The organism is Brevibacillus sp. SAFN-007a (genome assembly GCF_051967035.1).
Lineage (GTDB): Bacteria > Bacillota > Bacilli > Brevibacillales > Brevibacillaceae > Brevibacillus.
This window is the reverse complement of record NZ_JBQCKK010000004.1, coordinates 1-55,826: the sequence shown is the minus strand read 5'-3', so window position 1 is coordinate 55,826 and position 55,826 is coordinate 1. Positions and strand designations below refer to the sequence as shown.

Sequence of the window (55,826 nt, the reverse complement as noted above, 5' to 3'; positions counted from 1 at the left end):
TCGCGCCAGTAGAGCATGAAGTCTTTGTACAGGATCGGAATCGTCATGCTCACACGGCGGCTAGGCTGTGTCATTTCCAGCGATTCGCCGCGCAAGGAAAGACCGCCAAAGGAGGATTCATCGTACACGTCGTTGGTAATCGTCTGGATGCCTTCGCCAAGCGGGCCGTAAATATCCAGGAAGCGGCGCCCCACAAGCTGGCGGCGCGCCATCTCGATTACCGTAGCATCCATCTGGCCCCATTCATCGTTCGTCAAGGGAGAATCAGGGTATTTGCGAAGCTTGTCCATAGCATACCTCCAGGTCATAGTCGTATCATTTGTCCTTACAAGCCTTTCAGACTTCCTACCGTCAGTCCCTTTTTGCCGGAAACGGCTTTGGCGGGAGCGGGATGCTTGATGACGGAGGCAACACCGTGGGCAGCGGAAGCCGAAGCTTTCAGATGATCCACCTGGTGGATGTCATGCCCTTCGTCGTGGTCAGTAAGATCGGGTGAGGACCCGTCGGAGAACCGCTCGCTCAAAGCGGCCACGATTTCTTTCACCTGCAAGTAGTCGGCGTGGGTTTTTTCGCGCATGCTGTCCAGCGCCTGGCGAGTTTCTTCATCTTGAAACTCGTACAGGGAAAGCTCCAGGTGCTCGCGAAAATTATGCAGGCCAAAACGCTCCAGGTTCACATCCGACAGCATTCGTGAAAGCTCGCGATCGCTCAGCTCTGCAAGCGTTTCTTTTTCAGAAACTTTCTCCAGATAAGGAATCAGTTCCTGCAATCGTCCCATGCGCTGTTCTTCTTCTTCCAAAATGTGATGGTAGTACAAGCGTGTATGCTCGTCCTGGGCAGCATCAATAATCGGCTGGATGATCCCCATAAAGCGATTGATGTACCCTCTGGTTCGATCAAAAATGGCGTGCAGCTGTGTTATTTCTTGCACCCTCCGCCACCTCCTTCATTCGCGATCTATTTGTTCATTATACAGCTGGAAAAATGAACCGGGCAACACATATGTAGATTTTCCTCACTTTCTGTTCATTTTTGGCATTTTGTACCGGCACTAAACGCATGGGACGAGGGAAACGGCAAAGGCCCGGCTACTATTAGCATTTCTATTTTTACAAAAAAGTTATCATGGAGAGTATTGTCAAAGCTAAATGGGAATGATAATATTTATCAATAAGAGTGATATTCATTATCAATTAGAAAAGCAGAGAAACAGAACATACATGTCACATTCACTCAATTAAAGGAGGAAAACAATTATGTCATCCATTTTAGTCATTGGCGGAGATCGCCTCGGGAATATCGTCGATTTGTTGCGTGGGCAAGGGTTCAAGGACATTCACCATGTAACCGGGCGCAAAAGCTCCCAAACGGGCGTGAAAATCCCGGCAGGAATCCATATGATTTTGGTCCTGACTGACTTTGTCAATCACAACCTGGCCAAAACGGTGAAAAACCAAGCGAAGGATCGCGAACTGCCTATCGTATTCTGCAAGCGCTCGTGTTCTGCGATTGCCAAAGCTTTCGATTTGACCGCGTAAATACATACCCGTTCAGGTGGACAGACTAACGCTTGAGTCTGATACCAACGGAGGAATGGCGTATGGAACAACATCGTTTGGGCGAACTGCCGATCGCGCAGCTGACGGCCGTGCAGCTGCAACAGTTGAAAGAGGCAGAGGAACAAATCAATGCCGAAGGTCAAACGGTTTATTTGATCGCCTTTGAAAAGCAATCCCCGTCATCCTAGACGGGGTTTTTCTTTTCTTCCTTCTGTTCTCCAGGCAGTTGTTCTTTTCGTTTTATTTGAAGACATACTGCTCCAGTTGCGCCTTCAGGGCATCAATGCCAATGGCAAAGCCCAGACATTGGCTGGATTGAATGATAAAGGCATTGAGCCCCACGACCTCGCCATTCAGGTTGATGAGTGGCCCACCACTGTTGCCGGGGTTGATGGCGGCGTCGGTCTGGAAAATTTCTTCGTACATTCGCTTGGCAACCTGCAGGCGACGGTTTTTGGCGCTGATGATTCCGGCGGTTACAGAGTTTTCCAACCCAAGTGGAGAACCGCCTGTATGCAAAGAAACAAACGATTTTAATGAAAGACAAGGTGATGTAGGCAGATGGCGCGCTCATGACGCTGCCCGGTTTCCGGGGACGATACGGTTGCTTCTACGCGCCGGACGAGAATGGCGATGAGCTGGCGGCGTTCTTCCTCGCTGGCATGGGACCAGATGAGAGGCCATGCGGTCAACAGCGCGGGATCGGGGGCGGAGGCAGCAGGGAGGGAGGCAGCAGGCGGGGGATCCTGTCCAGTCGATTCCGGCTGCAAGGCCGCCAGTTTTTCGCGAAAAGCTTCGAGGGAGAGAAGCCCTTCCTCGTAAGCTGCCTCCCACCGACGGCGTTTGCGCGCCCGCTTTTGCTCCAGCTCCTCCGCCGTCACGCCATCGGGAGAGCGGAGCGATTCCCGTGCTTGGGCGAAGGCGGCGAGCGCTTCTTTGGCATAGGGCATCAGCTCGGATAAAATGGCCTGCTCCAGCCGATCTTCGCGGATGGCAGGGGCATCGCAGTGGCCGGATGGCTTGTTTTTACATACATAATAGCGATGCATATACAGCCTGGTGCCGCTTTTGCTTTTCGCTGTTTTTCCGCGCATAGGCGCGTGGCAGCGCGAGCAGTAGAGCAGGCCGGAAAACGAAAACGACGAGCCGAGGACGCGCGGGTGGAGCGAGCCGCGAGCCGCCATTTTTTGTTGCACGCGAGCAAAGCAGGCTTTGTCGATGATGGCAGGGTGCGTCGCTTCCTCGATCAACCACTCCTCAGGCGCGTTTTGGCGCTGGAGCGAATCGGTGTAGTTCCAGCGCAACGCTCCGTGATACACCGGATTTTTCAGCAGGCGAAGGACTGCGCTGGCACTCCAGCTGGCGCCGTTTTTCCCCCGCAGACCTTGGCGGTTGGCCCACTCGGCGATCTGCCGGGGAGACTCGCCTTTTTCGTAGCGGGCAAACATCTCGCGTACGCCGGCCGCCTCGACGGGCTGAATCATCAGTTTCCCTTCCAGAAGCTCGTAGCCAAAAGGCGGCGGGCCGCCTGGCCTTTTGCGTTCCTTGACCATTTGCTCCATGCCGAGCTTGACCCGCTCCGCCAAATTTTCCCGTTCCCATTGGGCGAGCGCCGCCACCAGCGTAATAAACAGTCGGCCAATCGCCGTTGTCGTATCGTAGACTTCCGTGCAGCTCTTGAAGCGGACATCGTATGCTTCAAATTCCTGTAGCAGCCGATACAAATCCAGCACAGAGCGGGTAAGCCGATCGAGGCGGTAGACGAGAACGACATCGATGCTTCCCTCCCGGATATCGCGCAGGAGCCGATGAAGTTCCGGGCGGTTCGTATCCTTGGCGCTGACCCCTTCGTCCGCGTAGATCGCGGCTACTTCCCACCCTTGAGAGTGAACGTACGCCAACAGCTTTTCTCGCTGGGCCGGGATCGAAAAGCCTTCCCGCGCCTGATCTTCGGTGCTGACGCGCATGTAGACAGCCGTTCGCATCGGGTTCCCTCCCATCGATTGAGGTTGCTAGAGTCTACAGCAAAATGTCGGTTTGTATGCCTGGCCCGCAAAAAGAAAAACGAGCGCTTTCCCCAGCGGGACGACCGCAAAGAGAGGCAACACGCACAAAAAAACCCCGCTCATCCGTTTCTGGACAAGTGGGGCGACGCTACATCCATTTTTGTCCCCATTCGTGAATGGATTCAATGACTGGACGCAGATCTCTTCCTTTTTCTGTTAATTCGTACTCGATGCGAACAGGGATTTCCGGATATACCTTGCGTTCCAAAATTTCCAGCTCCTCCAGTTCTTTCAGCCGTTCCGAGAGCATTTTGTCGCTCATGTGAGGAACCATCTCGCGAATATCCTTGAAGCGAACGGCGCCGCGCAGCAGAACGTGAATGATGAGACCTGTCCAGCGTTTGCCCAGAATGTTCATGGCGCATTCGTACTTGGGACACATGTGTTCGCCAGCAAACTCTTGACTCATGTCGGCGTCACCTCCATCTTGCATGGTTGTGTTACCGCTTATTGTACCAGATAAGCTTGAAAAAAGTAAGTAACGAAGTGTTTGGGACTGCTCTTCTATGTTGTTGCCGTTTCCGCACGGATGTATGCCCCGCAAATATTGCCGTCCGCCCGCAAGCGGGCTTTGCAGCGGGCCAAGCCCGTTTCGGCAAAGGAACGTCTCGTGAGCAGGCACACGCACATAAACTGTGGCGAACGATTCGAGAAGAAGAGGGTGTTAGGATGCTTCCCAAACGGGTGATCGGGATTTTGACCTGGCGCCAGGGGCAGCGCTTTGGCGAGCCGGACTATTTGCGCAAGCTGGTGCTGGCCGGGCAGAAGCTGGGAGCGGAAATCTACCTGTTTTCGCATCAGGACGTATACGGAAAGGAAAAAAAGATCAGAGGCTTCGTGCCGAAAGCAGGGGGCGGATGGACCAGTAGCTGGTTTCCCTGGCCGGAGGTTGTCATTGACCGCTACCGGCGGCGCGTGCCAGCGTACATCCGGTTGCGAAACAGCGACCTGTTTTTCTTTGCGAACAGCCCCTTTTCCAAAAAGTGGCGGGTGACGCAGCTGTTGGCCAAAGACAAACGGGTCCATCGCTGGATTCCCGAGACGCATGTGTACGAAAAACAGACCTTGACAAGCATGCTGGAGCGGTACCCGCTCGTGTATGTCAAACCGGGGAACGGATCAGGCGGCAAAAGCATTTTGCGCGTGGAGAAAGCCGGCAAGGAATTTACTCTGTCGGGGCGCGACAAGCAGCATCAGGTGCATACGGCCAGACTGGACGGGTTGCTGGCTGTGGAGAACTGGGTCAGTCGCTGGGTGGCGGAGCAACGAATTGCAGATGGCAACTTTCTGGTGCAGCAAGGAATCGATCTCGGCCTGATCCCCGAGCATGTGGCGGATGTGCGGGTGTTGATCCAAAAAGACGGGGAAGGCGAGTGGAGAGTGACCGGCAGCGCGGTACGCATCGGAGAGTCAGGCAGCTCCACCTCCAATCTGCATGGCGGCGGGCAAGCCGTTCCTTTTGCGCCGCTGCTCGTGAATCGGTTCGGGAGAAGGCAGGGGCAGCAGATCATGCGCGAATGCCACCTGCTTGCCCATGAGGTGGCGAGCACGCTGGAGGACTATTTTGGCCGGATGATGGAGTTTGGCCTGGACATCGGAGTGGATGGGAACGGGCGGGTATGGCTGATCGAGGTCAATCCCAAACCGGGACGCGAGGTTTTTCGCCAAATGGGAGAGACGGACACCTATGCCACGGCCGTCGAGCGACCTGTGGAGTTTGCGCTCTATCTGGCCCGCAACAGGCAAAACCGCGTTGTTCCAGAAGGGGCGCGTCGCGCTAGCGTGTGAAGCGAGAGCTTGGTTTTTGGCGCTATGGCAGCAAGCGGGGAACCGACGCTGATGACCCATTCGCCCACCTTGGTATGCGAGGAATTGCCGAGCGGCAAAGGGTAAAGCTTGCAGTCCGCATCAATTTTAATGACAGCATAATCTCTGACTCGATCGGCGACGATGCGCTTGGCTTCGAATACCTTGCCGTTGAACAGCTTGACAAAAATATTTTTCGATTTGCCAATGACATGCTCGCTGGTCAAAATATATCCTCTGGGATGGAAGATAAATCCCGAACCGAAGCTGCGCTCGGCAGGCGCCGTCGATTTGTCTTCGTGATCCATGAGGCTGCGAATCAGGGAATCGACGTCTTTTGCAAGGGGGGCGTCTTCCGTCACAATGGAGACGACTCCCTCCTGGACTCGCTCGACAATCGGAACAAAAAAATTGAACGGGTGCAGACTGCTGCTGCTCACAGGGTACTTTACGCGCGTATATTGGGACCATCGTTTACTTTTCACCAATCTCTCCCCCTACAGCAGTAGTTAGGTATGTATCATCTTATGGAGCGGCGAAAGGGAAGGGACGCCCAATTTGGATGGCCATGTGTGTTCTATCATTATTTTTGATTGATATAATAAAGAAATAGCATTGGTATAAAGATTAGAATCGAATTATAATACGTGTAGGTAGAGAATATTTTGAACATAAAGGCTAAGCAGATCTGTTCTCGTCTGAAAAGAGGGAATAATCTGCTTTGTCGCTAGAGAGAGAGAAAAAGAAATGATAATGGAGGATGCGAAGAGATGGATGTGAAAACGATCATCCTTGGCTTTTTAAGCTACGGAGAGATGAGCGGGTACGATATCAAACAGGCGTTTTCCAATAGCATCAGCTTTTTCTACGACGCCAGTTTTGGAGCGATTTACCCTGCGCTGCGCAAGCTGGAGGAAGAAGGACTGGTTACCAAACAAGAAGTCATTCAGTCTGGAAAGCCCAACAAAATTTTGTACCAGATCACCGCGCAAGGGAGAGAAGCGTTTCAGCAGGAAATCCAGACGCCGATCTTGCCTCCGGTACTGCGCTCCGACATGCTGGTGAAAATTTTCTTCGGCAAGAGCCGCACGCCAGAGGAGCAAAAAGCAATGCTGGAGAGCTGTTTGCATTTGCAACGGCAAATGCTACAAGAGAGCCGGGAGTCTTTTCAAAAGCTGGAGCAGCAATTTGATGAATATCAGCGTTTTTGCTGGGAATATACGATTCACCATCTGGAGACGACCATTTCCTTCTTGGAGCAAAAAATGCCGTCTTTGGTGAAGGAGCCTGCCTTTTCCGTCTCCGTATAGGGGCTCGGTCAGGAGCCAGTCGAAGTGGACAGACACCTTTTTCCCTGATCGCTATATAAACAAGACGGGCTTGGCCAGGAACAGCTGGCGAAGCCTTTCTTCTGTTGGTCGCGCGAGGCTCCCGGCGGCTGTTGTCCCGATCAAAAAAAGCTTCGCCGACAAAGCGGCGAAGCCAGGTCTTCTCCCGTTACTTCAAGTTTTCCGGGTTGAGGCATTCCAGCTCAGGCACGACGAAGCGGCCGTCCTTGCGGATCAGGCGGTCGTCAAACCAGATTTCGCCGCCGCCCCATTCCGGACGCTGGATCATTACCAGATCCCAGTGGATCGAGGACTTGTTGCCGTTGAAAGCATCGTCGTAGGCTTGCCCTGGTGTAAAGTGGAAGCTGCCGTCGATTTTTTCATCGAACAGGATGTCTTTCATCGGATTTTGGATGTACGGGTTGACCCCGATCGCGAATTCGCCGATATAGCGGGCGCCTTCATCCGTATCGAACACTTCGTTGATCCTTTTCGTGTCGTTCGCGGTGGCCTCGATGATTTTGCCATCCTTGAACGTCAGCTTGATGTTGTCGTATGTAAAGCCTTGGTACGGGGATGGCGTGTTGTAGGCGATTGTGCCGTTGACGGAATCGCGCACAGGTGCCGTGAAGACTTCCCCGTCCGGAATGTTGGCTTCGCCCGCGCATTTGATCGCCGGGATGCCTTTGATCGAGAAGGTCAGGTCTGTACCCGGACCTGTGATGCGCACCTTGTCGGTTTTTTCCATCAGTTCGACGAGGTTGTCCATCGCTTTGTCCATTTTGCCGTAGTTGAGCGTACACACCTTGAAGTAAAAATCTTCAAAGGCAGCGGTGCTCATGTTGGCCAACTGGGCCATCGAAGCGTTCGGGTAACGCAGCACGACCCATCTCGTCTCCGGCACGCGCACGTCCAGCACCGGGCGCAACAGCAGCTTGGAGTACAGCTGCATTTTGTCGCCAGGCACGTCGGCCAGCTCGCTGATGTTGTCTCCGCCGCGAATGCCGATGTAGCAGTCCATCTGTTTCATGAAGGAGACATCCGCCTCGCGCATGACGCCAAGCTGGGTCTCATTGGCGCCGAGCAGCAGTTCGCGCTGAATGCTCTGGTCAATCAGCTGAACGTACGGATTCCCTCCTGCTTCGTACACTTTGGCAATGACTGCCTTCGTCAAGTCCGCAACATTGCCGATGGAGTAGATTAAAACGTTTTCACCCTTTTGCACGCGGGTGGAGTAGTTGACGAGTACATCTGCCAATTGCTCAATACGCGGATCTTTCATAGGAAGGGGATCCCTCGCTTTCCATATCATATCAGTATGTATTGTACACAAATCGCATAGAAAAAAGCTACCCATGCAAGGGTAGCGTGCGGAGGAAACGCGTCTACAGGATTCGGTTCTTCATGTATATGCAGCGTCCCGCGCCAATATGGCGATGTCAATCGCAGCCGCAGGCGATGATAACCAACAGGATAAACAGAATCAACACTAAGGTAAAACCGTCGAGGTCTCCATTGAAAATGCTGCTCATAGGATGAACATCCTCCTTGTTGTGTGTTAAGCCTCTTGTGCTTACATCCATAACATATGGGTTTTTGCACAGCCCCGATACGGGCATTCGCCCATTTTTGGGAAGATTCTTTCCGGAAGGCCGCTCACTTGGCATGTTTATTATTCTGAAAAGCAGGAAAAGCTAGAGGATACGAAAAGACTTTTGCCAAAAACGAAAGGATGTTATGGCGATGCAACGATCATTATCGAATCTTGCACACGATCTCGTCCCCATCACCATCAATGTAGGCGAGGATTTTAAATCCATTGTGTGGAAAGCTCAGTACGACATGGATTTCAATACGGAATGCTTGTTTTGCTTTTCGGAGCGGATTACGGGATACCGGGTGGAAGACGAGGCAGGGCATTCCGGCAAGGTAGCGGTCTGCCCGCACTGTGAAAAGGTAAACGCGATTTACGCATAAAGAGGGCAGTAGCCGGCAGCCAAAAACGATGCTCACGAAAATCAGGTGGGCATCGTTTTTTGGCGTGCGTGAGCACCGAGCAGACCAAGGGGGCTGTGGTTGTACGATATCTGCCACTCTATCCACCATGTACCACCTGGCGCGCAGCAGGATTGAAGGAGGCGAGCACGAATAGAAGAAGAGGTATACATATGTAGATGGTGAGAGGTGAACGTTGTGCAAAAGAAATGCAGCCGCTGCGGGAGTGACATGGAGATCGTCCTGCGCAATGTCGTGTACAAAAAACGGGTGAAAATCATGAACGTCCCCGTACACGTTTGCGTAAACGATCGCTGCGCGGATTCCCAGGTGGTCGAGGTGATCAAGGATGATCTAAAAGCACTCATGGAGGAACTGGGCCAACATCCGCAGCCCCAGGCGATCGAGTTTGAAGAGTTGTCAGAGTTATCCAACTTATTGGTACTTATTGCTAATGAGAAGGCGGACTCTTCGGTGCGAGAAGTGCTGGGCGAGAGGGTCAACGAGCTTCTCGATCTGTATTTGTTGGCGCAGTCCCTAGGCGATCAAAAATGGATGCGGGAAGTGCGCGAGCGATTGACAAAAATTACGGTCTAAGCAAAGAAAGAGGAGGCGCTGGAGGGGCGGCTCCTTTTTTTTCGATCAGGGGAGAGCAACGCCTGTGTCTGTTGGGTACCCAAGCTTCGTCGTGGCTTGGCGCCCCCGAATGCTGGCGCATGCCCTGGCTGCTGCTTTTGCCCCTGCACCGCAGCCGTAGACTTTGCCAGCCGGATTTCGGTATACTGGAAGCCACATAGCGACTGAAAAGGAGAGATACATCGTGGCACAAAAACAGCTTCACTCGATCGAGGAACTGGATCGGTTCGTTGCGCAAAAAGGCAAAAAGCTTTTGTTCAAGCATAGCACGATCTGCCCGATCAGCACGTCTGCCTATGAGGAGTTTCAGGCCTATTTGCTGGAGCATGCGATGGAAGCGGCCGTGATTCTGGTGCGGGAGGATCGTCCGGTGTCCAATGCGGTCGCCGAACGTTTTGCGATCAAGCATGAATCGCCGCAAATTTTCCTGTTGGAGGACGACGAAGTCAAATGGCACACGTCGCACTGGAAAATTACCAAGGACGCTATCAGTCAGGCCGTAGGGGCGTAAGCTTGCCCGGCGACTGGCAAAAAGAAGCCGGCTCGTGACGCCCCCGGCGTTTGCAGCTGCGACGCCCGTACCCGTTTGGCGGCAGCTCGCCGTCACGGCCATGCTGCTGTCCATAGGCTGCCGAGCCGTCTTCCCAGCAAAAAGAGCTGCCGGGTCAAGGGACTGACCCCGCAGCTCTTTTTGGCATGGAGAGGGATGGATGAGCTTCATGATCGCGGATACGTGCGGCGAAGGCTACGCCAATCGCTTGGCGCAGCCAAGGTTCTCGCGGGTTTTACTCCCAATACAGCTCCAGCTTGTCTCCGCTCTTCAACTCGGTCTGGAAGCTGGCTTGCTCGCCGTTTACCAGCATGACAAAACCGGAGATGCTTTCCTTGTCCGGCTTCTCCAGCGAGAAGTTGACAAAGCGAAACACGTCGCTGAATACCGGCGGAGCGGCTGGCGCAGATTTTATGGTAATCACGGCACCGTCTGGCACCAGCTCGTCTGCTGTTGCCGCTCTTCCGTCTACGGTGATCGACACGTGCGCGACAGGCAAGACCACGCGCTCGCCGTTGAAGAAAACGGTCATCGTCTCCTGAACCCACTCTTCCAGCGGAATCACATCGCGAATGGCTGGCGGAGCGACCTCCTCCAGGCGATAGTGCAGCTCATCGCCCGAGCGGACGACATCGCCGTAAGCGGCGGACTTGCCGTTTAGCAGCAGGATGGGGCGGTGGGAAGGCAGCGTATAAGACTGGCCATTCACGCTGAAATGCAGCCCGGCCTGCGCAGGCTGTTCCCCCGAGGCGATCAGCCCGGCCGCCTCCAACACCTCGGATACGGTGCGGGGGAGGCGAATCTCTACCTCTGCGCGATCATCCACATGGTCATCCAGCCCGGCCGGCTGGCCGTTTACCCGCACCAAAGGCCCGAGCGAGAGCGGACGGCCGTTGCAGAGGACGTCGAGTGTGTCCAACTGGTCAAGCAGGTCGCGCACCAGTACGCTGGCGTCCGCGCCGTTTGTTCCGGCGACAACTGTAATGCTGTCCCCATCGGCAATGGGCGAGTCGAGACTGGCCGCCTCGCCGTTTTTTGTGAGGACCGGGGGCGTACCGTGACCGCCGGGAATCATCTTCATCCTGCCGTTGACGGTGACGCTCATCGCCAGTCCCGGTCTTCCGTAGAGACGGCGAATGTCCAGACCCGCGGCAATCAGGGTATCGCCCACGGACATTTTTCGCAGGTCGAAAATGCGCAGCGGTGCCTCGTTGACCGTAACCGTTACGTAGCGCAGCGGATGGCGGCGTGCCGCTACCGCGATCCCGACTGGCGTCACGAACTCGGGGCCGCTGAGAGCGGGATTGTCTCCCACGAACTGCTTGATCGCATCGCCGCCTCGGACAGCGACGCGCGCGGCTGGCATGTTCAAAAACTGGGCGACTTTTCCTGTCAAGCCAGGGGTGAGACTGCCGCCGCCAATCAGCATGACCGCTTGCGGCGCTTTGCCGTTCAGCTCCATGATTTTCGCCGCGATTTTCTCCGCGAGCTGCGAGATGTCGCTGTCGATTGCGCGAATGACCTCGGCCGCGCTCAGCGTGTGCTCCATGCCGAGAATGTCCGTGAACGTGACAGACTCATGCGTGGAGAGCAGGCGCTTGACTTCTTCCGCCATGGGGAAGTCGAGCAAAAAGGCGTTCATCAGCGCATCGGTGATCTCGTCTCCGGCTACAGGCACCATGCCGTAAGCCGTAATGGCGCCTTCCTCGGTCAAAGCGACGTCAGAAGTGCCCGCGCCGATATCGACGAGCGCAATGTTGAGCCTGCGCATGGTCACAGGGATCAGCACATTGATAGCCGCAATCGGCTCCAGCGTGAGCGCCTGCATCTCCAGATCGCACCGCTTCAGGGCGGCGATCAGCGAGTCGACGACGACTCGCGGGAGGAACGTCGCGATCACGTCTGCGCTGGCTGTATCCCCGCGCTGATCGATCAGGCTGCCGATCAGCTCTTCGTCGAGATAGTAGTTGACGACGCTGTAGCCGACGCAGTAGTAGCGCGTAGCGTCCAGCTCGCGCAGCTCCTTCGCTAGATCAGCCTGCGCTTCCTGCACGGCGGAAAACTCCAGCGCCACGACATCCTCTCGGGTAACAAAAGCGTGTCGGGACAGCGGCATGTCCACGCGCACGCGCCGGGTCCGAAGCGATCGGCCGGCTGCCGCCACGGCTACCTGCCGCAACGGTCCGTGTTTTTCTTCCAGCTCTTCTTTGATTTGCTGGATGACCTTCGCGACAGCGACGACGTCGTGAATCTGTCCATCCAGCATGGATCGTTCGTCATGCTCGCGAATCGCGCAGTCCAACACGCGAAACTGGTCTCCCGTCGTCTCCACGATCAGTCCGACCACGCTGCGCGTTCCGATATCTAGGGAAAAAATAAGCTCAGGGGAGCCTGGTTCTGAATAGGCTGACAAAGGCAAGTCACTCCCTCGTTTTCATGTACACCCACAGGAACAGATGAAGCAAGCTGCTAGAACATCTATCCATGTGATTCGACTAAAGCCGGAAAGAATCCTGTCGAATCAAGGAATCTTCCCGTTGCCGACAAAGAATTTGCAAAGATAAAAATTCAGAAACAATTTACTTTCGCGCTTTTTGGCGCTAAACTGCTGACAAGGGCGTGTTGATGGATTATAATAACCCTAATTTTATCGACAACCACCTGACTGACCCAGATAAAAAGAGGAGAGTGGAGAGACACATGGCACACGATCAAATTGAAACCATGCGCAAGCAGATAGACGAGATTAATCTGCAAATTTTGGAGCTCATCAACAAGCGGGCTACTTTGGTGCAAGAGCTTGGCAAAGAAAAAGAAAAGCTGGGCAGCAGCCGCTTTGATCCGGAACGCGAGCGTCAGATGCTCAACCTGATCGTGGAAAACAACAAAGGCCCGTTCAACGACAATACGGTCCGCCACCTGTTCAAGCAAATTTTCCAAGTGTCGTTGGATCTGCAAAACGAAGACAAGAAAAAAGTGCTGCTGGTCAGCCGCAAGAAGAAAGCGGAAGACACCGTGATTACGGTAAAAGGCGTCGAGTTCGGCGGAAAGAACCCGATCCTGATCGCTGGTCCTTGCTCCGTAGAAAGCTACGAGCAAGTGAGAGCCGTAGCGGAGAACCATGCGAAGCGCGGTCTGCGCACACTGCGCGGCGGCGCATACAAGCCTCGCACGTCGCCGTACGATTTCCAGGGACTTGGCGTAGAAGGGCTGAAAATCTTGAAGCGCATCGGAGACGAGTTCAACCTCGTGACCATCAGCGAAATCGTGACGCCTGCCGATCTGGAAATGGCGGCCGAGTACATTGACGTCATCCAAATCGGCGCGCGCAACATGCAAAACTTCGAGTTGCTGAAAGCAGCCGGCCGGGTAAACAAGCCGATCCTGCTCAAGCGCGGTTTGGCTGCAACCATCGAGGAATTCATCTACGCAGCCGAGTACATCGTCTCCGAAGGCAATGCGCAAGTGATGCTGTGTGAACGCGGTATCCGCACTTACGAAAAAGCGACGCGCAACACGCTCGACATCTCTGCTGTGCCGCTGCTCAAGCAGGAAACGCACTTGCCCGTATTCGTTGATGTGACCCACTCCACTGGCCGCCGCGACCTGCTGCTGCCTTGCGCAAAAGCAGGGTTCGCCATCGGCTCCGACGGTGTCATGGTCGAGGTTCACCCGGATCCGGATGTAGCGCTGTCCGATGCGAAGCAGCAGCTGAACATTCCTCAGTTCAACGAGTTCGTGGACGAATTGCTCGCTTCCGGCCTGTACAAAGGCGAAGTCGTAGCTGCAAGAAGATAACGAAACCGATTGAAGCGAGTTTGCCGGTCCTTCCCGCGTGCGGGGAGGGCCTTTCTCATTTGACGAACCTCGGGACGACCAAGTAAGCTAGGAAGGAAGTGCTGATATCGGCAAAGGAGGCCAGGCCAGGTGAATGATCGAGAACACGCCTGCTCGTCTGATCGCGCCACCGTGCGTCCGGATCAAATCAAATCCAATCTCGTCTCCCGGCTCAACCGGGTAGAGGGGCAGATTCGCGGGATACGCGGGATGGTGGAAAAGGACGTCTACTGCGACGATATTCTCAACCAGATCGCGGCTGTGCAGTCCGCCTTGAATGCCGTGGGCAAAATGCTGCTGGAGGGACACATGAAAAGCTGTGTGATCGAGCGCATCCAGCAGGGGGATAGAGAAGTGATTGACGAGCTGTTGAAAACGATGAACAAACTGATGAAATAACGGCGGAAAAAGGCCGCAAAACGATTGCATCGGGTATGCGGCTTGTCGTATCATAGGTGCATATCTTTATGAAAATAACTATGAAAACCAATATATAGGGAAAGGGAGGGTGTGTGATGCCGGTTACAATCTACGACGTGGCAAGAGAAGCGGGGGTTTCGATGGCAACCGTTTCCCGTGTCGTCAACGGGAATCCCAACGTAAAGCCTTTGACCCGAAAAAAGGTTTTGGCAGCGATTGAACGTCTGGGATATCGACCGAATGCCGTTGCCCGCGGCCTGGCCAGCAAAAAAACAACGACCGTCGGTGTCATCATCCCGGATATCTCCAGTTTGTTTTTTTCCGAATTGGCGCGTGGGATTGAAGACATCGCTACCATGTACAAGTACAACATCATCCTCTGTAACTCGGACCAGCGGATGGAGAAGGAGCTGCAACTCATCAATACGCTGCTCGAAAAGCAGGTGGACGGGCTGTTGTTCCTGGGAGCCGAGATCAAGGAGGAGCATTTGCAGGCATTGACCAGCACGTCGGTGCCGACTGTTCTCGCTGCGACCCGCGATGCGGATAACGTGCTGCCGTCGGTGAGCATCGACCACTTCCAGGCTGCCTACGACGCGACAGAAGCGCTGGTTTCACGCGGCCACAAGCGGATCGCGATGATTTCCAGTCCGCCCAACGACCCGCTCAGCGGCCTGATGCGTTACGAGGGGTACAAAAAGGCATTGAAGGACGGCGGCATCGAACCGGACGAGGAGCTGGTTGCGACGGGCAACTACTTCTACGAGTCAGGGTTGGCGACAACCAAGGCATTCCTTGCACTTTCTAACCCGCCTACGGCGATTTTCGCGGCCAATGACGAAATGGCGATTGGCGCGATTCACGCCATCCAGGATTCCGGCCTGAACGTGCCGGGCGATATTGAAGTCATCGGTCACGACAACATCCGTCTTGTGGAAATGGTGCGTCCGCGCCTGACCTCCGTGGTGCAGCCGATGTATGATATCGGGGCCGTAGCGATGCGTCTTTTGACGAAGTACATGAACAACGAACACGTGGAAGAGCACGTCGTGCTGCTGCCGCACCGGATCGAGTACCGGGAGAGCACGAAGCCGCAGCAGGCGTAATCGTTCTTGGGATGGACAGCATAGGAGGATGGATGATGCGGTACGGAATTATCGGCGCCATGGATGAAGAAATTGCGCTGTACCTGGAAGCGATGGAACAGACGGCTACGACTGTCAAAGCCGGAGTGACCTACTATACGGGCAAGATGGAAGGAAAAGAAGTCGTGCTGTGCAAATCGGGCGTCGGCAAGGTCAACGCTGCGGTCACGACGCAAATCTTGATCGACCAGTTCCAGGTAGAACGGGTCATTTTTACTGGGGTGGCCGGAGCGGTTCACCCGGAATTGAACATTGGCGATATCGTCGTCTCGACAGATTGTCTCCAGCATGACATCGACGTGACGCCGCTTGGCTTTGCCCCAGGGCAAATTCCTTTTACGGAGCAGTGGACATGGCAAGCCGATCAAGAGCTGAGGCAGCAGGCGATCGAAGCGGGCAAGGAGCTGGAAGCAGGCGTTCAGGTCGTGAGCGGCCGCATTTTGTCCGGCGACCAGTTCGTGGCCAGCCGGGAAAAGGTGCAATGGCTGTATGAACAGTTCGGCGCTCATTGCACGGAAATGGAAGGGGCCGCTGTCGGACAAGTATGTGCGATGAACGGGGTGCCGTTTGTCATCGTCCGGTCCATGTCCGACAAGGCAGACGGGTCTGCGCATGTCAACTTCGTCGAGTTTACCAAGCTCGCTTCGCAGCGGTCGTACGCGATTGTCCGCGCTATGCTGACAGCCGGTGCAGATGCGGCGCAGCCGGACGTGATCGTCTACTCGACGAAAAACTGCGTCGATTGCGACATGGTCAAGCAATGGCTGACGGCCAAAGGCATTCGCTACGAGGTGCGCGACGTCATGACCAGCCGCGCTTACCAGGAGGAAGTCGAGCGCTTTGGATTTATGGGCGTTCCGGTTACGGTTGTCGGCGACAAAGCGGTCAAAGGCTTCGCGCCGGCTGAGTTGGAAGCGCTGGTGCAAACATAGCGAAAAACGAAGAAGCGGGAAGAGCGGCATCGCAAAAGGATGCGCGGTCTGCCCGCTTTTTTTGTTCCCTCTTGCCGCACACGGGAGAGCAAAAAAAGAGCAAGCAAACTCATTTGCCTGCTCCGGTCGGGGCGTACAGCATCGCCCGCTCCAGGGTCATGCGGTTTTTTTCGGCAATCTCCGCCCGGCGGGGAATCGCCGGAAACGGTTCGTCAAACAGGCGCTGTGGCAGCGGCAAGTCAGTCAGCGGCTGCCAGCGCTGCAGCCAGCCGGGCGGCAAATCGCCGTCTTCCAGCGGCTGATCGCTCATCTCGCTCCATAAAAGTGTCCACGCCCGCGGTACGACCCGCCAAATATCGTAGCCGCCGCCTCCGACAGCGATCCAGCGGCCGCCGCAATGCTCATGGGCGAGCTGATGGGCCAGCCGTGGGATCGCCTGGTAAATGCTCATCGAGCAGGAGAGGTGCGTAAGCGGATCAAACGTATGGGCATCGCAGCCGTTTTGCGTCAAGATCACGTCCGGCTTGAAGCCGTTCGCAAGCCTGGACACCACCTCCCCGTACACCTCCAGAAACGAGTCGTCTTCGGTGAAGGCATCGAGCGGTACATTGACGGAAAAACCGTAACCGCTTCCATCCCCGCGTTCCGACAGACTCCCCGTTCCGGGAAACAGGTATTTGCCCGTCTCATGGATAGAAACGGTCAGCACGTTGGGATCATCGTAAAACGCCCATTGGACGCCATCGCCATGATGGGCGTCGGTGTCGATGTACATGACCCGGGCATTCCAATGCTTGCGCAAATAGGCGATGGCGACGGAGCAGTCGTTGTAGATGCAAAAGCCCGAGGCCCTCCCGCGAAACGCGTGATGCAGGCCGCCGGCAGGATTGAAGGCGTGTTCTGCCTGCCCCTGCATGACAGCATCGACGGCATTCAGCGTCCCTCCGACAATGAGGGCAGCCGATTCATGCATATTCCGAAAACAGGGGACGTCCTCCGTGCCAAGACCGTAGCTCATGGCCTGGGGAAGCTCTGCTTCGCTGTGTCCCTGTTCGCGGACGAATTCGATGTAACGCCTGTCGTGAACGAGGGCCAGCTCGTCGTCCGTTGCCATGCGCGGCGCCAGCAGGTCTGCTTCTGTGAGCAGGCCGTAGCTGCTCATCAGATCGTGCATGAGCAGCAGGCGGCGCTGGTTAAACGGGTGGTCATCGTGAAAGTAGTATTTCGCGTAGTCAGGGGAGTAGATCAGACGAGCATTCCGGCTCACAGAAGCACCTCCCCATCTGTCGGCCCGATGACGTCAAAGCCTCTTTGGAGCAGCAAGTGGGTCACGACACGCGGATCGATCGTCTGGACGCGGAAGACCAGATTCTTTTTCCCGGGGGTTTTCCCCGGAAACACAATGACACTGGTAACATTGACTTGGGCTTCGCGAAATACCTGGCTGACCTCAGCCAGCATGCCGACGCGATCGTCTACCTCTACTTCGATGTGGGAGCTGGGCTTGTTGACGCCGAACAGCTCAATCAGACTTGCGAACAGGTCGGATTCCGTAATCATCCCGACCAGACGACCCCCTTCCACAATCGGCAGGGAGCCGATCTTATGCTCGTAGATCTGGAGGGCGGCGTCTTCGATGAAATCTAGCGGGTGCGCGGTGATGACCTTTTTTTGCATAATGTCAGCGACAGGCTTGTGCAAGACGGTATCGTCATCATCGTGGGTAAGCAAACGGGAGGGGAGGGCATCTCGCAGATCGCGGTCCGAGACGATGCCGACCAGCCTGTCATTTTCAATAACGGGCAAATGTCTGATGCGATTGGCTCTAAGCAGCAGTAGGGATTCTCCGATGGTAGTCGCAGGCTCGATGGAAACGACGTTTTTTCGCATGATATCTTCTACGCGCATGAGTAAGGGCCTCCTTGCATCCTGTGGACATGACGTCCAGACTAATAAAGATAGCGATGTTGAAAGCGCATGGCATCAAAGGCGACGATGGTTTCAGCAGGTACCCGTTTTCCGATTCTGGCCATCAGACAGTTGGCAGGGTGCGAGCATATTTCCGGATCGTCTGTCGCCATCCAGGTCAGTCCGACGCTACCCATTACTTTTTCCATGACCTTTCTGTACTGCCACACATCGAGTCCCGTTCCTTTCAAGTCCCAATGCCAGTAATACTCGGTCGTAATAATGACGTAGTCTTCCATGGCATCGTCCATAAAGGCGACCTCAAGCAGCTTCTTGGCTACACCGCCAGCCCGTACCTTATGGCTGATCTCGATGGCGCCCAGCTCCAGCAGATCGGGCAGCTTGGCCATGGACCAGCGCTCCAGCGGATCGGGATAGAGGAAGGTGACGTAGCCGAGCACAAGATCACCTTCCCGCGCGATAATGATGCGTCCTTCCGGGAGATCCGCGATGTCAATCAGGGCCTCATGCTGCTGCTCTGGGATGCGAAATGCCTTGAGCCCTTCATCGAAGCGCAGGTCAGCCAGATGTCTTCCCGTGATGGGTCCTTCGATCAGCAGTTCTTTTCCGTTCACGACCATGCTCGCAGAGTGATAGCGTTTGACGTGTTCCATCGGGTTCCCCCCTATATGCTTGTAGAAAAAGAGAGATGGCACTTGCGACCATCTCTGCTGATGCTTCCTTACCTAGTCTATTCTCTGGTGGTTGCCGTTACGTTGTTGGAATGTGGCGATTCTCCGTAACTGTTGACGGCGGTGATGTAGTAGCTGCCATTCGGTACGTCTAACGCGTGCGTATAGCTCGTGGTCGTTACCGTATCGAGCAGCAAATAGCCGCTTGCCGCATCAGGGCTGAAGTACACGTTATAGGCGATGACCTGTTCCGCCTGGCTGTTGCCTTTCCACGACAGCTTCACGCTGTTGCCGCTTGTCTTGATCGACAGCGCTTTCGGAGCGGATGGAGGCGAGGCTGACGGAGCGGTGGAGTTCGCATTTCCGTTTCGTCCATCTCCGGACCTCGGCTCGCCAGGGGTGGTCTGGCCGTTGGCGTCAGGCGGTGTCGTGCTGCCGTCCGGTTGCGTACCCGAATTCGCGCCTGGAATCTCCCACGTCTGGGCAGAGCCGACAGAAGCGATGGCAGAAGGCGAGGATTCGTTTCCGGCGATATCTACCGCTGTGACGTAGTAGCCTGCGCCGCTGCTGCTTGCGGCAGTATCGGTGTAGGTCAGTCCAGCCGGCTCTTTTACCGTCGCGATTTTGACAAAGCCGTTTTGCCCATCGGCGCGGTAGATGCGGTATCCGACCAGGTCGGGTTCTTTGGCCGATTGCCAGGAGAGCACGACTTGTTTGCCGGAGCCGCTTGCGGTGACCCCGCTTGGAGCGGCTGGCGCTCCGCCGACCTCTGTGCGCGGGTCTTCCTTGTCCGGCAGACGCTGCTCCCAATCTGGCGGCTCGACCGCCACGCTTTTGTTTTTGGCCCGAATCTGCTCCTTGGACGGAAGCGGATCGGGGGAGCGGTAGAAGATGCCTTCGGTTACGAAATCATCCGGAGTGCTCTCTTTTGCCAGGTAGCGCTCGCCGTTGTACGTAACCAGGCGGGCTTTTTGGTGAGAGTCGTCCACCTTCGTCGGAACGAAGCGGCGATTGAACAGATCGGTAATCAAATGCCCCGCCTGCTTGGACAGCTCGCTCGGCAACAGGCCGGATTTGGAGTCGACTGTCGCCGTGACGATTCCCGCCGGTCTCTGGAAGGTTGCGTCAGGAGGAGACAGATTCGGATGCTTCTCGATAATTTCCTTCATGACCTTGCCCCAGACGACCATCGGCACGTATTTGTCCGCGTCCGGCATCGGGTACGGTTCGTCGAAGCCGACCCAGACGCCCATGGACAGCTCCGGCGTGTAGCCGATGAACCACAAGTCGTTGCTGTTGTTCGTCGTCCCGGTCTTGCCCGCTACATCGACCTTGCGCGGAACGAATTTGCGGATGTGCGTACCTGTTCCCTCATTGACGACGGAGCGCATCATGTCTGTAATCAGATAAGCCGTTTGCTCGCTGTAAACTTGCACAGGCTGGGCCTCGTGGCGGTAGATTACCTTGCCCTGGCTGTCCTCGATCCGGTCGATGAGATAGGCGTCCACGAAAGAGCCGTGGTTGGCAAACGTGGCGTAGGCATTGGTCATTTCCTCTGCCGTCGTTCCGTATGTAAGTCCCCCGATTACGCCTGTTGCAGCGTAATTGTCTGCATCGACCAGTGTAGTGATACCCATTTTTTTGACGTATTCCAGCGCGGTAGGGATACCGACCTTCAAATACGTCTTGATGGCCGGAATATTCCAGGACATCCGCAGCGCTTCCCGCGCGCTCATAATCCCTTGCCATTTGTTGTTCCAGTTTTTCGGCAGGTGCGAGCCGTTTTGACCGTCGGCGAGCAGGACTGGTGCGTCGTCGATAGGCGAAGCCGGCTGCAAAAGCCCCAGCTCAAAGGCGGGAGCGTACGCTGCCAGCGGCTTCATGGCCGAACCTGGCTGGCGAGGAACCGTCGCGTGGTTCGTCTGCTCCACCTGGAAGTCGCGTCCGCCGATCATTCCCAGGATCGCTCCCGTTTTGTTGTGGATCAGCATGGCGCCGACTTCTTCCAGCGCGTTCTCGATTTTTTCCGTCTTGCCGTTCGAGCGGCGGATCGTGTAGGTGCGGTTTTTCCCGAAGTTTTTCGGATCGGCCGCGACGGCCTGCATGATGTTGTACACGTTTTTGTCAATCGTGGTGTGGACCTTGTAGCCTTTGCGCAAAATATCCCGGCGCTTGTCCTCGACCAGCTGGCGGTATTCGTTGCGGCCGATGGTGGACTTGTCGCGCCCATTTTCCGCGAGATCGGCATCGACCAGCTGACGGGCGGCCCGCTCCTCGATCTCCATCATCAAAAACGGAACTTCGCGGTATGCCTGCTGGGTTGGCTTGGCCAGCTGCGCCTTCAGATCGGCTTTGAGAGCGTCATCGTACTGCGTCTGGGTGATGTAGCCATTCTCCAGCATGCGGTCGAGCACCATTTTCTGGCGTTCCTTGCCGCGCTGGTAGCTCTCGGCGCGAAACGGCGAGTAGGCGCCAGGGTTTTGAATCATGCCCGCGAGATAAGAGGCTTCGCTGAGATTCAATTCCTTTACATCCTTGCCAAAAATCCCTTTGGCCGCGGCCTGCACGCCGTACACGTTCGAGCCGTTGGCGTTTTTTCCGAAGTAGATTTCGTTCATGTAGGCTTCCAAAATCTGATCTTTGGAAAACATGCGCTCGATCCGGATGGCGCTGAAAATTTCCCGCGCTTTGCGGGTGTGGCTCACTTCAGCGGAAAGGATCGTATTTTTTACAAGCTGCTGCGTAATCGTACTACCGCCTGTCACGACAGGCTGGTTGGTGAATTCCTGAATCGCCCCGCGTAGCGTGGATTGAAAAGAAACGCCTGAATGGTGGTAGTAGTTTTTGTCTTCTGTGGCAATGATGGCGTTGATCAAATAAGGAGAAACGTCTGCTTTTCTCACCAAGCGCCGGTCGCCTTCCTCAGCCCGCAGTTGGCCGATGAGAGAGCCGTCGTTGTAGTAGGCGAATCCCGTCAGATAATTGGTGAAAATCTTGTCCTCCAACTCTTCCTTGCTGCGCACAGGCTCGTCTTTTACGAGCGCGGCAACATAACCTGTCACGATTCCTCCTGCGACAGCAGCACCCATAAGTCCGAGCAGAAGCACCATCTGGACGATGCCCCATATCAATCGGCTACGGCTACGGCGTCGCTTTTTTTTCGACGGTTCAGAGGAAGATGTGTGGCTGTTCGACATAGTCTACGACCCCCTAGCATACCTCCTGATTATACCATACGAGGAACCTTGAGGGTAGAAGCGAAGAGAGGGACACGAGAGAAGTTCCACGCCGGTCAATCTGTGTCAAAATGTGTGACCGGACGCATAAAAAAAAGAACAGCCCGACGAGCGGCGCTGTTCTTTTGATGTTTCAGACGATTAACGGCTGTAGAACTCAACGATCAGAACTTCGTTGATTTCGGCAGGCATTTCTTCACGGTCTGGCAGACGAGTGTAAGTACCTTCAGCAGTAGCATCGTTGAAAGAAATGTAGTTTGGCAGGAAATTGCGGTTTTCCAGAGAGTCCTTGATCAGTTGCAGGTTGCGGGACTTCTCACGGATGGAAATCACATCACCCGGTTGTACGCGGTAAGATGGGATGTTCACTTTTTTGCCGTTTACCAGGAAGTGACCGTGGTTTACCAGCTGACGAGCAGCAGGGCGAGTTGGAGCAAAGCCCATGCGGTATACCAGGTTGTCCAGGCGGGATTCCAGCAATTTCATGAAGTTTTCACCGACTACGCCAGCCATTTTGTTAGCTTGGTCGAAAGTGCGGCGGAATTGTTTTTCGCTAAGGCCGAACATGTGGCGCAGTTTTTGCTTTTCTTGCAGCTGAATTCCGTACTCGGACAGCTTGCGACGGTTGTTGTGGCCATGCTGGCCTGGAGGGAAGTTGCGCTTGATGTCTTTTCCTGTACCGTCGAGGGAGATACCCAGACGACGAGCCAGTTTGTGACGAGGTCCTGTGTAACGTGACATGTATTCAGTCTCCTTTGAATTGGATTCGTAGGTGTTTACTTCCGGAAGGCTAGTTCCTACTTTATCTACACGAACTTCGGACGGTAGCGTTTCCGCATCGTGCTCCTCACAGATATTCAGCCGCAGTCTGTAAAGGGACGGAACTAAGAGGGTTGCTCCTCCCGTTTTTACCTACAATCAATGCTACCCTGTACACATACAATCAATCATACTAGGCAAGGTATAGAGAAGTCAAGAGAAAAGCAGCACGCCATTTCCGGGAAAGAAATGGCGCGTTTTTTGTTTAGTCCCGGGTGAGGACGGATTCCGGCTCCGTGTTGCCGCGTTTTTCCAGGAAGCGTGTAAACGTAACGGCTGCATCTGCCCGCGACACTGTACTCTGCGGCTGGAACTTCGTCTTGTCGGTCGGGACGATGCCGAGCGTCGTCGCGATAATGATCGAGGCCCGGTGCTTGGTGCTGCCGATGTCGGTAAGCGGCGACTGGAACATGCCGGGATAGTCGGCGAGCTTGTTGTAGCCGAGCGCGCGCACGATCATGTCGGCCAATTCTTCGCGGTTGATCGGTTCATCCGGATTCAGCTTGGAAGAATTTTTGTCCAAAAGGCCGCGGTCCACAGCGCCTTCGACCGCCGAGAAGAAGCGCGAGCCGTTTGCCACGTCGCTGTAGGTCGCCTTGCGCTCCAGGGAGTACATCGGATAAGGGCGGCCCTGGTTCAGGCTAATCATCAGCATCTCGATCATTTCGCCGCGGGTGATCGGCTTTTGCGGCAGGATTTTGCCATCTTCCAGCGTGAGCGCCTCGTATTCGTACATCAAGAGCAGTTCCTTCTCGGCGGGATGGCCCTTGAGGTCGAGCGGTGCGGGGCGGTGCAGGCTGAGCACTTTTCCCGACGAAACCGAGCGCCACTCGCCTGTAGTCGCATCCAGGTAATAAGGCTGCTCGAACGGGGTGGAGGTGACGCGGTAGACAAGCTTCGCCGTCCTTTTCGGGATGTAGGAGGGCTGCTCCTGTACCTTTTTGCTGTCTTCGGCGCTGAGCGGCGCAAGGGCGTATATCGCTTCTGCCTCGGACTCTTTCCACCAGGCCTGGACGGCTTCTTCGCCAGACAGATGCTTGGGTACTTGCGTCGGATACGTTTCGCTGCCGAGATCAGCGCTGTAGGACAAAAGCTCTCCTGTCTGCGCGTCGTAGTGGAGGTAGGCCGAGCCGCTGGCAGCCGCGATGCCGTTGATGTACCGTTCCAGCGTGATGCGGTAACGATCGGCGTTCACCGGCTCTGTGCTTTCCTCGCTGCGATCGACCAGGTACAGCTGGTGAGCCGAGGTAGGCGTCCATTTGCGGATCGTTTCCATGGCCGCTGCTTGCAGCTTTTGCGGGTCTATCGTCTTGGCGGGATTTTCTCTTGTCTGGCGTAGCGGCCGATCTTTGCTGTACGAGTAAACGTCGCCGGTAACAGCGTCGAAGGTGACAAAGACGTAACCGTCGTTTTGCTTGCCCTTTTCCGTGTATTCGAGATTCCAGACGGAACGGTTGCCCTGGTAGTCCCTCTCGCTGTAGGTGGCGGAGCGCAGCTCGTAGTTCGCGAGGTCAAACGTCTTTTCCGCCCACTTGACGGCCTCCTCCTGGTTGAGTGCTGCTCCCGAGCGGCGCGGGGACAGCGGAGTGCGGCTGACGGCGACAGGCTCCTTGCTCTCGCTGCGGGGCGTAAGCGATTGGCTCAAGGCCTTTCCGCTTTGGGCGTCGAGATAGAACGAAAATGGCTGAAGATAGCCGAGAGCGACGGTGTTTTTCTCAGCGCCTGTCCGCTCCCACGGGAGCAGGTACGCGAGTCGCGGCTCTGCCTGCTCCTGGAACAGCTTTTCCGCTTCCTCCAACGAAATTTGCTTGTCTGGCTTCTCGAACTTCACGTCGTTCCACGACAGGGAAAAATCGCTGACGACGCCTGCGCCGTTCACCGTGATGGTCGCCCCGTTGTCCGGGAACAGCACGTCGTCCACGACGCGGACGAAGCGGAAGGTGTAGGAAACGTCGGCAGAAAGCGGCGTTTTCGGCTCGGGATACTCGCGCAGGTAGAGGCGGGTTTCTCTGGCTTTGCCCGGGTTGTGCTTCTGCAAAAACTGTTCGGCCGCCGTGCGGGCGTCTGCATAGGACACCCGTTTGGCGTAAGGCAGGCTGCTTTGGCTTTGGTCGTAACGGGAATAGGCGGTCAACTCCCCGGTGTTGGCATGGATGCTGACGTTGTAGGACAAGAGCACTTTCTCGTTGTTCGGGTCCTTCTTGGTCCAGCCGAACGACCATTCCGGGAACGAGCGCCAGCCGTCAGCGGAGCGGAACGACACGTTTGTCAGCGTGAACCCGCTGGTCGGCACAAGCTTGACGGCAAGCGTGAGCGCCGCTTCTTTCGACAGCTTGACTTTGCTTGTGGCTGCCAAGGCCGCGCTGTCCATTTGGGTGTTGGTGACGGCTTTTCCGGCTGCTGCTGCCGGTGTCTGGGCGTGAGCGGCCGCAGCCGGAAGCAGCAGGCTCGCCGTCAACAGAAAGGAACAGGATCGAATTATCCAAGGCTTCATGAAAATTCCCCCCGAGGTGTAATAGCATGTGCTTACAACCTCTGACGAGGGGAGGGGGGAAATCGTTTCATGGGGTCGCGAGAAAAAAGAGTGGCACCTTTTGCAAAAAAGGCAAGAAAGATAGGAATTTTGTACCAAATGTTCATGGATCAAACTAGAATTGTGAACAACCATCTTATATAATAAGTAGTACTTATTCATCTCAACATGAAAAAACAGCCTTGACTGTTTGAGGGACGCAGGTGGTCAGCCCGTTTCGGGAACTTTTTCGCTCTGCGTCGGACTTGCAGGCTGCCAAGGGCGGTTTTCACAGAAAAGGAGCATGGCGTTTTGGAAACCATCATGTACCTCGTTCGCCACGGAGAGACACAGTGGAATCAGATTCGACGCATTCAGGGACACAGCGATATCGCTCTGAACGAGCTTGGCATGCGACAGGCAGAACTGGTAGCCGGACGGTTCCGAGGCGAGACGATTCACGCCGTTTATTCCAGCGATTTGCGCCGTGCGCGTGAGACAGCCGCGAAAATTGCGGAAAATTTCTCCTTTTCCGTAGGGACGCATCCCGCCTTGCGCGAACGCTGCTACGGGCAGTGGGAGGGGCTTACTTACGAGGAGATTCGCGCGCGCTTTGCCGAGCAAGACGAGGCTTCCTGCGGGATCGAGACATTCGAGGACATGCAGCGGCGGGCGGTCACCGCTCTGACCGAGCTGGCAGCGAAGCATCAGAATGAGGCCATTGTAGTGGTATCGCATGGCGGGTTTATCAACAGCTTTTTGCATTATGTAACAGCAGGGGAGCAGGGAACGGGAATTACGCGCATCGACAACACGGGAATTACCGTTTTCCGCTATGCCGATCGCAGGTGGGAAGTGCTCCAGGTAAATGATACTGATCATTTGGAAGCTTGAGAAAATGCTGAGAGAGGGAGTTTCTCGTGTCAAGTAAAATGTTGGGGAAGTTAGAGACGGTCTTTTCCTACACGGCCCATTTTATTCTGCAATCTTGGCCGGAAAAGCGCCCAGGCATCCTTTTCTTGACAGATTCCGGGGGCCGTGTAATCAACTTCATGGACATGCATGATAGTCAATCTGGAAACTCTCTGTCTGTGGCTACGCGCCAGTATGTCGAGACCAAGGAAGTCTGCGATTGTATTGGGGAAGCGCTCGGCACGAAGGAGATCGTCGTCAAGGAGATCATCGTCAAGGCGAAGCAGGAAAACGAACTCGTCTGCGGAGCGTTTCCGCTGAAGGAGCTGGACGGCAGTGTCCGGGCTGTCATCGGCATGCTCGTCCCGCAAAAAGAGATTGATTTCGATTTGCGCGCGTACATGCGGGGGCTGGAGCCGCTTATCCGCATGGGGTACGATGCCTACATCCAGCATGCGACCAGCCAGATCGTGACGGATTTGACCCTGCATGACACCACGCGGGAGTTGCTGACCAGTTTGACGAGACAGATCAGCCACATCATTTCGAAAGGCTACTGCTCGGCAGTGAAGCTCTCCGAGGAGGGCGTGCTGATCCCGCAGGATTGCGTCACGACGCAAGAAGCGGAGCCGGGTCAGACCCATATCGCCCAATTGGTTAAGCGCATGGGAAATACGCCCGTCGCGCCGGCGGCTCTGGACGACCATCGGGTCATCGTGGTGCCGATCAGCCTGAACCAGGTTCCGCTGTATGCTTTGTTCTTGCACGTGCCGCCCGAGGAGAAGGACTGCTTCTACGATATACGCGACGTCGCTTTCCTGCAAGAAATCGCGGAAAAGGCGAGCTGTGCGCTCTGGCGCGCGATCATGTCGGACGATTTGCGCCGCGATGCGAACAAGAAGGATTTGCTCTACCAGCTGATGTCGAAGATTCAGGCATCCATTGATGTCAATGAAGTCCTTCACGAGATCGTCACCAGTATCCCCAGCCTGTATCCGTATTTCTCGGTCGAACTGTTTTTGACTGTGGAGCCGAATGCCACCACGCCCGTCAAGCAGCTGTCGTTCCAGGAGGTGGAGCCGTCCACCAGCACGAAAGCGTACCTGGAAGGCCGCTTGATCGCGGAGGAGGTAGGGGACGGCGAGCAGCGGCGGACCGTGATTGCCGCGCCGCTTTTGGGCAAGCAAGGCATCTACGGCGTTTTGCAGGTGACGTCGGATCGACCGGTTTCGTTGAGCCAGCATGAAAAGGACTACCTGTCCATTTTGGCCGATACGGCAGGCACCGCATTTGAAAATGCCCAGCTGTACCAGCAATCGCGCAATCTGATACGCGAGCTGCGCCTGATAAACGAAATGGCCAGACAGCTCAACAAAAGTCTTGATTTAAAGGAAATTCTCGATTTTGTGACGGAAATGATGCAAGCGACCTTCGACGCGGAGTTTTGCGCCATTTTGCGAAAACAGCCGGGAGAAGACAAGTTTGTTGTCCTCTCGTCGTCTCTTCCCGCCTTCAACGGCACCGTCGTCAACGCGCTCGACAAGCCGTTTCAGCAAATCACGCAAAGCAAGCAGACGCTGCTGCTCGCCCAGCCTGGCGCGGGTCCGCTTCCGTTTTCGCTCTATTCCTGCTGCTCGCTCATGGGCGTTCCGCTTGTGGTGGAGGGCGAAATTAGCGGCGTGCTTCTAGTTGCAGATTCCCGCTATCATTTTTTTAGTTTTGACGACTACAAGCTGCTCGAAATTTTCGGCCAGCACGCAAGCCTCGCCATGACCAATGCCGTTTTGCACAATGAAATGGAGCGAATGGTGATTACGGACAATTTGACCGGACTTTTCACCAGACGCTACTTGAATGAGCAAGTCAGGGCTTCGCTGAGCAAGGACAGCTACGGCTCGCTGATTTTGATCGATATCGATTACTTCAAGACGGTAAACGATACATTCGGCCACCAGGTAGGAGACGAGGTGCTGATTCAGGTAGCCAACCTCATCCGCCACAGCATCCGGGAGAGCGATATCGCTGCCCGCTGGGGCGGGGAGGAGCTTGCTGTCTACCTGCCGCGCGTAGACAAGGCGACCGCTCATACTGTCGCCGAAAGAATCAGGCAGTGCGTGGAGCAAAAGACGTCTCCGCGGGTGACGATCTCAGGCGGTCTCGCGAAATGGAACAGGGAGATGGACGTCAATTTGAGCGTCGAAGCGCTGTTCCACCAGGCGGATATCGCGTTGTACGAAGCAAAAAATTCCGGCAGAAACCAGGTTGTTCTCGCCTAGAGCCAAACCAATGGCTCTTTTCTCTTTTCGGTATGCCTTTTGGCGTGGCGACGGGATTTTTGTCATACGATAGATCGGCGATAGATCGGCAAAAGAGAGAACAACGGAAAAGGCAGATGGAGGAGTAGACCATGAACACACGTGAACCGCGCGTCAAGGTGACACCCGTCACACCGGATATTTCCTGTCTCGAAATCCCTACCCCGTTCAATGTAGGAGCGGTCAACGTCTATTTGGTAAAAGGCGAAAAGCTGACGCTGGTGGATGTGGGACCGAAGACAGAGGAGGCCTGGCAGGCGCTGACGGACGGATTGCAGGTAGCCGGAGTCCGCGTGGAGGAGATCGAACAGATCGTGCTGACGCACCATCACGTTGACCATTGCGGTCAGCTGGAAAGAGTGAGGCAGCTCTCAGGCGCTGTGACGCTGGCTCATCCGCTGGCAGCACCGTACGTGGAGCTGGATGATGACTTCATGAAGTTTCACGATCAGTTTTTTCTGGAGATGTATCAAAAAAGCGGTGTGCCCCGCGACATGCTGGTCATCGTCGCCAAGTTCCACAAGCTGATGAAGACCTTCTCCGAGCCGAGCCGCATTGACGTTTTGCTCAGGCATGGACAGCGAGTGCCGAACCTGGACGAATGGCAGGTGCTCTACACGCCCGGACACAGCCAAAGCCACTTGTCCCTGTACCGGGAGCGGGATCGCACGATGATCGGCGGGGATCACATCATCGGACATATCTCGTCCAATGCCTTTATCGAACCACCGCGGGATCGTTCGTGCGCACGGCCGCTTACGTTGGTTCAATACCGGACGGCGCTGCAAATGTGCGCAGACATGGAGATTGAGCGGGTGCTGTCCGGCCATGGCGAGATCGTTTTCAACCACCGTGAGCTGATTCTTACCCGGCTGCAAAAAAACTGGAGCAGGACAGACACGCTGCGTCGCCTGCTTGCGGATGGCGAGAAAACCGCCTACGAGCTGACGGCGCTGCTGTTCCCTGCGCTGTACGAAAAGGAGCTGCCGCTGACGCTTTCCGAGACGATCGGCCATATCGATCTGCTGACGATTTTGCACCAGATCGAAGGAACGGAGAAAGCCGGAGTGATGTACTATCGCCTGTAGCCAGCCCAGGCAGAATAAGCCTATTCCTCCCCGGAAACGATAAAAGGGACAATTCCCCTGAACCACCTGGAAGTGGCCGAAGGGTAGCCGAGGGAGGAAGCCTATGCGCAAGTATTGGACGATATGCCTGTTGACCGTGGCCTGCACGGCTTTGGGAGGCTGCAATCAAATGGGCGTCAAAGAAAGCCCCAGCTTTGCCTTTGAAAAGGTGCGCGATCAGTTTGCGGCCCAAAGCTCGTATGCGTTTTACGGCAGGACCAAGCTCTTGACAGCAAACAGCGCCAATGCCAACATGGTCAATTTTTCCGGACGAAAAGACGGAGAAGCCGAGTATATGAATGTGAAAATCTCCGTCCCCGAGGAAAAGCGGGTGGAAACCTTGTCGCTGTTGCGCGAGGGCAGCGAGCTGTATGCGAAGCAAGCGCAAGGGGAAAAATGGCAGCGGGTTCCAGGAGACGGCATGGCCCTGCGGCAGGAGATGGACAACTGGAGCCCCCGCTTTTGTTTTCAACAAATGGACGAGATGAAAAAGGGCATCCGTACGTTGCCGGATGAAAACCCCGAGGATGATCTGGAAGCGATCGGCGTTACGCTGGATTCTGCCAAGCTGAAGGCGTGGCTGGCCGCGCAGATGCAGGAGCAGACTGCCTCCGGCTCGCGGATTCAGTCCGTGGCCGGGCCATTTGCTAAGCACAAGCCGCAGTTGAAACTGGCGATGCAGCTGTCCGATGGAGGCTGGGCAGAGACGAGCGTGAGTCAGAAAGGCGCCTCGATCCAAGCGAAACAGCCCCAGGACGTGAAGACACTGGTCGATCAGATGGACGTCGAGGCCGAGTACACGATCTATTACAACAAAACCACGATGCTCCCGACCAACATGACCATGTCCATCCGCTCTGCCTACGACCTGCATGACCAGCGGGTCAAAGAGCATTCCCAGGTGGAGACCTACTTGCAAAATTACGGGCAGGCAAAGCCGGTCCCCACCCCGGCGGAGGACGGCAAATAAGCCGCAAGAAAAAACGACGCATCCCTTTCCCTGTCAACGGACAGGGAGCGTCTTTTTTTCCGGGGAAGGCTTTTTTCCTAGAAGGAATACTGGAAAACTTTGTCGAACTAACAACAGGTCTATCTTTTTGCGTCGAATCATCGGTACAATAGAAAAGATGCCCGAGGGAACCAAGCTTCTGCGGCGACCGCATCGGGCATGTTGCAGACGGAACCTTCTGCGCTTTTCGCGGTCGCTTCTCTTTTCGGCCATCGTCATTTCCGGCTTGGATGAAGCCGGCGCGTAAAAGGGGAGGGGGACCAGCGATGGATCAGACGAAAATGCGCATTTTGTCCGCAGCCGCGAAGCTGTTTGATACGTACGGCTACAAAGGAACATCCGTGAGACAAATCGCTGCTGAGGCACAAGTGAACTCCGCGCTGATTTCTTATCACTTCCAGGGCAAGCAGGGAGTGTTGGAGACCCTGATCGCCTCTTATTTTGAGACGCTGTTTCGGTTGCTGGAAGAACAGGAGGCCGAGCAGAAGCATGTCTCTGCCATTCAACGACTTGAACAGGTGATCCAGCTTTACGTGCGCTTCCAGATGGAGCATGCGCCGATCACCAGGCTGGTTCATCGGGAGCTGAGTGTCGAGTCGATGCTTGCCCGTGAAGTGATGACGCTGTACATGAGCCGATGGAAGCACGGCCTTTCGCACGTGTTGGAGGGCGGTGTGGCATCCGGCGATTTTTTGCCCGTATCCGTTGATCGCATCGTGCTGGCTGTAACCAGTCAGATGATATATCCGTTTTTACAACCGCAAATGGTTCGCCAGGTTTACGATCTCGAACCGTTTTCCGAGGAGTTTGCCCGATGGCTGCAAGATTCCATCATGCGCTTTTTGCGCGGGATTTTGCTGCCCGGCTAGGAGGCTCTCTCCCGTGACGTTGTTGTCTACAATCGAAGTGCAGTCAAGGCTTTCGCCAATGGGGAGGCGGAGCCAAGTTTTCTAAAGGGGATGTTCGACAAGTGAAACGAAAACTGATCCTGCTCTGTCTGGCAGGCATGTTCCTATATACGAATCCGGCTTACGCTACGCCTTTTCCGGACAAAACCGATGAGCTTGTGCAGGATGCCGACAACTATTTGAAAAAAGAAGAGAAGGCGAATTTTGCGAAAGCGGTGCAAGATGTGCCTGGCAGCTACAAGGTCGTCGTGGTGGAAAGCACGGCTCCGGAAGCGGAATCTCCGGACATGTACGCGCAGAAGCTGTTTGACAATTACAATTTGGCTGAGGATGCGATGATGATCGTGCTCGACTTCAATACGGAGCAGATCGGGGTGTACGCCGGGCCGACCTTGCAGGCAAAAGGCGCGACGATGGAGCTTTTGCACGACAAAATCACGGCGTACTACGAGCCTTTTCGCAACCAGAAGCAGTATTTGAGCGGAATTGAGACCTTGATTGGGGAAGTGAACCGGGAGCTGAACAGCCTTTCAAACAAGCAGGCTGCAGCGACCGGGGGAACGGCTGATGCGAAAGCGCAGGAGCAGGCGGGAGAAAAAGACGGCCTTGGCGGGATTCCGTGGTGGATTTACGCGATCGGAGCTGTGTTTGCGGGGCTGTCTGTCATGCTGATCTTTGCCATGATTCGCCGTCGTGCGATCTTTAAGCAGGTCGACGAAGTGGAGGAGTGGAAGGACGAGCTGGTAGAAAAAATCAACGTGATCGAGGTGGAGAAGCCGCTGCGCCGCTCCAGCGGAATGACAGAGGTGCGCTACCACTACCTGGCTGACAAAAAGGAGAACCTCTTGCGCATCCGTATTCCGGATGTGGAGATGATGATTCTGGATGCGGAGGAAGCGGGCGATCGGTTTCGTTTTTCTCTGGCTCTGGGCATGCTGGATGAGGCGAGAGAGATGCTGACCCAGATCGAGGAGGAACTGAATGAGCTGAAGGAAGACACGACCAAGGTGGCGGTTGCCAAGCAGGAGAACAAGGTCGTCATTCCGGAGATCGGCAAGCAGGTGGAGCAGATGGAGCGCCGTCTGTCCGATTTGCGGCTGGAATACGGCCTGGCTTTTCACGAGCTGAAAGCGTCGCTGGACGAGGTGGACACGCTGAGAAGCCTCGTGAAAACGTCGCGGGCGGCAGGCGACGATATTGCCGCCTACGATACGACGCTCAAGGCCCAGCAGCTGCTGGAGCGGGTCGGACAAGCGCTGGACCAGATTCCGGGGTTGGTGCAGCGCGTGAAAAAGGAAATGCCGGAGGAGTTCAGGCAGCTGGAAGACGGAATTAACCAGGCGACACGGGAAGGCTTTGACTTGAAGCAGGATTCGCTGGACAAGGCGCTGCTTCAGGCCAAGCAATTGCTTTCCTCCGCGAAAAGTGCGCTGGAAGAGGGCAATCTGGAGATGGTCATGACGCATTCCAAGGCGTTTGACGTGCTGCTCGACACAACCTACCAGAGCATGGAGGAAAGAGTGCTGGCTCAGCACGAGGCGGCAGCTGCTGCGGCGCAAGTGCAGGAGAAGCCGCACGGACTTGCAGAGGATTCAGCTGCGCACGAGACAGAGAGAGAGCAAATGAACGATGCGCTGGCGGAAACCGAACGCGAAGTCGGCGAAGCGGAGGTTTCCGCCATGATCGAGCAGGCAGCGGAAGTGTGGAACCTGGCTGGCAACAAGGAAGCGCAAGTCTCTGGCGTCGGCAAGCAGCCGGAGTTCGTGGGTGAGCCGCAAGAGCTGTCCGGGCATCTACCAAAGGAGCAAGCAGCCGAGCTGGCTGCTCCCCCGGCAGATGTGCCAGATACGGGCGACCAACTGAGCGAGGCAGAGCGGACCGTGCTGCTACAGGCAGTCAAGCGGCCGACGAAGGCGGAGAAGGGCGCGGCCCATGTATCTGCCCAGCAGGCAAGCCGCGATCACGAAGAAGAGCCGGAGTACGAGCTGGTCATTCCGAAGCGTCAGGTGGAGCCGGAGGAGCCGTATCAGCAGGAAGAACCGGATGTTTTGCTGATCGAGACCGAAGATGATGCCCTCGACGAGCTGGAGCGCATTTCCAGCACGCTGGTTCGCGTGCGCCAGCAGATCAAGCGAAGCTATTTGCCGGGCATTCCCGATCCGCTCAAGTATATGTTTGAAGAAGTCGTCCAGACGTTGGCCCGGATCAAGATGGCAATGGAGCAATACCGCTACGATTTGGAAGAAGTGGCGATTTTGATTCAGGATGCGCACGAGCTGGTCGTAGAAACAGAGCGGATGGCGGAGCAGACGATTTCCACCTGCAAGCTGGCGGAGGGAGCCATTCAGTACACCAACCGCTATCGCAGGCAAAACCGGAATGTCAATGAACTGCTGACCAAGGCGGAGCAGGCGTTCAGACAGCTGTCCTTTGCGGAAGCTTACCGGCTGGCGGAGGAGGCGCGTCTCGTGGTGGAAGGTGCGCCAGCCGAGGCGGATAGCCGCTGGCTGTTGCGCAGAAAGAAAAAGGGGTGAATGCAAATGCAATTCCTTCCCTTTTTTCTTCTGGCGGCGGGCGTCCTCGTCATGTTGCAACCGCGCACCAAACGATGGCAAACGCGGATGACCGCGTATTTCCGGGGCAATGAACAGCGAATCAAGCAGCGGGCCAACACGTTCTTTTTGCTCGGCTTGGCTTTTGTGCTGGCGGGTTTCGCTTACTTGTTCCGACTGGCCGGATAAAACGATAAGTCCGCACGCCAAAACACCTGATCGCCCAAGCATGAGGACACCGTGCTTGCAGGCGGCAGGTGTTTTTTTCCATCCAAAAAAGAAGCGCCGCTCACGAGGGCGGCGCTTCTTTAGGGAAGAGAAAGGGAGTATAGGTCTGATAATCGGCACCTTACAACTAGGGGGGAGTAAGCCGCCGATTGCTCTTTCGAAAAAAAGAGTACCTGTCTGCCATTTTCCCCGATTTGTTCCTGTTTAAACGTGGTTCCCGCCATTTAAAGTGCCAACGCTTCTTCCGCGCTGTGCGTGCCCGCCACATGCCCCGAGGAAAAGGCGATGGTAATGTTGTAGCCCCCGGTATGGGCGTGAACGTCCATGACTTCCCCTGCGAAATACAGGCCGTCCATCCGCTTCGAACGCATGGTGCGCGGGTCGATTTCCTTGACGTTGACACCGCCGCCTGTAATAAAGGCTTCCTGAAGCGACAGCGTACCCGTAATCGTCAGCGGAAATGCCTTGATGATGCCGGCAAGCTCCGCCCACTCCTGCTTTTTCATATGGCTGTACGTCGTGTCCTCCGCAATCTGGGCAAGCGAGAGGAGGAGCGGGATCATCCGTTCCGGCAAGTAGCCTTTGAGCACGTTTTTCACGGCCTTTTTCGGCTGTTCCTCCAACAGTTTCCAGCTTTCTGCGCTGATTTCCTCCCTGCTTTTGGACGGCATCAGATCGAGTGTGAGCGACAGCGGAACAGCGCCGTATTTGCGCTGACTGATGGAGACATAATGCCCCATGCGCAGGGAAGCCGGCCCGGACAGTCCGAAATGGGTGAAAATCATGTCGCCTTCCTGGGTGTTGATCTTTTTCCCGTTCGGGGCGTACAAGGTCATCGTGATATCGCGCAACGACAGCCCTTGCAGCGTCTTGTCGCGAATGAAGGAATCGTTGGCCGTGAGCGGCACTTCTGTCGGATACAGATCGGTGATCGTGTGGCCTGCGGCCTTGGCCCAGGCGTAGCCGTCGCCCGTGGAGCCTGTCTGCGGTACCGAGCAGCCGCCGACGGCGATAATGACGCAGCAGGCTGTCAGCTTTTCGCCGGACAGAAGCAAAATGCCTGACGCTCTGCCGTTTTCATAGAGGACCTCCTGCACGGGAGAGTTCAGCCGGATGTCGACCTGCTGCTGCTTCAATCGGTCGATCAACGCTTGGGCAACCGTCACCGCTTTATCCGTCACCGGAAACATCCGCCCGCGGTCCTCTTCCTTCAGGGCGACGCCCAGCTCTTCGAAAAACGAAATGATGTCGCGGTTGCCGAATTGCGCCAGCGCACTATACATAAAACGGCCGTTGCCGGGCATTTGCTTGATGAGCTCGTCTAACTCCTTGGCGTTGGTCACGTTGCAGCGACCGCCCCCGGATATGATGAGCTTGCGGCCCAGTTTGCCGCCTTTTTCCACCAGGCAAACGCGCGCTCCCCGGCTCGACGCCGCAACAGCGGACATCAGTCCGGCAGGACCGCCGCCGATAATGATAACATCGTAGTCGTACTGTGATCGATTCATGTATTCTCGTCCTTTTATGATGTAGGGTAGGGCACCCTTCATTGTACCACAACCCTCCACGCCGCGCCCAAGAGAGCCACGGACGGTTTAGGCGAGGATGTCGGACAGCGGCTTCTTCTCCAGCACGTAGCGGACAATCGCTTCGTCGCGGACGATGTCTGTGACGATGTAGCCGTTGGCGAAGCAGGCGGTGAACAGCTTTCCGGTATGCTCGCGCCAGGCGGAGGCAACCTGCATATCCACCTGCTTCACCTGCTGGAAAAAGGCAGGCACGGGAAGCAGAAGGACCGGCGCTTCATGCGTGACGGCGCCCGCGAGAGGAGTAGGAATGCCGTCGATGATTTCATAGCGCAAAATTTCCGGAGCATCGTCGTAGACGCGGCGTGGGGCGCCATTTGTTTGGCGGGCTTCCACGCGTCCGCTGTCAAGAAACCATTCGACGAGAAAGCGATCGGTCGGCAAGCCGCGGTTGAAGTCGTCATAGAGGCTGCCGTAGCAGTTGGGCAAATACGTGCGGACAATTCCACCGAGCTTGGCAATATTCAGGACGCCGTTCACCGTCTCCAGCGGGTCGTACGTCCAGGTGATTTTGGTGTGGCCCAGCGCTTTGGCTTCTTCCTTTTGCAGCCATTTCATCCGTACCCCAAGCCCCTGCTTGCGATATTCCGGCAAAAAGCCGAGCATGTGGGAACAGAGGTGCGTTTCGCCGTTCGTATAGCCGGGGAAGCTGTACAAAAAGCCGATCATGTCGTCCCCGTCAAACGCCCCGAGAAACAGTCCGCCGAATTTGTGCATCGTCAGCGTCATGTGATAGGGAATGACAGACGAAGGATCCCATATTTTTCCTTCCATCGTTTCCAACTGTTCGATTTCGCTTGTTTTGGTCAGTTTTCGCAAGGTGATTGCCATTGGTGTTATCCCCCTACCCCTTTTTGTTGTTCCTACATTCGAACAAAGGGCCGCACATTCCTGCCTGGGGAACGGTTGCATCCCTATGTAGGCTCACGGATAATAGGGGGAGACCAACATCCGTCCGGGATGACAGGAGGCTTGACCACGATGGAGAATGAATTTCAATGGGAGCTGTGGAATCGGCTGACACAGGCGCCGGGAGCGCCGGGATTCGAAGGTTCGGTCCGCGCCATCATGCGAGAATACATCAGTACCTATACCAATGAATTCGTCTACGACAACCTCGGCAGTATGTTCGGGGTGATGCGCGGCGATGAAACCGGTCCGAAAATCATGGTTGCCGGACACATGGATGAAGTGGGCTTTATGGTCACGCGTATTTCCGACCAAGGCTTTCTCTCGTTTCAGGCGCTCGGAGGCTGGTGGGGACAAGTTCTGCTTGCCCAGCGCGTTCAGATTATAACGGAAAAAGGTGCGGTCGAGGGCGTCATCAGTTCGATTCCACCGCACGTCCTCAGTGACGACCAGCGGAATCGCCCGATGGATATTCGCAACATGTTCATTGACATTGGCGTCGATTCGCGTGAGGCCGCCGAGCGGGCAGGCGTGCGTCCCGGACAGCAGATCGTTCCGGTATGTCCGTTGCAGGTTATGGCGAATCCGAACCGTCTCATGGCAAAAGCATGGGACAACCGCTATGGCTGTAGCCTGGCCGTAGAGCTGGCGAAAGAACTGCATGAGCGTCCCGGTCATCCGAACATGGTCTATGTGGGTGCTACAGTCCAGGAAGAGCTGTCCGGTACGCGCGGGGCCAAAACAGCAGCGGCTGCGATCCAGCCTGATTTGTTTCTCGCTTTGGATGCCAGCCCTGCCACGGACATTCCCGGCGTGAGAGAGGATGGCGGCAAATTGGGCGGCGGTCTTTTGATGCGCCTATACGATCCGCTGTACATCATGCCGCTGGGGCTGCGCGAACTGCTTGTTTCCATCTGTGAGCAGGAGAATATCCCGTACCAGTATTACGTGGCTAAAGGGTCTACGGATGCCAATGCCGTCCAGCACTACGGAAAAGGTGTGCCGTCGGCGGTTATCGGCATCCCTTCCCGCTATATTCACAGCCATGCGTCCATCATTGACCGCAACGATTACGAAGCGGCCAAACGACTTTTGTTCGCGCTCGTGCGCAAGCTGGATCGAGCGACATACGCGTCGATTTTACCGAGATAAGAGGGGAGGTGGCGCTTTTGAACGCGATTGTTTTGTACACGAAGCCTCAAGGCCAGGCGACGTCTTACGAATTTAACGTCTTCGACAACCAGTTCGCCACGGAAAATCTGGTTGTCCGCAAAGTGCTGATGTCCATGCTGGAGTCCGTGCGCGAACGGCTGACCGATCTGGAAGTTGAGTACAACGACAGCATGCTGGCGGAAAAATTGGGAGCGAGACGCGCTGCGGAGACATTGCGTTTTCTCGGGGCGACCAAAGAAAACAGCAAGGAAAACCGCAGCAACGGCATCGTCGTCAGCCGCTCGTTTCAAGCGCCGCTCACGCCGGAGCGATATGCGTATTTTTACGAGCTGACCGACATCGCCCAGCTCTCGCACTACCGCTTGAAGGAGGGCAGCGAGGACCGGATCGTGTTTTACTTCACGCGCTATTTGCAGTTGATTGCCCCCGACGAAAGCGCAAGCCGGGCGTTTTTGCAAAAGCTCGACGCGTTTTCCCTGCCGTACAAGCTCGTACCGATCAGTTGAACGGCCAAAAGGGAACAAGCGCAGGCCAACAAGGAAAAAGCCATTTCCCCAGATAGGCGGAAATGGCTTTTTCGTCTGGGCATCCAAGCGATCAGGAAGCACAGGCGATCCGTCAGGTTGCAGGGCGATTCGGCCCTTCCAGCTTTTTGTCCCCGTAGCCGGGGGAGTCGTTCTGCACAGACTTCGGCTGGCGGCTGCGGTCAGCTTCCCGCAGGGGTCTCGCTTGTTCCTGGTTGTGTGGCTTGTCCATGTTAGGTGGCTCCTTCCTTTTTTGACGTGTGGGGTTCGGGAGCCTGCTCCGGGTTTTTGTAGCGCGGTATGGCGTAAAGCGCGAACAAGCCGAGCAGCGCGGCGAGCAAAATCGTGGTGATCCCGTACCCGATCCATGGGCTGCGGCTCCCGACTCCCCCGAGCTTTTCCACCATGGCGCCGCCGATGCTTGTCCCGAGGGCCGTGCCGACGCCGGAAACAAAATTGGAGAAGCCGAAGTAAGCGCCGAGCCATTGTTCCTTGGCAAAATGACTGACGAGCGAATCCTGGACAGGCATGAACAGCATTTCGCCGACAATAAACACGACGGCAGCGGCAATGAGCGTGACGAATTGATTGGCCCAGCCCATCCAGGTCAGTCCTGCGCCGAGCAGGGCCGTCCCGACGGCGAGTGCCGCATACGGGTTGATCCGCGAGAGCACGAACCGCGAGACGAAGCCTTGCAGCAGAACGACGGCGAGCGAGTTGATCGTCCAGATGAGACCAATAAGCGTCGCCGAATGCAGGACGTGCTCGCCGCGCAAAGGCAGTATCAAGGCAAACTGCGCATACAACGCCCAGATCGCAAGCGTAATTCCGGAAAACAACAGGAAGCTGCGGTGCTGCAAAATATGCCGATATTCCGAGAGCGGCGTGTGGCGGCAGGTTGGGCCGACGCAACGATCGTCCGGCAAGGAAAAAAACGTGAGCGCGGCGAGCAGGCCGAAGACAACGGCTGCGATCACAAACGGCTGCTGACCGATGGACGTCATCCACGCGATGACAAGGCCCGCTACGATAATGCCGCTGTGAGCGAGAATCCCTCGCCACGAAAAGGCGGCCGTCCGCTGCGCTTCTGCCACCTCATCGGCAATCATCGCCTTGATCGTGGGCGCCAACAGGCCAAGCCCCAGGCCGTTCACGGAGGAAAACAGCAGAAACAGCCCGTACGATGTGCTGAAGTGATAACCGAGCATGGCCCCTCCTTGCAGCAGGGCGCCCAGGGTGATGATGGCGCGACGGCCCCAGCGATCCGACAGCGGTCCGCCGATCAGACTGCCGACCTGGTACGTCATGCTGCCAGCTCCCAAAACGAAGCCGACCTGGCCGAGAGGCAACAACCGCACCTTTTGCAGGAAGATCGGAAAGACCGGAATGACCAGGTACGAGGCCAGGTGCATGAAAAAAACGAGCGATAGCAGAATCAAGTAAGGCTTGTTGCGCCAGAGAGCTCCATGCGAGGCTGTCATAATCGCCTCCTTATTTGTTCGGGATTGTCTCTTCTAGTATGAGAGGAAGACGTTTGACTCTATGCAACAAAATTGGGCGAGCGTACAAATGTGTGTAACAAGCAGGCATCTGTCCAATCCAAACGTTTCCCCGATACATATACCTATAGAGAAAGGTACCATGGGCGGTATGCCAGGTGCGACGGTGCGAGCCAGCGTGAAGGGGGGATCTGTCATGAAAGGTTTCGGCTTTTTCAACCAGGATGGCTTTGAAACGGTGATCTGGATTATCGTGATCATCTTTCTCCTCTCCATATTCTTTGACGAAGGGATAGATTGAGATGAGCGCATATCGGCCGGTTCGCCGTTTAAACAATCACTATCGCTCGAACCATGGCTTTAAAGCCTGGATCAAGGCCAACGAGCAATGGTTCAAGGAAAATCCGGAAGTGTTCAAACAAGTGCTGAGCAATCCCACTATGGTCAATCTGTTTATGGATCTTATGGTGATGAACTCGCCGCGCATTCAGAAGCGCCTGCGCAAGTGGGGCAAGAACAAGCCGTAAGCGAATGTGGCATGCTGCCAACAGAAGCATGCCTTCTTTTTTTCGTGTCCAGGCAGCCGTTCCCGAGGACGAGCCTAGCCGCGGCTTTTCCATCATAAAAACCAGACAAGCGGCGTAGGGATAAGCATAGGCAGCGAGTCGAGAGGATGAGAAACAGCATGGCACAAGTCATTTTGACGTTCTTTGTGGCCTATGGCATTGTCGTGGGCGGAGCTTTGTGCGGAGGCTTGGGTGCCTTTTTGACGGAAAAGCCCCCGCTGTTTTCGATGGTCCAGCTGGCAGACCAGTTGAAAATCTGGGGCTTGGTCGGTGCTTTGGGCGGCACCTTCGATTCGTTTTTGCAGATTGAGAAAATCTTGATGGGCAACTTCTCGCCGGTGTTCAAGCAGCTTGTGATGATCGTCGTCGCGTTTTTGGGCGCTCACATCGGGACGATTTGCGTGCAGTGGCTCGTGCAGGTGCGCTCATGAAGGTCGTCCTGTGGAAACGCTATCTCGCTCTCTTGCTCATCGGGTGCCTGCTGGGCGGAACGGCGGTTTTGTTTGTGTACGGACGCGAGATGGAGCAAATGATGCTGGTTCGTAAAAGCCTGGAGCTGCAAAATAAAAAGCTGTACGAGGAAAATCAGGAGCTGAAACAAAATCAGCGGGTGTATCGCAAAAAGCAGGATCAGGTGATTGAAGAAGTCCGCGCGTTTGTCTTGACGGCGGAACAGAAGCAGCCGCTGCACGGGACGATCGTCGTGCAGGTGGTCGATTTGATCGAAAAAGATTTCGCTTCGCTCAAAGGCAAAAAAGCCGAGCAGGTCGCAGAGATTCACCAGGTGCTGCACGAGATGCTGCGCCGCCGGGAGTATGTCTTGGCTGACCGGACGATGGTAGAGGTGCGGATCAAGACCGTTTTTATCGCGCGGACGCTGCAAGTGTTTGTGACGGCAGAGGTCATATCGGACGATGTCTGGCAAAAGATTGCGCGAAACTTTCTTTTCCTTCCCCCGTATATCTCTACATAAACCTGAAGGCAGATCTGTTACAGGATCTGGGGGAACGTAAAGGAGAGGCGAGTACATGTCCATGTTCAAAAAGTTGCTGGCCAGTGTCGGAATCGGAGCGGCTGAAGTCGATGCGCGTTTGGAGCAAGAGTCTCTTGTTCCGGGAGACCTCGTAAAAGGCGAGGTACATATCACCGGGGGAGACGTCGCACAGGAAATCGACGAAATCTACATGTATGTGGTCACGCATTACGAGCGCGAAGCGAATGACAACAAGGTGAAGGAAGAGTGCATCCTGGTGAAGCACCGCCTGACCGAGCGCGTGTATTTGCAACCGAAAGAGAACAAGGTTCTGCCTTTTTCGTTCCGGCTTCCTTACGAGACTCCGCTGACCATGGGACGTCAGCCTGTTTACCTGCGGACGGGATTGGATATTAAAAACGCGATTGACCCCGGCGACTCTGACTTTATCGAGGTGCGTCCGCATCCTTTGATGGCAAAAGTGTTGGAGGCGGTCCAGTCGATCGGCTTCCAGCTGTACAAGGTGGACTGCGAGTACAACCGCCACCTGGGTCGCACGTATCCGTTTGTGCAGGAATTTGAATTCCGTCCGACAGGGGCATACCGCAGTCGGCTGGAAGAGCTGGAAGTTGTCTTTTACTTGCGCGAAGGCGAGCTGGAAGTGTTGCTGGAGCTGGACAAGCGCGCGAGAGGCTTCCTGGGTGCCTGGGAAGAAGCGTTCAACCTCGATGAACGCTATGTTCGCTTCCGGCTGTACGATGCCGACCTGCAAAAGCCGACACGCGTGATTGCTGATGCGATCGAGCAACTCATCAAGCAACAGCTGCGGTAGGCGGGTTCTGTCAGCGAAAAGGAAACAAGGCTGTCTGGGAAACGAACCAGACCAGCCTTGTTTGTTTGCGCAAAAAACGTCGAGACGTTTTTTTCGGAACGGGGATGGGGTCGCTGGCGGCCAACCAATCGCCCGTGACCGCTTAAAAGCATGGTGGGCAAGCCAGCAAGATTAGTCGTCTGCGCCCACGATCGTCAACAGGACGAACAAGACGAGAATCAGAGCAAATCCGTTAAATCCTCCGTTAAACAGTCCCATTTGAAACCCTCCCATAATCCGTGACGTGATGGTTGTTCCCTATATAACATAGTCGTCTGCTAGGGCAAATGTGTGCAGGCATTCACCCAAATTCAGACCGGAAGCTGCTTCCACGAGGTGTCTTTCTAATTTTTTGATTTGCATGTATAGGGCTGGATTTTTCTGACAACAATGTGAGCATGAAGAAATTCGAGGAGGATATGAGGATGAATTTGTTGGAAAAAACCAGAAAAATTAATCTGATGCTGCAAAAAACAATGGGAGGCAGCGGAGTAGGCTTCCAGGATCTCGCCAAGCTGCTGTCCGAGGTCATCTCGGCCAATGTATACATCATTACTGCGGACGGTACCATTTTGGGCAGCGGAGTGAACCAGGAAATTTCGTTGCACGAAGAAGGCCAGTCCCCGACGCAACTGCAAAACGGCGTACATCAAAAACTGCTGGAAGTGACACAGACACTGGCCAATGAATCGATCCAAAGCCCGTACAGCTTCGTGCCAAAAGAACTGGCCGGATTGTTCCCGCAAATGATGACGACAATCGTTCCGATTCATGCAGGGGGAAGCCGCTTGGGTACACTCATCCTGCTGCGGGCGTATGGGGAATTCGAAACCGAGGATTTGATCCTGGGAGAAATTGGCGCGACTGTCGTCGGGATGAAGATCGTTCGTCAGCGTACAGAACAGATTGAAAGTGAAGTTCGCGACAAAACGTTTGCCAAAATTGCGCTGTCCTCGCTGTCCTACAGTGAGCAGATTGCCATTGAAAAAATTATGGAGCAGCTGGATGCGCGCGAAGGCTTGCTCGTCGCCAGTCAGCTGGCAGACCAGGCGGGCCTGACTCGTTCGGTCATCGTCAACGCGCTGCGCAAGCTGGCCAGCGCAGGTGTGCTGGAATCCCGTTCGCTCGGGATGAAAGGTACCTATATCAAGGTGCTAAACGACAAGTTCCCCTCCGAATTGGCAAAATGGAAAACATCCTGATCGCGTGAATCGAAAGCGGTTAGGCCAAAAGGCTCTCCCTGAAAACGGGAGGGCCTTTGTTACTGAAGCGTTGCTTCGCAGGGAGATTGCCGATATAATTCGAAGCAGGGAAACTTCGGAAAATTGCAAATTTAAAAGGTCAACAAACTTTATCCCGGATGGCAGCATGAACGCGCACGTACTTGACACCCGGCCAGGCGCGCTTCCGTCCATGTTGGCGCATGCCATCGAAGGGAAACAGAAGGGATGACGAGCATTGAAAATCGAACGCATCGAGCTGCAGCAATTGCATATTCCACTTCGTTTTCGCTTTGAGACAAGCTTTGGTTGTACCGTCGTCAAGGAGCTGATTCTCGTCAGCGTCTACGGAGAAGGAGAGGTCGGCTACGCCGAGAGCGTGGCAATGCCGGACCCTTATTATAATGAAGAAACGACCGAAACCGTTTGGCACATGATGGAGCGTTTTCTCATTCCGAAGCTGTTTGCCAGCCCAATCGAGACGCCGGAGGACGTGGATCGGCTGTTTGCTCCCGTCCGCCGCAATCACATGGCGAAGGCGGCGTTGGAAGGGGCCATCTGGGATTTGTACAGCAAGCAAAAAGGGGTGTCGCTTGCCAAGGCGCTCGGCGGAAGCAAATCGGTGATCGACGTCGGCATCAGCATCGGGATTGAACCGACAGTCGATCAGGTGCTGGCAAAAGTGGAGCGTCACCTCGCAGAAGGCTACAAAAAAATCAAGGTGAAGATCAAACCGGGGTTTGACGTGGAGCTGATTAGCGCAATCCGCAAACAGTTTGGCGACGATGTGCCGCTGATGGCCGATGCGAACTCCGCCTACACGATGGAGCATATCGACGTGATGAAAGAGCTGGATCAATACGGGCTGATGATGATCGAGCAGCCGTTGGCCCATGACGACATCATCGACCATGCGAAGCTGCAGCGCGAGCTTTCCACGCCGATTTGCCTCGACGAGAGCATTCACAGCGTGGAGGACGCCAGAAAAGCGATCGAGCTGGGCAGTTGCGGCATCATCAATATCAAAGTAGGCCGCGTCGGCGGTCTGACTGAGTCCAAGCGGATTCACGATTTTTGCCAGGCGCATGACATTCCGGTCTGGTGCGGGGGCATGATCGAATCAGGGGTAGGCCGTGCGCACAATATCGCCATTACCAGCCTGCCAAACTTCACGATTCCGGGCGATACAGCGGCCTCCAGCCGTTATTGGGAGGAAGACATCGTGGAAGGCGGCGTCGAGCTGATCGCTCCAGGACAGTTGGCCGTGCCGGATGGTCCGGGAATCGGCTACGCGCTGAATGCGCGGGCGATTGGCAACTACGTGCTCCGCTCGACGAATTTCCGGCCGTAGCCAGCCCGGCTTGATTTTTATCGCGCTGGTAGCTTTGCTTCTGGTCGATCGTGTTCCGCTTTTGGTGATTGACGTGTTGATCGTCATTGCTGGCATGCTTTCTCCGCTCAGTACCGCAGGCGCCCAGACGCTTTTGCCAAGGCTTTTGGCCTTCGTAGTATTGCGGGACCTGGAGAGTCCGTCACTTGCGGTTGAGGAGCGGGGCGACTAGCTGTTTGATGCGCTGCGGCAAAAGCGCATAAAGCACCGACAGCATTTTCAGGCGATAGGGCATCGCCACTTCGGAGCGGTTGGCTTGTACCGCTTTGTAAATATGCCGGGCGGTTTCGTCTGCGGAGAGCAAATAGCGGGCGACCTTGCTGCGGTAGGTTCCTGTTCTGTCTGCCTTTTCCAAAAAAGGCGTGTCGATCGGCCCGGGCATGGCGCAGGTGACGCGAACGCCGCTTCCGGCAAGCTCGTGCTGCAAGCCTTCGCTAAAGCGGATCACCGCCGCTTTGCTCGCAGCGTAGACGGACGCCTTGGCAGTCGCGACTTGTCCGGCGAGCGAAGCGATGTTGACGATGTGTCCCGAGCCACGGTCGAGCATCATCGGCAAAAAGGCGCGCGTGGTGTACATCACGCCGGCGATGTTTGTGCGTAACGTTTCCTCCAACTCGTCGATGTTCATGCCGATGAGCGGCTCGAACACGGCAATGCCCGCATTGTTGTAGAGGATGTCGCACCTGCCGAAACGGACGTGCACCCAGGCGGCGAAGCGGCGGACGTCCTCGTTGCTTCCGACATGGACGGTGTAGGCAAACAATCGGGCGCGGTCAGCGGCCGGGACGAGGAGCGACTCATGGGTAACGGGCTTGCGCGTTGCGGCGATGACGAGGTCGCCTTTTGCCAGATGCAGCCGCGTCAACGCCTGGCCGAGGCCGCCGGAAGCCCCGGTAATGACGACCACACGGGGAGAACTCATGGCATCATCCTCTTTCCTGTCAAAGTGGTAGCTGTGTGTGTTTCACAAGTATAAGCCCCGGACAAATGGTGAAGGATAGCGTCTAGGGGGTGAAAGCATATGCCAAAAGTAAGATGCAGCGTGTCCAACTGTGAGTATTGGGCGCAAGGCAATCTGTGCAGCGCCGACGAAATCATGGTGGAGATCGATGCGCATGCTACCGCAAACGTGAAGGAAGAGTTTGCTGGCGAGTATGGGCAAAATACAGGCCATCAGGATCATGCGGCTACGTCGTCTGAGACCTGTTGTCTGACGTTCAAGCCGAAAAAGTCAGAGAAGAAGTAAAGGAAAGCCTCGCCGGAGGCCAATGGACCCGAAGTGTGACGGCGTGCAGACAAGGGAGGTTTTGCCTGTGTCTGACGCAGACACGACAAGGGCTTCTTCTCATGCGCTTCGGCGCTCAAAAAGACGTATCCCGCCAAGGAGATACGTCTTTTTGCTTGGGGCATAATCAGGGGGGGAGCAGCTACACAAGGGCCTGTCCAAGCGTAAGCGCTTTGACCTTGCTGTCGATTTCCTCCCAGGAGCTTACCCGGTGCACCAGTTCGGGGAGCCGGGCCTGATTGTACGGCGTATCGAATAAGAGAACGGGGATCTGCAAAGCTTCGGACAGCTGCAAGGCATTTTCCAGCCGATCTTCCAGAAACAGATCCACGCCCCATTTTTGGGCGGCGGCCAGCTTGTCGTGAGAGCCGACCAAATCCACTTCATGATAAGGGATTTGGTAACGGGCAAACCAGTTCAGCGTCACGTCGTGATGACGGGCTTCCCTGGCGCTGATGTAGATCAGCTTGTGCGAAGGATACCATTTGCGCAAAACCTGGTCGGCAATGCCGTTGACGGGCGCTTCGTTGTACAGGCGCTCCCCGTTCCGGTCAAGCCAAGCTTCGAATTCCTCGTCTGTAATCTGATATACGTTGGCCAAGTTGTACTCGTAACAGTCTTCATATCGTAAATCTCTTCCAAAGCTCTCATTCATCAATGGCACAATACTGCACGGTGACGTCACCGTACCGTCGATATCAATGCCAATGGTTAGGATTTTCTCTGGTTTCATCCTCTCGCCTCCAGTTTAAATTGTACACCTTGGGCAGACAATAAGGCTACTTCCTTCACTAACAAATCCTTTACCAAAAAAGGGGCTGAGCATGGTATGTTGGATCGACGTGAACGCATGAATGCGAAGCAGAAGGAAGATACCGGCTTTTCCGAGACGGTAGACCAGCACGACAGGGAGTTTGCGGTGGATACCTGGACCCAGGCTGCCTTCGACGAACATGAAGGACGTTCAAGGCGAAGGATTCACTACGACCCCCACTCGTTTACGGAGCGCTATGCGGGCGAACGAGACAGAGTGGACAACGACAGGGTGGAAAACGATTTTTCGGAGCGCTTGGATGGAGTGGTTCTGACGAGGGAGGAACCCGTGCCGGTCACTCCAGGACGAGGCGAAGACATCGAGGCAGCGGCGGAAATCGCCGAGCCGATTCCTGCACGTCGTTCTGTGCGTGAGGTCAACAACGATGACGAAGACAGTCGGGAAAACGGAGCCAGCGGCATCGGCATGACAGGTCTGGGACTATCGATCCTGTCCCTGTTCCTCCTGCCGTACCTCATGGCGCCGATCGGGATGGTGCTTGGCTACCTGGCGTATCGTCGAGACGCAAGAACGCTGGGAGCCTGGGCGATGATTGTCGGGGCGATCTCGATTTTGGGAGCGCTGATTATTTACCCGTACTACACGGCCCGATAAAAGCCGCATCAGACCGCAAAAAACCTCTCTGGGCATCCACAGCCTGGAGAGGTTTTTGCTTTTGCCTATGCTGGTTCAGTGGGGTACAAATGGGACAAAAACGGGGTTGTGGCAGCAATGACCGCTTCGCAAAAAACGTCCGCTCGGTTGACGCGTCCATCAGTCAAGAGGGCATACGCTCCGCCGCTGTGGTTGCTGCCGCTGGTTTGGCCCCATTCGTCGATGATGACATTCAGCTCGATGCCTTCCGCCATAATACGCTCCGCTGCTTGTCTGGGGATGGGAAAAGCCAGTCCTTTTCCCAGGTACAGCTCGCTTCCGTTCCAGGCCGCGCAGACAGAAATCAAATACCAGTGGCGGGTAAATTCCGGATCGTACATAAGACCGCCTTCCAGCCCAAGCCCGATGTGCGCCTCGGGAATGGCGGCCAAGGCTGCTTTGGCCCGGTTAATGGCTCCGGCAATCGTTTCCTTCTCGCTCATCGGCTGGGCTGACACGCCGGAAGGGACCGAGACGCAGATCGGGTCCGCTCCGGTTGCTTTTTGTACTGCCAGCCGCTTTGCTTCGTTTTGGGTACCCAGCGCATAGCGCAGTTGTGAGTCATTCATCGGACTTGATGTCACCTCTTCCGTCGGGGGGTTGCTCCATCGCTACTGGTAGTATACCACTTCCCCAAACAGGCAAGGGTTGTGTTAAGATAAGTCCAGAGAGAGAGCGAGTCAGACATGACAGAGAGAACGGGGAGTGGCAGATGAAATTTACCAAATTGCATGGCTTGGGCAACGACTATGTGTACGTCAACTGTTTTGAAGAACCATTGACGGGAGTGGATCTTCCCGAACTGGCCAGACGAGTCAGCGACCGCAACTTCGGTATCGGCGGGGATGGGCTGATTCTGATCCTGCCGTCTGATCGGGCTGATTTTCGCATGCGCGTGTTCAACCACGATGGGAGCGAGGCCAAAAACTGTGGCAACGGCTTGCGCTGCGTGAGCAAATACGTCTACGACCACGGCTTGACCCGGCAGACGACCTTTACCGTCGAGACGCTCGGCGGGATTATGAAACCGATTGTCTCGCTTGGAGCAGACGGAAAAGTCGAGCAGGTGACGATCGACATGGGCGAACCGCGATTTGAGCGGGCGGCGATTCCAATGACAGGCATCCCCGAGGAGCAGGCGCGCGAAGAAGTGCTGGAAGTGGACGGGGCCGTGTTTACGATGACGGCTGTCTCCATGGGCAACCCGCACGCTGTCATTTTTGTGGAGGAAGTCCGCGACGAGGACGTGCGCACGTACGGACCGAAGATCGAGTTTCACGAATGGTTTCCGGAGCGCACCAACGTTGAATTTATCCAAATCGTGAATCGGGAAGAAATTTTGTTCCGCGTCTGGGAGCGCGGATCGGGCGTGACGCTCGCATGCGGCACGGGAGCTTGCGCAGCGGCAGTCGCAGCAGCTCTCGCGGGCAAGGTCGACAGGACGGTTACGGTGCATCTGGCCGGGGGAGACCTTTTGATCGATTGGCGCGAGGAGGACAATCATGTCTACATGACCGGCCCCGCTACAGAAGTGTTTGAAGGGACGTACAGAGGGCCGATCCCGTATAAATAAATGTCTGTCCGTTGGGGCGAAAAGCTTGTGCAGAGACCGGAGACGAACCGTGTTTGACGACAGCGTTTCTCCCGAGCAGCCCCGGATGGTTTGGGGCGTCACTCGTGCCGAGGCTGGAAAAGGACGCCTGGGTTCGAGGGTTATCATGCTTTTTTGCCAACAAAAAAGCCGTTCCGATCGCTTTAGTTGGAACGGCTTTTTCAATGGAGATTCCTATTTTCCTGCTGCGATGCGAATGGCGGCCTGATGATCCGGATCGATCTGATTGTCTTTGTGGCGCAGGCTGCCAGGGAAGTGAATATCGAAATGCCCGTCAAAATCGTTATCGGTGATGTACTCGATGCTGTGCGGCATGGAAGACATCGACGCGGCAAGGCGTCTGCCATTCACCTCGACGATGACGGGACGGATGCTCCAGGAAAAGCTTCCTCCCCAAATGCTTTTGATCGCTGCGCTGTCAGCGGCGGTCAGCGGCTCTGTATCGGAATGGGAAGCGCCGATGGTTCTTTTGACCATGAAGCTTTTTCCCGTGGCAAAATCAGTCACTTTGGCGGTCGCGTTGATCGGGAACAGGTATTGGGCAGCTTCGAACCAGTCCAGATACTCTCCGTATTTTGCGCCGGCTGTCGCTGTTTGGGGGATGTGGTGCACGGGAATGGTGACGATTTGGCCGATTTGCAAATGGTCTGACTCGGACAAGTTGTTCACCTGCAAAAACTCGGTAAAAGGGATGCCGTGGGCAATCGAGATCGTCCAAGGCGTATCTCCCTTGACGACCTGGTAGCGAGTATACTCGACCCAGGGCTTGTCCCGCTCCGGTTTGGACGGGGGCGTGTCCGCTTGTGGCTCCTGCGTCGGAATCAGCAGCTTTTGCCCGATAAGAAGGAGGTCGGTTGTTGGGAGATGGTTTGTATTCGCAATCGTTTGAATGCTCACGCCGTGATTGTAGGCGATCTTCCACAGGACGTCGCCGGGTTTCACCGTGTAGACGGTAGAGCGGGGAGGTATGTACAGCTTCTGTCCGACCAGGATCCTATCGGACGTCAATTGATTGGCCAGCTTGAGCTGCTCAACCGTAATCTGGTGTTGGTAGGCAATGTTTCCGAGCGTGTCTCCCGGCACAACCTGGATCGTTTTCGCCCAGGCCGATGTGGCGGGAAGCAAGCCAGCAACCAGGGCAGTCTGCAAGGCAAGACGTTTCCAACGTGTTTTTTTGAACATGAAAGCCTCCTCGATGCCGTAGCGTGATGTGGTAGTGTTCACTTTGATTGTACGCAGTCGGCAGATCAGCTTTCATCCGGTAAATTCATCCTGCATCGGTTGGTTTTTCCACAGCGACGCGGCCCTTCTGTCTTTTGGCCTAGAGCGGGAAACCGCAACCGTGCATGTGGACACAAAAATAGCGTGGCTGCGGCAATCATGTCGTGCCAGCATCCACGCGTTCAAAGAGAAATGGAGCAAAAAGTCACCCGTTGTACACCTCATTCAAATAGGCGACGTCATTGCGGTCAAACGGAGGAGGGGTCTGGTTGATTTTGGCCAGTTCCGCCTGCAGTTTTTTTAACTCCGCTTCCATCCTACTGATTTTTTCTTGCATGGCTTGTGTTGTCATCGCTACTCTCCCCTTTTGCTGATGTTGTTTCCTTTTTTCTAAATTTATTGACAATTCTAACGAAAGGCATCGACGTTGTAAATAGCTGAGTTTTGGATGTAAGCGCTTTAGTCGTGAAAAGTGTGTGAACGTGTGCGGGGAAGGGGAGAACTGGCTGTTCGCGGGGCAAAAAGCGGGAAAAATAACAGGAGAAGCACACGCGACAGTATGTTCTTGACACGCAGTCGTGTTATGATGGAGGGTAGACTTAGGGTAGTTTGCCCTCAGGAAGGTGTGGACTGGTGATTTATTTAGATAACAGTGCGACAACCCGGCCTCATCCAGAGGTGATTGAGACCGTGAGACGGGCCATGGAGAGCTATTACGGAAATCCGTCCTCGCTGCATCAAAAAGGGGTAGAGGCCGAAAACGTGCTGAAGCAGGCGCGAAAGGTTGCCGCGCAGTACCTCGGCTGCAAAGAAGGGGAAATCATTTTTACCTCCGGAGGCACAGAAAGCAATAATACGGCAATTAAAGGCGTTGCCTTTCAATACCAGAACAGAGGAAAGCATATCATTACGACCCAGGTGGAGCATCCGGCTGTTTACGATGTATGCAAACAGCTCGAAGGCTTTGGATTTACCGTGACCTACCTGCCTGTCGATCGGGAAGGACGCGTGTCCGTGGAGGACGTCAAGCGTGCCCTTCGGCCGGATACGATTCTCGTTTCCGTCATGCACGTCAACAACGAACTCGGGACGATTCAGCCTGTTGTGGAAATCGGACAGTGGCTCAAGCAGTTTCCGAAAGTGCTGTTCCACGTGGATGCGGTGCAGGGCATCGGCAAAGTTCCGCTCCGTCTGCAAAACTCCGGCATTGATCTGTTGAGCGTCTCGGCGCACAAGTTTTACGGTCCGCGGGGAGTAGGCATTTTGTACAAGCGCGAGGGACTGATCGTTCACCCTTTGCTAATGGGCGGCGGTCAGGAAGGCGGCATTCGCTCGGGGACGGAAAATCTTCCGGCGATCGCTGGCATGGCCAAAGCGATTCGGATCGTGGAAGAACTCGGCCAGGCGGAGGTCAACAGGCTGCAAGGCTTGCACCAGCAGCTTCGCGCAGGCATCGCGCGAATCGAAGGATGCATCGTCAATACGCCCGAAGCTGGCGCAGCACCGCATATCCTGAACCTGTCTGTGCCAGGCGTGAAGGCGGAGGTGCTGCTGCACGCTTTGGAAGAGCGAGGCTTCCTCGTCTCCACCAAGTCGGCCTGTTCCTCCAAGGCGAACGAGCCAAGCCGGGTGCTCACCGCCGCAGGGATAGAGCGCGATTGCGCGCTGTCCTCGCTGCGCATCAGCCTCGGACGGGAAAATACACGAGAGGAAATCGCCCAGTTTTTGATGGCGCTGGAAGCGTGTGTGGGTAGCCTGCGATCGCTTCTGAAGCCGCAATCTGCCCCGGATCGCAGAAAATAGCGTAAAACGAGACGACCAAAGGAGAAAACGATGAACTACGATGTGATTTTGATTCGTTATGGCGAGCTTGCCCTCAAAGGCAAAAACCGCGATCAGTTCGAAGAGGCGCTGGTCAGAAGCGTAAAAAGCGTGCTGCGCTCCTTTTTCAAGGTAAAGGTGAGACGCAACTACGGACGGATGTACGTCGAGCTTAACGGCGAAGATGCCTATGCCGTCATGGAGCGACTCAAGCGCGTTTTCGGTATTTCTTCCATCAGTCCGACCATTCAGGTGGACCCGGATATTGATACGATCAAGGAAAAAGCGCTTGAGCTGATTCGCCAGCTGACCCCCGAACCGCGCACGTTTCGCGTCGTCACGCGCCGCGCGGACAAGCGTTATCCGATTCCGTCGATGGAAGTCAACCGGATTGTCGGCACGCACATTTTGCGGGCGCTTCCGGCGATCAAGGTGGATGTACACGAGCCGGAAGCGATTGTCAATCTGGAAATTCGCGCGGAAGGTACGTACATCAGCTGCGAAACCATCCCGGGTCCAGGCGGCTTGCCGGTAGGCGTGAGCGGAAAAGTGCTGCTGCTTTTGTCGGGCGGAATCGACAGTCCGGTCGCTGGCTGGATGATGCTGAAGCGCGGGGTTACGCTCGAAGCGATCCATTTCCACAGCTATCCGTTTACCAGTGAGCGCGCCCTGCAAAAAGTGCGGGATCTCGCGCAAAAGCTGACCAAATGGGGAGGGACGATCCGTCTTCACGTCGTACCCTTTACAGAGATTCAGACGGCGATCCGCGAAAAATGTCCGGAAGATTATTTGATTACGATCATGCGCCGCTTTATGATGCGCATCGCTGAGCGCGTGGCGGAAAACACAAAAGCAAAGGCGTTGGCGACAGGCGAAAGTCTGGGCCAGGTCGCTTCGCAAACATTGGAGAGCATGGATACGATCAACAAGGTGATTTCGATTCCGATTTTGCGTCCGCTGATCGGGATGGACAAAGTCGATATTACCGATCTGTCGCGCAAAATTGATACGTATGAGCTGTCCATTTTGCCGTACGAAGATTGCTGCACGGTGTTTACCCCGAAAAATCCTGTGACAAGACCAAAGCCGTACCTGGCTGCCAAATTTGAAGAAGCGCTGGATGTGGAGGCGCTTGTCGAGGATGCGGTAGCACGTACGGTTGTAGAAGAAATTACCACGAAACCGAAAGAGACGACAACGGATCTGTTTTAACGCTTGGGGTTTTGGCTAGAGAAAAACGCTTGACAGGGGAGAAGCGTCATGATGATCCGCTATGAGCGCAGCGGCAAGCTAAGACAGGGATGGTTGGTAGAAGAAGATCGCGAGGTGCGAGTAATCGAAGCGGATAGGGAGCCGGTCCAATCGGCGGAACCGATGAGGACGGGACGAAGGCTGTCTTTGGACGAGATCCGTCTGAAAGCGCCTTGCGAACCAAGCAAAGTCGTGTGCATTGGCTTGAACTATCGGGACCACGCGGCCGAGATGGGGATTGAACTGCCCAAAGAGCCGTTGATGTTTTTGAAGCCGTCGACTGCTGTTGTAGGTCCGGGCGAGCCGATTGTTTATCCCAGGCTGACCGGGAATCTGCACTACGAAGGCGAACTGGCGGTTGTCATCAAAAAGGAAGCGAAACAGGTAAAGGCTTCTGAAGCCCACGACTACATCCTTGGTTTTACTTGCGCGATTGACGTAACCGCCCGCGATTTGCAAATGAGCGATGGCCAATGGACGCGAGCAAAAGGCTTCGACACGTTCTGCCCGTTGGGACCAGCGATTGCGACGACGCTGGATTATGCGAATGCGCGCATTGTGACGCGCGTTAACGGAGAAGTGCGACAGGATGCCAGTACAGAGCAGCTGATTTTTCCCATTCCTCAATTGGTGGAAGCGGTATCCGCTGTCATGACGCTTCGGCCTGGCGATGTGATTTTGACCGGAACACCGTCTGGCGTGGGTGAGTTGAAGGTCGGGGACGAGATCTCCGTTACGATTGAAGGAATTGGAACGTTGACGACACATGTGGTTGGCGAGGAATAGGTTTTGGTCTTCGATCGACTGACTGACAGAAGCAGCCCCCTTCTTTTCGTTTTCGGGAAGGGGGGCTGCTTTCTTCTTCATTTTAGTATCCGTGCAACGAAGTCTGCGCCAGTGGCTTGGTGCGCAGCCAGTTTTATGAGCGAGCGTGCTTCTTATCTGTGCCCGAAGGCAGAAAAGGGCGCTGTTTTACTCGCTTTCGTTTGGATCATCGTGAATCGGATGAGCTGACGGGTCCTGACGAGGCAAGTCTTGATGCATGCGCCGTGTTTCATACGTAAAACGAGTTGTCGTGGAATGCTGTCCCGGCTCCCAGCCAGTCGCTTTTCCAAGACGGGCTTCATTGGTGGAAGCGCCGTAGGGGCCTTCCGGAAACTCTTCCTGGAGGATTTCGTTGCGCTGTGATTCTACTGTTGATAACTCGCTGTAGGATTCGTTTTCGTCGTAGGTTGGTTTTGGAGCCATCGTAGCACCGCCTTTTTAAAGTGAGGTCGTGCAAAGAGACAAGCAGGGGGCGTTTTACAGGGAGTTGCACGTATAGTGTGAAATAAAAAGGGAATCGCTATTCGTTTTTCATTGGCGTACGGCTACTAGGCAGGTATATTTAAATTCAGTTTAAAAAGATCACTTAAATTGAAAAATCACGTATAAAAAAGTGAAAGAAAGTATTGACTCTCTGTAGGTAATTTTGTTATATTAATTATTGTCGCTGCTGAGTGAAGTAAGTCTCTGAAAAAACTTCTTGCAAAGCAAAATGCGATGTGGTAAGATTGAAAAGTCGTTTTCGGACGATTGTAGAAAATGCTCTTTGAAAACTGAACAGCGAAAGCGTTGATGAGTCTATCATTTTTGATTGATTTGCCAGCTTGAACCAGCAACAAACTTTATTGGAGAGTTTGATCCTGGCTCAGGACGAACGCTGGCGGCGTGCCTAATACATGCAAGTCGAGCGAGGGTCTTCGGACCCTAGCGGCGGACGGGTGAGTAACACGTAGGCAACCTGCCTCTCAGACCGGGATAACATAGGGAAACTTATGCTAATACCGGATAGGTTTTCGGATCGCATGATTCGAAAAGGAAAGATGGCCTCTGGCTATCACTGGGAGATGGGCCTGCGGCGCATTAGCTAGTTGGTGGGGTAACGGCCTACCAAGGCGACGATGCGTAGCCGACCTGAGAGGG

59 protein-coding genes and 1 rRNA gene (1 of these 60 running past the window's edge) are annotated in these 55,826 nt (G+C 55.3%); 35 read left to right on the top strand and 25 right to left on the bottom strand.

Annotated features, from left to right (window positions below; translation table 11 throughout):
* Positions 1-290, bottom strand: partial view of a family 1 encapsulin nanocompartment shell protein gene (locus tag ACTHO6_RS06995; protein ID WP_440240792.1) — the start only. 559 nt of this gene lie to the left of the window's left edge; the window shows 290 of its 849 coding nt (coding positions 1-290); the start codon lies at positions 288-290; the stop codon falls past the left edge of the window.
* 35 nt (positions 291-325) lie between these two features.
* Positions 326-931 (bottom strand): IMEF encapsulin system ferritin-like cargo protein, encoded by a 606-nt coding sequence (locus ACTHO6_RS06990; protein WP_440240791.1) that lies wholly within the window; start codon positions 929-931, stop codon positions 326-328.
* 325 nt (positions 932-1,256) lie between these two features.
* Between ACTHO6_RS06990 and ACTHO6_RS06985 the strand changes: the two genes are divergently transcribed.
* Together ACTHO6_RS06985 and ACTHO6_RS06980 are read left to right on the top strand one after the other, a co-directional pair.
* Positions 1,257-1,538, top strand: coding sequence for a DUF2325 domain-containing protein (locus ACTHO6_RS06985; RefSeq protein ID WP_440240790.1), 282 nt, complete (start codon positions 1,257-1,259; stop codon positions 1,536-1,538).
* A 62-nt stretch (positions 1,539-1,600) separates the two neighbouring features.
* A complete protein-coding gene (locus ACTHO6_RS06980; RefSeq protein ID WP_440240789.1) occupies positions 1,601-1,747 on the top strand; it encodes a hypothetical protein in 147 nt (48 codons plus the stop codon).
* 52 nt (positions 1,748-1,799) lie between these two features.
* Here ACTHO6_RS06980 and ACTHO6_RS06975 read toward each other — a convergent pair whose 3' ends face one another.
* From ACTHO6_RS06975 to ACTHO6_RS06965, 3 genes are all read right to left on the bottom strand, one after another.
* On the bottom strand, positions 1,800-2,078 hold the full coding sequence (locus ACTHO6_RS06975) for a S1C family serine protease (RefSeq protein ID WP_025843917.1): 279 nt from the start codon (positions 2,076-2,078) through the stop codon (positions 1,800-1,802).
* Positions 2,079-2,092: 14 nt separating this feature from the next.
* A complete protein-coding gene (locus tag ACTHO6_RS06970; protein ID WP_440240788.1) occupies positions 2,093-3,544 on the bottom strand; it encodes a recombinase family protein in 1,452 nt (483 codons plus the stop codon).
* A 169-nt stretch (positions 3,545-3,713) separates the two neighbouring features.
* Positions 3,714-4,034 carry a winged helix-turn-helix transcriptional regulator gene (locus tag ACTHO6_RS06965; protein WP_440240786.1) on the bottom strand — a complete coding sequence of 107 codons (321 nt, stop codon included), beginning with the start codon at positions 4,032-4,034 and terminating at the stop codon, positions 3,714-3,716.
* 260 nt (positions 4,035-4,294) lie between these two features.
* Here ACTHO6_RS06965 and ACTHO6_RS06960 point away from each other — a divergent pair, with 260 nt between their 5' ends.
* Positions 4,295-5,413 (top strand): YheC/YheD family endospore coat-associated protein, encoded by a 1,119-nt coding sequence (locus ACTHO6_RS06960; protein WP_440240784.1) that lies wholly within the window; start codon positions 4,295-4,297, stop codon positions 5,411-5,413.
* Here the strand turns inward: ACTHO6_RS06960 and ACTHO6_RS06955 are convergent.
* Complete coding sequence (locus ACTHO6_RS06955; protein WP_440240782.1) at positions 5,350-5,916, bottom strand: S1C family serine protease; 567 nt, start codon at positions 5,914-5,916, stop codon at positions 5,350-5,352. The genes ACTHO6_RS06960 and ACTHO6_RS06955 overlap by 64 nt on opposite strands.
* Before the next feature lie 285 nt (positions 5,917-6,201).
* Between ACTHO6_RS06955 and ACTHO6_RS06950 the strand changes: the two genes are divergently transcribed.
* Positions 6,202-6,741 carry a PadR family transcriptional regulator gene (locus ACTHO6_RS06950; protein WP_440240780.1) on the top strand — a complete coding sequence of 180 codons (540 nt, stop codon included), beginning with the start codon at positions 6,202-6,204 and terminating at the stop codon, positions 6,739-6,741.
* A 187-nt stretch (positions 6,742-6,928) separates the two neighbouring features.
* Here ACTHO6_RS06950 and ACTHO6_RS06945 read toward each other — a convergent pair whose 3' ends face one another.
* Positions 6,929-8,041 (bottom strand): aminopeptidase, encoded by a 1,113-nt coding sequence (locus ACTHO6_RS06945; RefSeq protein ID WP_440240778.1) that lies wholly within the window; start codon positions 8,039-8,041, stop codon positions 6,929-6,931.
* Positions 8,042-8,502: 461 nt separating this feature from the next.
* On the opposite strand from ACTHO6_RS06945, the gene ACTHO6_RS06940 reads away from it, so the two are divergent.
* The 3 genes from ACTHO6_RS06940 (at position 8,503) to ytxJ (ending at position 9,901) form a co-directional block, all read left to right on the top strand.
* Positions 8,503-8,736, top strand: a complete 234-nt coding sequence (locus ACTHO6_RS06940; protein ID WP_440240776.1) for a hypothetical protein — start codon at positions 8,503-8,505, stop codon at positions 8,734-8,736.
* 216 nt (positions 8,737-8,952) lie between these two features.
* Complete coding sequence (locus tag ACTHO6_RS06935) at positions 8,953-9,351, top strand: hypothetical protein (RefSeq protein ID WP_440240774.1); 399 nt, start codon at positions 8,953-8,955, stop codon at positions 9,349-9,351.
* Positions 9,352-9,574: 223 nt separating this feature from the next.
* Positions 9,575-9,901, top strand: coding sequence for a bacillithiol system redox-active protein YtxJ (gene ytxJ, locus ACTHO6_RS06930; RefSeq protein ID WP_440240772.1), 327 nt, complete (start codon positions 9,575-9,577; stop codon positions 9,899-9,901).
* 274 nt (positions 9,902-10,175) lie between these two features.
* Here ytxJ and ACTHO6_RS06925 read toward each other — a convergent pair whose 3' ends face one another.
* Complete coding sequence (locus tag ACTHO6_RS06925) at positions 10,176-12,353, bottom strand: cell division protein FtsA (protein WP_440240770.1); 2,178 nt, start codon at positions 12,351-12,353, stop codon at positions 10,176-10,178.
* A 287-nt stretch (positions 12,354-12,640) separates the two neighbouring features.
* Here ACTHO6_RS06925 and ACTHO6_RS06920 point away from each other — a divergent pair, with 287 nt between their 5' ends.
* The 4 genes from ACTHO6_RS06920 (at position 12,641) to ACTHO6_RS06905 (ending at position 16,274) form a co-directional block, all read left to right on the top strand.
* Positions 12,641-13,738, top strand: a complete 1,098-nt coding sequence (locus tag ACTHO6_RS06920) for a bifunctional 3-deoxy-7-phosphoheptulonate synthase/chorismate mutase (RefSeq protein ID WP_440240768.1) — start codon at positions 12,641-12,643, stop codon at positions 13,736-13,738.
* 129 nt (positions 13,739-13,867) lie between these two features.
* Positions 13,868-14,176, top strand: coding sequence for a metal-sensitive transcriptional regulator (locus tag ACTHO6_RS06915; protein ID WP_440240766.1), 309 nt, complete (start codon positions 13,868-13,870; stop codon positions 14,174-14,176).
* 116 nt (positions 14,177-14,292) lie between these two features.
* Complete coding sequence (gene ccpA / locus ACTHO6_RS06910; RefSeq protein WP_440240764.1) at positions 14,293-15,303, top strand: catabolite control protein A; 1,011 nt, start codon at positions 14,293-14,295, stop codon at positions 15,301-15,303.
* 35 nt (positions 15,304-15,338) lie between these two features.
* A complete protein-coding gene (locus ACTHO6_RS06905; RefSeq protein WP_440240997.1) occupies positions 15,339-16,274 on the top strand; it encodes a 5'-methylthioadenosine/adenosylhomocysteine nucleosidase in 936 nt (311 codons plus the stop codon).
* Positions 16,275-16,383: 109 nt separating this feature from the next.
* Here the strand turns inward: ACTHO6_RS06905 and ACTHO6_RS06900 are convergent, their stop codons facing one another.
* The 6 genes from ACTHO6_RS06900 to ACTHO6_RS06875 form a co-directional block, all read right to left on the bottom strand.
* Positions 16,384-17,541 (bottom strand): acetoin utilization protein AcuC, encoded by a 1,158-nt coding sequence (locus ACTHO6_RS06900; protein ID WP_440240762.1) that lies wholly within the window; start codon positions 17,539-17,541, stop codon positions 16,384-16,386.
* Positions 17,538-18,182 carry a CBS and ACT domain-containing protein gene (locus ACTHO6_RS06895; protein ID WP_440240760.1) on the bottom strand — a complete coding sequence of 215 codons (645 nt, stop codon included), beginning with the start codon at positions 18,180-18,182 and terminating at the stop codon, positions 17,538-17,540. The genes ACTHO6_RS06900 and ACTHO6_RS06895 overlap by 4 nt, the downstream gene beginning before the upstream one ends.
* A 41-nt stretch (positions 18,183-18,223) precedes the next feature.
* Positions 18,224-18,856, bottom strand: a complete 633-nt coding sequence (locus ACTHO6_RS06890; protein ID WP_440240758.1) for an N-acetyltransferase — start codon at positions 18,854-18,856, stop codon at positions 18,224-18,226.
* 77 nt (positions 18,857-18,933) lie between these two features.
* Positions 18,934-22,071 carry a transglycosylase domain-containing protein gene (locus ACTHO6_RS06885; RefSeq protein ID WP_440240756.1) on the bottom strand — a complete coding sequence of 1,046 codons (3,138 nt, stop codon included), beginning with the start codon at positions 22,069-22,071 and terminating at the stop codon, positions 18,934-18,936.
* Between the two features lie 180 nt (positions 22,072-22,251).
* Positions 22,252-22,851: a 30S ribosomal protein S4 gene (gene rpsD, locus ACTHO6_RS06880; protein WP_440240754.1), complete on the bottom strand. Its 600-nt coding sequence runs from the start codon at positions 22,849-22,851 to the stop codon at positions 22,252-22,254.
* 283 nt (positions 22,852-23,134) lie between these two features.
* Complete coding sequence (locus ACTHO6_RS06875) at positions 23,135-25,423, bottom strand: S-layer homology domain-containing protein (protein WP_440240752.1); 2,289 nt, start codon at positions 25,421-25,423, stop codon at positions 23,135-23,137.
* A 330-nt stretch (positions 25,424-25,753) separates the two neighbouring features.
* Between ACTHO6_RS06875 and ACTHO6_RS06870 the strand changes: the two genes are divergently transcribed.
* From ACTHO6_RS06870 to ACTHO6_RS06840, 7 genes are all read left to right on the top strand, one after another.
* Complete coding sequence (locus ACTHO6_RS06870; protein ID WP_440240750.1) at positions 25,754-26,335, top strand: histidine phosphatase family protein; 582 nt, start codon at positions 25,754-25,756, stop codon at positions 26,333-26,335.
* 38 nt (positions 26,336-26,373) lie between these two features.
* Complete coding sequence (locus ACTHO6_RS06865; protein ID WP_440240996.1) at positions 26,374-28,629, top strand: sensor domain-containing diguanylate cyclase; 2,256 nt, start codon at positions 26,374-26,376, stop codon at positions 28,627-28,629.
* Between the two features lie 131 nt (positions 28,630-28,760).
* On the top strand, positions 28,761-29,756 hold the full coding sequence (locus tag ACTHO6_RS06860; protein ID WP_440240748.1) for an MBL fold metallo-hydrolase: 996 nt from the start codon (positions 28,761-28,763) through the stop codon (positions 29,754-29,756).
* A 103-nt stretch (positions 29,757-29,859) separates the two neighbouring features.
* On the top strand, positions 29,860-30,765 hold the full coding sequence (locus tag ACTHO6_RS06855) for a hypothetical protein (RefSeq protein WP_440240746.1): 906 nt from the start codon (positions 29,860-29,862) through the stop codon (positions 30,763-30,765).
* Between the two features lie 305 nt (positions 30,766-31,070).
* On the top strand, positions 31,071-31,673 hold the full coding sequence (gene refZ, locus ACTHO6_RS06850; RefSeq protein WP_440240744.1) for a forespore capture DNA-binding protein RefZ: 603 nt from the start codon (positions 31,071-31,073) through the stop codon (positions 31,671-31,673).
* Between the two features lie 101 nt (positions 31,674-31,774).
* Positions 31,775-34,246, top strand: coding sequence for a septation ring formation regulator EzrA (locus ACTHO6_RS06845; protein ID WP_440240742.1), 2,472 nt, complete (start codon positions 31,775-31,777; stop codon positions 34,244-34,246).
* A gap of 6 nt (positions 34,247-34,252) precedes the next feature.
* The gene (locus tag ACTHO6_RS06840; protein WP_440240740.1) at positions 34,253-34,453 is read left to right on the top strand and encodes a hypothetical protein; all 201 of its coding nucleotides are present in this window, start codon (positions 34,253-34,255) and stop codon (positions 34,451-34,453) included.
* Positions 34,454-34,716: 263 nt separating this feature from the next.
* On the opposite strand, the gene ACTHO6_RS06835 is transcribed toward ACTHO6_RS06840, so the two are convergent.
* Together ACTHO6_RS06835 and ACTHO6_RS06830 are read right to left on the bottom strand one after the other, a co-directional pair.
* Positions 34,717-36,000 carry an NAD(P)/FAD-dependent oxidoreductase gene (locus tag ACTHO6_RS06835; RefSeq protein ID WP_440240738.1) on the bottom strand — a complete coding sequence of 428 codons (1,284 nt, stop codon included), beginning with the start codon at positions 35,998-36,000 and terminating at the stop codon, positions 34,717-34,719.
* 87 nt (positions 36,001-36,087) lie between these two features.
* Complete coding sequence (locus ACTHO6_RS06830; RefSeq protein WP_440240736.1) at positions 36,088-36,909, bottom strand: GNAT family N-acetyltransferase; 822 nt, start codon at positions 36,907-36,909, stop codon at positions 36,088-36,090.
* Between the two features lie 150 nt (positions 36,910-37,059).
* On the opposite strand from ACTHO6_RS06830, the gene ACTHO6_RS06825 reads away from it, so the two are divergent.
* Positions 37,060-38,139: a M42 family metallopeptidase gene (locus tag ACTHO6_RS06825; RefSeq protein ID WP_440240734.1), complete on the top strand. Its 1,080-nt coding sequence runs from the start codon at positions 37,060-37,062 to the stop codon at positions 38,137-38,139.
* A 17-nt stretch (positions 38,140-38,156) separates the two neighbouring features.
* Positions 38,157-38,666, top strand: a complete 510-nt coding sequence (locus ACTHO6_RS06820) for a hypothetical protein (protein ID WP_440240732.1) — start codon at positions 38,157-38,159, stop codon at positions 38,664-38,666.
* 112 nt (positions 38,667-38,778) lie between these two features.
* Here ACTHO6_RS06820 and ACTHO6_RS06815 read toward each other — a convergent pair whose 3' ends face one another.
* Entirely contained in the window at positions 38,779-38,916 is a 138-nt protein-coding gene (locus ACTHO6_RS06815; protein ID WP_440240730.1) for a hypothetical protein, read from the bottom strand.
* Position 38,917: 1 nt separating this feature from the next.
* Complete coding sequence (locus ACTHO6_RS06810; RefSeq protein ID WP_440240728.1) at positions 38,918-40,165, bottom strand: MDR family MFS transporter; 1,248 nt, start codon at positions 40,163-40,165, stop codon at positions 38,918-38,920.
* A gap of 61 nt (positions 40,166-40,226) precedes the next feature.
* Between ACTHO6_RS06810 and ACTHO6_RS06805 the strand changes: the two genes are divergently transcribed.
* The 5 genes from ACTHO6_RS06805 (at position 40,227) to ACTHO6_RS06785 (ending at position 42,554) form a co-directional block, all read left to right on the top strand.
* Positions 40,227-40,484: a hypothetical protein gene (locus ACTHO6_RS06805; RefSeq protein WP_440240726.1), complete on the top strand. Its 258-nt coding sequence runs from the start codon at positions 40,227-40,229 to the stop codon at positions 40,482-40,484.
* A gap of 1 nt (position 40,485) precedes the next feature.
* Positions 40,486-40,710 carry a hypothetical protein gene (locus tag ACTHO6_RS06800; RefSeq protein WP_440240724.1) on the top strand — a complete coding sequence of 75 codons (225 nt, stop codon included), beginning with the start codon at positions 40,486-40,488 and terminating at the stop codon, positions 40,708-40,710.
* 158 nt (positions 40,711-40,868) lie between these two features.
* The gene (locus ACTHO6_RS06795) at positions 40,869-41,180 is read left to right on the top strand and encodes a YtrH family sporulation protein (protein ID WP_440240722.1); all 312 of its coding nucleotides are present in this window, start codon (positions 40,869-40,871) and stop codon (positions 41,178-41,180) included.
* A complete protein-coding gene (locus ACTHO6_RS06790) occupies positions 41,156-41,722 on the top strand; it encodes a hypothetical protein (RefSeq protein WP_440240720.1) in 567 nt (188 codons plus the stop codon). Before ACTHO6_RS06795 ends, ACTHO6_RS06790 begins: the two co-directional genes overlap by 25 nt.
* A gap of 55 nt (positions 41,723-41,777) precedes the next feature.
* Complete coding sequence (locus ACTHO6_RS06785; RefSeq protein ID WP_440240718.1) at positions 41,778-42,554, top strand: sporulation protein; 777 nt, start codon at positions 41,778-41,780, stop codon at positions 42,552-42,554.
* 171 nt (positions 42,555-42,725) lie between these two features.
* Here ACTHO6_RS06785 and ACTHO6_RS06780 read toward each other — a convergent pair whose 3' ends face one another.
* Complete coding sequence (locus ACTHO6_RS06780) at positions 42,726-42,827, bottom strand: YjcZ family sporulation protein (protein WP_440240716.1); 102 nt, start codon at positions 42,825-42,827, stop codon at positions 42,726-42,728.
* Positions 42,828-43,018: 191 nt separating this feature from the next.
* Between ACTHO6_RS06780 and codY the strand changes: the two genes are divergently transcribed.
* The 3 genes from codY (at position 43,019) to ACTHO6_RS06765 (ending at position 45,375) form a co-directional block, all read left to right on the top strand.
* On the top strand, positions 43,019-43,795 hold the full coding sequence (gene codY / locus ACTHO6_RS06775; RefSeq protein ID WP_440240714.1) for a GTP-sensing pleiotropic transcriptional regulator CodY: 777 nt from the start codon (positions 43,019-43,021) through the stop codon (positions 43,793-43,795).
* A 256-nt stretch (positions 43,796-44,051) separates the two neighbouring features.
* Entirely contained in the window at positions 44,052-45,164 is a 1,113-nt protein-coding gene (gene menC, locus ACTHO6_RS06770) for an o-succinylbenzoate synthase (RefSeq protein ID WP_440240712.1), read from the top strand.
* Positions 45,124-45,375, top strand: a complete 252-nt coding sequence (locus tag ACTHO6_RS06765) for a hypothetical protein (RefSeq protein ID WP_440241003.1) — start codon at positions 45,124-45,126, stop codon at positions 45,373-45,375. The genes menC and ACTHO6_RS06765 overlap by 41 nt, the downstream gene beginning before the upstream one ends.
* On the opposite strand, the gene ACTHO6_RS06760 is transcribed toward ACTHO6_RS06765, so the two are convergent.
* Positions 45,346-46,125 carry an SDR family NAD(P)-dependent oxidoreductase gene (locus ACTHO6_RS06760; RefSeq protein WP_440240710.1) on the bottom strand — a complete coding sequence of 260 codons (780 nt, stop codon included), beginning with the start codon at positions 46,123-46,125 and terminating at the stop codon, positions 45,346-45,348. The two genes, ACTHO6_RS06765 and ACTHO6_RS06760, sit on opposite strands and share 30 nt — an antisense overlap.
* 99 nt (positions 46,126-46,224) lie before the next feature.
* Between ACTHO6_RS06760 and ACTHO6_RS06755 the strand changes: the two genes are divergently transcribed.
* A complete protein-coding gene (locus tag ACTHO6_RS06755; protein WP_440240708.1) occupies positions 46,225-46,449 on the top strand; it encodes a DUF1540 domain-containing protein in 225 nt (74 codons plus the stop codon).
* 181 nt (positions 46,450-46,630) lie between these two features.
* On the opposite strand, the gene ACTHO6_RS06750 is transcribed toward ACTHO6_RS06755, so the two are convergent.
* Positions 46,631-47,221 (bottom strand): hypothetical protein, encoded by a 591-nt coding sequence (locus tag ACTHO6_RS06750; protein WP_440240706.1) that lies wholly within the window; start codon positions 47,219-47,221, stop codon positions 46,631-46,633.
* 96 nt (positions 47,222-47,317) lie between these two features.
* On the opposite strand from ACTHO6_RS06750, the gene ACTHO6_RS06745 reads away from it, so the two are divergent.
* Entirely contained in the window at positions 47,318-47,917 is a 600-nt protein-coding gene (locus ACTHO6_RS06745; RefSeq protein WP_440240704.1) for a DUF456 domain-containing protein, read from the top strand.
* Between the two features lie 65 nt (positions 47,918-47,982).
* Here the strand turns inward: ACTHO6_RS06745 and ACTHO6_RS06740 are convergent, their stop codons facing one another.
* Positions 47,983-48,525, bottom strand: a complete 543-nt coding sequence (locus ACTHO6_RS06740; protein ID WP_440240702.1) for a DUF84 family protein — start codon at positions 48,523-48,525, stop codon at positions 47,983-47,985.
* 143 nt (positions 48,526-48,668) lie between these two features.
* Between ACTHO6_RS06740 and dapF the strand changes: the two genes are divergently transcribed.
* Positions 48,669-49,529, top strand: coding sequence for a diaminopimelate epimerase (gene dapF / locus ACTHO6_RS06735; protein ID WP_440240700.1), 861 nt, complete (start codon positions 48,669-48,671; stop codon positions 49,527-49,529).
* 213 nt (positions 49,530-49,742) lie between these two features.
* On the opposite strand, the gene ACTHO6_RS06730 is transcribed toward dapF, so the two are convergent.
* Both ACTHO6_RS06730 and ACTHO6_RS06725 read right to left on the bottom strand, forming a co-directional pair.
* A complete protein-coding gene (locus tag ACTHO6_RS06730) occupies positions 49,743-50,750 on the bottom strand; it encodes a LysM peptidoglycan-binding domain-containing protein (RefSeq protein ID WP_440240698.1) in 1,008 nt (335 codons plus the stop codon).
* Positions 50,751-50,994: 244 nt separating this feature from the next.
* Positions 50,995-51,141, bottom strand: coding sequence for a hypothetical protein (locus ACTHO6_RS06725; protein ID WP_440240696.1), 147 nt, complete (start codon positions 51,139-51,141; stop codon positions 50,995-50,997).
* A 281-nt stretch (positions 51,142-51,422) separates the two neighbouring features.
* On the opposite strand from ACTHO6_RS06725, the gene ACTHO6_RS06720 reads away from it, so the two are divergent.
* The 3 genes from ACTHO6_RS06720 to ACTHO6_RS06710 are packed head-to-tail and all read left to right on the top strand — an operon-like array spanning position 51,423 to position 54,647.
* The gene (locus tag ACTHO6_RS06720; protein ID WP_440240694.1) at positions 51,423-52,592 is read left to right on the top strand and encodes a cysteine desulfurase family protein; all 1,170 of its coding nucleotides are present in this window, start codon (positions 51,423-51,425) and stop codon (positions 52,590-52,592) included.
* 30 nt (positions 52,593-52,622) lie between these two features.
* A complete protein-coding gene (thiI, locus tag ACTHO6_RS06715) occupies positions 52,623-53,822 on the top strand; it encodes a tRNA uracil 4-sulfurtransferase ThiI (RefSeq protein ID WP_440240692.1) in 1,200 nt (399 codons plus the stop codon).
* 48 nt (positions 53,823-53,870) lie between these two features.
* Positions 53,871-54,647 carry a fumarylacetoacetate hydrolase family protein gene (locus tag ACTHO6_RS06710; RefSeq protein WP_440240690.1) on the top strand — a complete coding sequence of 259 codons (777 nt, stop codon included), beginning with the start codon at positions 53,871-53,873 and terminating at the stop codon, positions 54,645-54,647.
* A 186-nt stretch (positions 54,648-54,833) separates the two neighbouring features.
* On the opposite strand, the gene ACTHO6_RS06705 is transcribed toward ACTHO6_RS06710, so the two are convergent.
* A complete protein-coding gene (locus ACTHO6_RS06705) occupies positions 54,834-55,109 on the bottom strand; it encodes a hypothetical protein (protein ID WP_440240688.1) in 276 nt (91 codons plus the stop codon).
* Positions 55,110-55,528: 419 nt separating this feature from the next.
* Here ACTHO6_RS06705 and ACTHO6_RS06700 point away from each other — a divergent pair.
* Positions 55,529-55,826: ribosomal RNA gene (locus tag ACTHO6_RS06700) — 16S ribosomal RNA — on the top strand; the annotation flags it as partial.

Coding starts and splice junctions, on each gene's coding strand:
- ACTHO6_RS06985 (WP_440240790.1), top strand. CDS start 1,257: ATGTCATCCATTTTAGTCATTGGCGGAGATCGCCTCGGGAATATCGTC.
- ACTHO6_RS06980 (WP_440240789.1), top strand. CDS start 1,601: ATGGAACAACATCGTTTGGGCGAACTGCCGATCGCGCAGCTGACGGCC.
- ACTHO6_RS06970 (WP_440240788.1), bottom strand. CDS start 3,544: ATGCGAACGGCTGTCTACATGCGCGTCAGCACCGAAGATCAGGCGCGG.
- ACTHO6_RS06965 (WP_440240786.1), bottom strand. CDS start 4,034: ATGAGTCAAGAGTTTGCTGGCGAACACATGTGTCCCAAGTACGAATGC.
- ACTHO6_RS06960 (WP_440240784.1), top strand. CDS start 4,295: ATGCTTCCCAAACGGGTGATCGGGATTTTGACCTGGCGCCAGGGGCAG.
- ACTHO6_RS06950 (WP_440240780.1), top strand. CDS start 6,202: ATGGATGTGAAAACGATCATCCTTGGCTTTTTAAGCTACGGAGAGATG.
- ACTHO6_RS06945 (WP_440240778.1), bottom strand. CDS start 8,041: ATGAAAGATCCGCGTATTGAGCAATTGGCAGATGTACTCGTCAACTAC.
- ACTHO6_RS06940 (WP_440240776.1), top strand. CDS start 8,503: ATGCAACGATCATTATCGAATCTTGCACACGATCTCGTCCCCATCACC.
- ACTHO6_RS06920 (WP_440240768.1), top strand. CDS start 12,641: ATGGCACACGATCAAATTGAAACCATGCGCAAGCAGATAGACGAGATT.
- ccpA (WP_440240764.1), top strand. CDS start 14,293: ATGCCGGTTACAATCTACGACGTGGCAAGAGAAGCGGGGGTTTCGATG.
- ACTHO6_RS06905 (WP_440240997.1), top strand. CDS start 15,339: ATGCGGTACGGAATTATCGGCGCCATGGATGAAGAAATTGCGCTGTAC.
- ACTHO6_RS06895 (WP_440240760.1), bottom strand. CDS start 18,182: ATGCGCGTAGAAGATATCATGCGAAAAAACGTCGTTTCCATCGAGCCT.
- ACTHO6_RS06890 (WP_440240758.1), bottom strand. CDS start 18,856: ATGGAACACGTCAAACGCTATCACTCTGCGAGCATGGTCGTGAACGGA.
- ACTHO6_RS06885 (WP_440240756.1), bottom strand. CDS start 22,071: ATGTCGAACAGCCACACATCTTCCTCTGAACCGTCGAAAAAAAAGCGA.
- rpsD (WP_440240754.1), bottom strand. CDS start 22,851: ATGTCACGTTACACAGGACCTCGTCACAAACTGGCTCGTCGTCTGGGT.
- ACTHO6_RS06875 (WP_440240752.1), bottom strand. CDS start 25,423: ATGAAGCCTTGGATAATTCGATCCTGTTCCTTTCTGTTGACGGCGAGC.
- ACTHO6_RS06865 (WP_440240996.1), top strand. CDS start 26,374: ATGTTGGGGAAGTTAGAGACGGTCTTTTCCTACACGGCCCATTTTATT.
- ACTHO6_RS06860 (WP_440240748.1), top strand. CDS start 28,761: ATGAACACACGTGAACCGCGCGTCAAGGTGACACCCGTCACACCGGAT.
- ACTHO6_RS06855 (WP_440240746.1), top strand. CDS start 29,860: ATGCGCAAGTATTGGACGATATGCCTGTTGACCGTGGCCTGCACGGCT.
- refZ (WP_440240744.1), top strand. CDS start 31,071: ATGGATCAGACGAAAATGCGCATTTTGTCCGCAGCCGCGAAGCTGTTT.
- ACTHO6_RS06840 (WP_440240740.1), top strand. CDS start 34,253: ATGCAATTCCTTCCCTTTTTTCTTCTGGCGGCGGGCGTCCTCGTCATG.
- ACTHO6_RS06835 (WP_440240738.1), bottom strand. CDS start 36,000: ATGAATCGATCACAGTACGACTACGATGTTATCATTATCGGCGGCGGT.
- ACTHO6_RS06830 (WP_440240736.1), bottom strand. CDS start 36,909: ATGGCAATCACCTTGCGAAAACTGACCAAAACAAGCGAAATCGAACAG.
- ACTHO6_RS06825 (WP_440240734.1), top strand. CDS start 37,060: ATGGAGAATGAATTTCAATGGGAGCTGTGGAATCGGCTGACACAGGCG.
- ACTHO6_RS06815 (WP_440240730.1), bottom strand. CDS start 38,916: ATGGACAAGCCACACAACCAGGAACAAGCGAGACCCCTGCGGGAAGCT.
- ACTHO6_RS06810 (WP_440240728.1), bottom strand. CDS start 40,165: ATGACAGCCTCGCATGGAGCTCTCTGGCGCAACAAGCCTTACTTGATT.
- ACTHO6_RS06805 (WP_440240726.1), top strand. CDS start 40,227: ATGCAACAAAATTGGGCGAGCGTACAAATGTGTGTAACAAGCAGGCAT.
- ACTHO6_RS06800 (WP_440240724.1), top strand. CDS start 40,486: ATGAGCGCATATCGGCCGGTTCGCCGTTTAAACAATCACTATCGCTCG.
- ACTHO6_RS06795 (WP_440240722.1), top strand. CDS start 40,869: ATGGCACAAGTCATTTTGACGTTCTTTGTGGCCTATGGCATTGTCGTG.
- ACTHO6_RS06785 (WP_440240718.1), top strand. CDS start 41,778: ATGTCCATGTTCAAAAAGTTGCTGGCCAGTGTCGGAATCGGAGCGGCT.
- ACTHO6_RS06780 (WP_440240716.1), bottom strand. CDS start 42,827: ATGGGAGGGTTTCAAATGGGACTGTTTAACGGAGGATTTAACGGATTT.
- codY (WP_440240714.1), top strand. CDS start 43,019: ATGAATTTGTTGGAAAAAACCAGAAAAATTAATCTGATGCTGCAAAAA.
- ACTHO6_RS06760 (WP_440240710.1), bottom strand. CDS start 46,125: ATGAGTTCTCCCCGTGTGGTCGTCATTACCGGGGCTTCCGGCGGCCTC.
- ACTHO6_RS06755 (WP_440240708.1), top strand. CDS start 46,225: ATGCCAAAAGTAAGATGCAGCGTGTCCAACTGTGAGTATTGGGCGCAA.
- ACTHO6_RS06750 (WP_440240706.1), bottom strand. CDS start 47,221: ATGAAACCAGAGAAAATCCTAACCATTGGCATTGATATCGACGGTACG.
- ACTHO6_RS06745 (WP_440240704.1), top strand. CDS start 47,318: ATGTTGGATCGACGTGAACGCATGAATGCGAAGCAGAAGGAAGATACC.
- ACTHO6_RS06740 (WP_440240702.1), bottom strand. CDS start 48,525: ATGAATGACTCACAACTGCGCTATGCGCTGGGTACCCAAAACGAAGCA.
- dapF (WP_440240700.1), top strand. CDS start 48,669: ATGAAATTTACCAAATTGCATGGCTTGGGCAACGACTATGTGTACGTC.
- ACTHO6_RS06730 (WP_440240698.1), bottom strand. CDS start 50,750: ATGTTCAAAAAAACACGTTGGAAACGTCTTGCCTTGCAGACTGCCCTG.
- ACTHO6_RS06725 (WP_440240696.1), bottom strand. CDS start 51,141: ATGACAACACAAGCCATGCAAGAAAAAATCAGTAGGATGGAAGCGGAG.
- thiI (WP_440240692.1), top strand. CDS start 52,623: ATGAACTACGATGTGATTTTGATTCGTTATGGCGAGCTTGCCCTCAAA.
- ACTHO6_RS06710 (WP_440240690.1), top strand. CDS start 53,871: ATGATGATCCGCTATGAGCGCAGCGGCAAGCTAAGACAGGGATGGTTG.
- ACTHO6_RS06705 (WP_440240688.1), bottom strand. CDS start 55,109: ATGGCTCCAAAACCAACCTACGACGAAAACGAATCCTACAGCGAGTTA.